Genomic DNA, 57,671 nt, shown 5'->3' with positions numbered 1-57,671 from the left:
TCAATAGAGCTTAAAAGTGAAGAAGGAAAGGGTTCAACTTTTAGAATTAATTTAAGATTAACTAAAGCAGAAAAAATGGAGGTTTATAAATATAGTAATTCGACAATTTATGAAAAAAGTAATTTGTTTTCTTCTAATGTTATGCTAGCGCAAGATGATAAATTAGAAGAAGATGATGTCATTGTTATTAGAGAGATAGGACCTAACAATAATATAAAAATATTATTAGTTGAGGATAATGAGATAAATATAAGATTATTTATAAATATTTTAAAAGTCAGAGGGTTAAAGTGTGATATAGCACTTAATGGAGTTGAGGCGGTGGCCGCATATGAAAATAATAAATACGACATAATTTTTATGGATTGCCAAATGCCGATGATGGATGGATATGAAGCAACAAAAAAGATAAGAAATACAGAAAGCAAGCATATACCTATCATAGCCATGACTGCTCATGCTATGCAGGGAGATAGAGAGAAGTGCCTTGAAGCGGGGATGGATGATTACTTAACTAAACCTTTTGGCTTTAATCAAGTCATAGAGATGCTGCAAAAATATGTTAAACCAATTTATGATGATGTCTTACATAATAAGATTAATGACTCTAGTAATTTAAATGACCGTGAAGTGTATATAAAGGAAGATTCTTATTATGATGAGATATTAAGGCTTGCTATGAAAGAATTAGGCTTTAATGAAGAGTTTTGCAGAGAGTTAATAAGGGATTTTTTAAAGCAGATGAGAGAATACTTAGAAATTATAAAATTAAATATAGATCAAAACAATTCTGGAGAGATTTCTATAATCCTGCATAAGTTAAAAAGTTCAGCAGGAGCTGTAAGAGCTAATGAAATAGCAGCAAATCTAATTGAAGCAGAAACAGCAACAAAAAATAAAGATATGTCCGTACTGATTGAGAAATTAGAGAGAATAAAAGTACTATTAGAAAAGTTAAAAGAAGAAGGAAAGGTGAGATGAATTTATGAGCGGAAATATACTAATAGTTGATGATTCTGATATTGAAAGAAAAATTATTGCGCAGGCAATTAAAAACAGATTAGATGGTGTAAATATTTATGAAGCTCGGGACGGTTTTGATATCTCTAATAAACTTTTAAAAAATAATATACATGTATGTATAATGGATATAATGATGCCAGTAAAAGATGGATTTGAAGTACTACAGGAAATGAAGGATAACTTTAAATTAATGGATATACCTGTAATTGTATGTACTGGTATTTCTGATAAAGAAGGAATAGAGAGAGCACTGAATCTTGGTGCATATGATTATTTTTCAAAACCTCTAAGTGAAGAAGTGATTAAGATAGCTCTACCGCTTAAAATCAAGAATGCAATTGATTTTATGAAAAGAAAACAAGAAATAATTCATTTAAGCTATCACGATCAATTAACTGGATTATATAATCGCAGATTTTTTGAAGATGAGTTAAATCAACTTGACATAAAAGAAAATCTTCCATTAACGGTTGTCATGGGAGATTTAAATGGATTAAAACTCATTAATGATTCTTTTGGACATATAATGGGAGATGAGCTTATTAAAAGAGTAGGAAAGGTTATGGAAGCAGTGTGTAGAACGGAAGGTATTACTGCAAGAATATCAGGAGATGAGTTTGTTATATTACTACCAAAGACCAATGAGCTTGAAGCTGAAGAAATCATTATAAGAATTAACGGTATGCTGGCAGAAGAAAAAGTTGGATCTTCTGATGTCTCAATTTCTCTTGGTTATGGATGTAAAAATAATGAAGATGAGAGAATAGATGAAATAATTAAAATCGCAGAAAATAAAATGTATGAAAAAAAATTATATGAAGGCCAAGATATGAGAGGCAAGACAATTAAAAATATAATGAATACATTTTATAAAAAAATAAAGTTGAAAAAGATCATTCACTGAGAGTTTCAGAATTATGTAGAAGGATAGGGGAAGCACTGAAGTTTCCTCAAAATAAGATTGATGATCTTGTATCGCTTGGAAGGTTTCATGATATAGGCAAAATTGCATTAGATGAAAATATAATAAATAAAGCAGGGAAACTTACTGAGGATGAATGGAAAGAAATTAGGCGTCATTCAGAAATAGGATATAGAATGATTAATACAGTAGATCGAATGTCGTCTATAGCTAACTACATATTATATCACCATGAAAGATGGGATGGGACAGGGTATCCTAAAGGTTTAAAAGAAGAGGAAATACCATTAGAATCAAGAATTATTGCTATAGCTGATGCTTATGATGCAATGGTAAGTGAAAGATGCTATAAGAACGAATTAACAGAAAAAGCTGCTATAGAAGAATTAAGAAATAATTCAGGGAGCCAATTTGATCCGGATTTAGTTAAAATATTTATAAATGAAGTATTAAAGAATGATTTTGATAACTAAAATAAAAAGATGGCTTAAGGAGTAAAGTATAATGGATATACATCCAGATCATAATTCAAAATACAGAAGTTTTAAACTTCAAGTTGTTATGGATATTAAACGAGAAGAAGAGTTTGTATTTAATATTATATTTTATTAATTAAATCAAAATATATCAGTATGAATCTAGAAAATTATGCTATAATTAATTTACAAAAGTAAATTGATACTATATGTAGATTATTTATAGTTATGGAGAGGTACAACTTGGATACAATATTTAATGATTTTAGAATATGGACAAAAAGCAAAGAGAATAAATGGCAGGAGAAAGATGTAATTATAGATGAAATTTCTGAAGTACATGCTCATCAAATTCATGTGAATTTACATTCACAAGTTGGATATGGATATATCGGACTTTTTGAAAATAACAATTCTTATTGGATAGAGTTTGAAGGAGTAGCAAGAAATTTTGAAAACTTTTATAAATGCATTGAATTTGAAAATAAACTTCCAAATTTTGATGATATAGAAATAAAATATATAGAGTTTTTAATAAAAAAGAATGTATCTAACTAGTAATTTTAGCGTAGTATACAAAAGTAAAAATAAATAACATATTTAAATATCGCTTATTCAGAAATGAATTTGTGATATTTTTTTAATTGTGCCCTATATAAACCACAGAATTTGTATATTTTAAACGTGGTGGTTCTACTTTGAATATTAAGGAAAAAGTATAATATAAGATATCATAGGCGCAAAGAAGGAGGGTAATGTAACTATGAAGGATTATATTATTAAGGAAAGTAGTGACGATGAAGCAGAGTTAATTATAGATAATTTAGTAAGCTATAATTTATCTATAATTCCAAAGATTCAAGAAGAATCATTTATATTTATAAACAGAGTTATTAAAAATAGTGAAAATAAAATTATTGCAGGAATAAATAGCAAAATGTATTGTTGGAATTGTCTATATATAGATTCTTTATGGGTTGATGCAGGTTATAGAAAATTTGGTTTTGGAACTAAACTTTTAAATGAAGTTGAAATGATAGCAAGAAAAAGAGGCTGTAGATTAATTCATTTAGATACATTTGATTTTCAAGCAATGGATTTTTATATAAAACAAGGCTATGAAATTTTTGGAGTGTTAGAAAATTGCCCAAAAAATCATAGACGATATTACATGAAAAAAGATATATAATTTAAGGAGAAAGTAATTATGATTATTGAAAAATTAAAATTAAAAGATATTCCAGAATTATTGGAACTATATAAAGAACTTACTCCATATAATAATTCAATAAACAAATCTTTTGAAATATACACAGAGATATTAAAAGACGAAAAGTATCTGCTTCTAGTAGCAAAGGAAGATGGAAAAATAGTCGGATCAGTATTGGCGGTGTGTTGCTTACTGCTGGCTTTAGATGGAGGCCGTTTTCTAGTAGTTGAAGATGTAATTGTTAAAAGTGAGGTAAGAAGAAGCGGAATTGGTAAAAAATTAATGAAAGTAATAGATAAATTTGCCATAACAAATAATTGTATCTACTCTATATTAGTATCATCAGAATATAGAAAATCCGCACATAAATTTTATGAAAATTTAGGCTTTACAGAGGAAGTAAGAGGATTTAGAAAAGGATACGTATAAAATATATAATTTAGTAAGAAAGTTTTTGGGAAATTGAATAATTTTAAAGTATTTGCTACAATATGATTATCAGATAATATGGTAACATGTGTATAATATAGAGAGAAGTGATGATATGAACTTTCTTCCTTCAAAAGAGATCATTGTTAAGAATGCTACTGGTAAGGACTTAAAAGATATATATTTAACTTATGAGGGTTTAGAAAAGCATCCGTTAAAAATTCCTTATATTGCTAAAGAAGGATTTCAAAAAAAGCTTTAATAGTAAATCATTTAACAACACCATCAGAACTTAAATTGTTCTATTATAAAAATAATTATAGAGAAGAAATGCTAGTATATGATAATTTAAATAATCATGATTTAAAAACGCTAGTTCTTATTATAAGTAGAGAAGATGATAAACTTGTTACCCGTATATCTTCCAACGCATAAAATTACTAATATTTAAGGATGTATAGTTTATAAAATGTGTTAAAATTAGTTTGTAAAAGTATTATGTAACATACAGAGGAGAATTTGTTTATGATAGTAAAAAATGTAACATTCTATATAAAATCAGAGCATATAAAAGAGTTTATTGAAGCAACCGTGGAAAATCAGCAAAATTCTATAAAGGAAGAAGGCATTGTATCTTTTGATTTCTTACAATGCAAAGATGATCAAACGAAATTTTTGCTATATGAAAGCTATAAATCTGAAGAGGATATAAATAAGCATTTAGAGACAGAACATTTTAAAAAATGGATAAAGGTAGTTGAACAGTGGTTTTCAAGTCCAAGAGATAGAGTTACGTACATTCCTGTTTCAAAATAGAAAAATAAATTTTTATAAATAATACGCATGAGAAATCGCATTCATTTTCAATATGAATACGATTTTTTTTCGGGAAAATTTTGAATATATAAATGTTCATTTCCCCATTGCTGTATTGATAACATTATTGGTTTTAGACTTTTGCCGTGCTCAGTTAGTGAATATTCTACTTTAGGAGGAACCTCCATGTATACTTTTCTGCTAACAATGTTGTAGCTTTCAAATTTTTTTAACTGCTGAATTAGCATTTTTTCTGTGATTCCAGGTATTTTGTCTCTAATTTCTCCAAAACGTAGAGTTGCATCTTGTAAGGTCCATAAAACCCACATACTCCATTTTCCACTTATTAATTCAATTGTAAAATCTATAGGACAATTATATAATTTTTGATTCGTTTCCGACATAAATACACCTTCTATTCAAATTTTATACACTTACCTTTTGCATAGTATTATACCAAAAAGTAGGTACTTGTACACTGTATATCATTAATATAGAATAATTATATAAATTTGTAAATGCTAGGGGGATGTATAATGGAAAAAATCAGAATGGGAAGTAAAGGATATCTTTATCCAAATCCTATAGTGCTTGTTGGCACAAAGGTTAATGGAAAAGCAAATTATTTAAATGTTTCATATTGCGGTATAGTCAATAGAATTCCGGCTATGATATCAATATCTCTTAATAGGTCTCATTATAGTTGTGATGGAATTAAGCAGAATAAAACTTTCAGCATTAATATCCCATCTTTAAAAATGCTTAGAATTACAGATTATTGTGGTATTGTATCAGGAAAAGATGTTGATAAATCAAAATTTTTTAGTACTTTTTATGGAGAGCTTAAAGATGCTCCAATGATACAAGAATGCCCTATTAATATTGAATGTAAAGTTGTTCAGGAATTAGATTTGGGTGGTACTAACATAATTATAATAGGAGAAGTAATTGAGACGTATTCGGAGGGAAAATATCTTATAAACAATATTCCAAATTTAAAAAAGATTAATCCGATTTTACTTTCTATAGATGAATTTAACTATTATAGTGTTGGAGAAAAGGTAGGCAAAGCCTGGGAGGCTGGCAAAAATATTAATAATTAACTTAAAGTTCAACGTGATGTTAAATTTGTAAATGAAGGTTCCATTATTACATCAGGTGATATATCGGCTGGAATTAATATGTAATTTTATATAATACAAAGACTTTTGGGAGTAGAAGTAGATAAGGCTACTTCTAGAAGAATGGAGTATGATATTGAATTATAAGATCGTTTTATATGCAATCAGGATTTTTATTATTAGATAATTTTTTATATGTATCAAGTTTATACTTTACATTTTGGTCATAATCAAATTTAAAATAACATGTATATATACAATCCAAAACATATAATAAAGATAACCTTGTTGAAAAAGATGAAATTTTATTAAAATGGTTTTCATTTGAACTTAAGTACAAATGATAATTAGCATACTTAGTAAGAGGATTTTCATTGGTAGATGAAATTAAAATAATTGGAGTTTTATTCTTTTTTAATATATCTGCTATTTCTTTTATTATTACTCCTCTTGCTTCAAAGGATACTATTATAGCAATATGCTCTTTATCGCTTGTTGATGCTGTTAATCGTTGATGATACTCTTCTAGAGGGACATTAATAAAAGTTCCTATTTCCTGCATTTGGAATTTAAAGTTCTCTGCAAAATAAAGATTTCCAGCAGATGTATAAAAGTCAATGTGCTGTGCTTTTTTTAAAACGTTAGATATCAATCTTAACTGCTCTAAATCTATTAAATTTAAAGAAGATACTAGAGTTTGCTCATATAATTCTTTTAATTTTAGTACAATTTGATATTGTGTTTCATTTTGCTTAAAAGGATAATTATAATCTATTGGATTATTTTCTTTTAAATATTCATTAATAGACATAGATATTTGTACTTTTAATTCTGATAGTCCTGATAAATCTAATTTTTGACAAAGTCTATAAATAGTTGAAGTTGAGATAAAGCAAGCGTCACTAATTTCAAGAGCACTCATTTTTACAAAAATTTCAGGATTATCCATCATATAGTTAACTAATGTTTTCTCATTTTCAGTTAAGTTGGTTAGTTTATTCAATTTACTAAAAATGTTCATGAAGATCACCTCATGAACATTATACAATAGTTTACTCTGTTATTTCTATTCGATTTCCATCAGGATCTAAAATACAGCTCTCGTAATAGCCATCTCCAGTGTGACGAGGTTCACTTACTACTTTATAACCAGCATTTCTTAACGTATCAGTAAGTTTATTAACTATTTCAATACTACCTACTGAAATAGCAAGATGAATTAAACCTATATATTGATCAATAGTATTATTTAGGCATGAAGGAATAGATGGCATCTGCATAAGCTCAAGTCTGGCACCTGATTCAAAGCTAAGAAAATATGATTCGAAGTTTTTCTTCGGGTTTATATACTTTTCCTCAGCAATACCATCAAAATAATCCATATAAAATTTTTTTGATTTCTCTATATCTGTAGTCCATATAGCTACGTGCTCGATTTTCATATTAACACATCCTTAATTTTAAAATATAGTACTTATGTACTTACTTAATGTATAAGAAATACCATCCTCTTCATTAGATAGAGTTATTTCATTAGCTACAGCTTTTAACTCATCTACGGCATTTTCCATTGCTACACCAATGCCAGCATATTTAACCATTGAGGCATCATTCTGTCCATCTCCGAAAGCAATCATTTCTTCTTTTTTATACCCCATAGGAATTAGTACTGTATCGAGTGCTTTAGCTTTATCAATACCTTTAGCTGTAAATTCGAAATAAAAAGGAGCTGTAAACATGCAGCTTAAGTTGTCTTTAAATGGTTCCATCATTTCCTTATAATGAGCTTGTAAATATTCAGGATCTCCTGCAGTTAAAATTTTATTTAATCGATAGTCAGCAAAGGCTGTTAAATCATCCTTTTCACATAATTTAAATTTGCCTCCACGAGATTCATAGATGCCAAAATTAATATAACACCATTTTCTTGAGCTTCAATCAAAACATCTTTAGTCTTTTTAGTAATTACTTTTTTATTATTAGTTAATGTACCATCCACATCCATAATAATTACTTTTATATTACGCATATATATCCCACCTTTATTTAATTATACGGACATTACTTTTATGAATAAAGAAGGTAAGGAAAAGATGAAGAATATTTATCAAAAATAATAAAATTTAATGAATAATAGATGAAACATTTCTATCATTTATTATTCATTAAATTCTTTATTATGTAACAAAAAGTATGTAATAAAAGTGATATTTCTATGCTAAATAATACAAAATTTGATAGATGTGATATAATTGGAATATAATTCAAAACAATATTGAGGTTATATAAAAAATGTAAAATATTATTAGGAAAATACTTCAAAGTAATAGGAATTAATATTAAAAAAATTAATATTATATTTAATTATAAAATTTTAGGGAGAATTATTATGAGGAATGCTAAAAAAATATATTTAGGCGCAGTTTTAGGAATAATTGTTATAGGAGCAAGCTTATTTTGGAATTTGCCAGCTTATGCAAGTAATATAATAAATGTTAGTGATTCTGGAACTTCTTTATCAAATGCATTAGCTTCAGCAAAGCCTGGAGATATTATTAATATTATTGGAACTATAAAATCAGAAGCTGTGGAGGTACCTGCAGGAGTGACAATAACAGGAAAATCAGGTAATGGGAAAATAGACTTCTCTTCAACAGCTAGCTATTATTCTGGAAGAGGAATTTCGATTAAGACTGATGGCTCTACAATTACGGACTTGGATATTTATGGAGCTGCAGATAATGGGATTTACATTGAAGGTTCAAATAACAAACTTACAAATTTAAGGGTACATGATAATAAAGATTCAGGAGTACAGTTATCAAGAGGGGCAACTAATAATACGTTAACCAATGTCTATTCATATAACAATGTTGATGTAGGAAGAAATAGTGCTGATGGATTTGCAATTATATATTTTTCGGGTCCATTAAATAAGCTGATAGATTGTACAGCAGAAGGAAATGCAGATGATGGCTATGATTTAACAGATGCAGATGGAGGAGTATTATTAACGAGATGTAAAGCTATAAGTAATGGAATGGCCCGAGGGATAAAAGGTGATGGGGATGGCTTTAAGCTTGGAGGTATAGGCAAAAAGGATATAACTGATGAAGGGGAACTACGTTTGGTTTTAGCAAGACATGTGCTTATTAATTGTACAGCAGAAGGAAATACTGAAGTTGGATTTGATGGAAGAAATCAGGCAGGAGTGATTACAATGACTGGATGTATAAGTAAAAAAAATGATAAAGGGAACTATAGATTTTCTGATGATAATGTTGTGATAAATTAATTAGCTATAGTACAATCGGTGCTATAATTCACTTTGAATTGCTATAAATATATGAACTTTTGTATTGAAATGGAGAGGAAATAGTTATGAATAGAAAGCTTAAACGTATAATGTTTTTTACACTTGCACTTGGAATGATTTTCACAATGCAATTGTCAGTAGTAGTGAATACTAGATTGTTTATTACAGAAGTACATGCTTTATCAGATGATGCTGATAAATTAAGCAGTTTAGAATTAGAAACTTCAGATGGAAATAATGTGGATATTTATGAAGATTGCGATTATGAAGATAAATTGTCAAATGATTTATATGTTGGAGATATATATTTTGCAAAGACTGTAGCAGATGATATTGAATTAAAAAGTATAGGAGGTGCAAGTAAAAATAATGTGAGAATTTTCATAGGAGATTCTGATAAGGCTTATAAAGTGGGGGATGAGATTAGACTTTCAAAAGGAGGAGCAACTATATTAAAGGTCAGAGTATATGAAGAAGAATATAATGAAGATAAGTGTTATTCAAGCTCCACCTATAACCCATATATGGTTATTGTAAAAAATACTGCTGAAGTGGGAGAATAAGATAGTTAATTTATGCTAATAAAATTTATTGATAAAATGTAGGAATAGTCTTAGCCATGGAATTATGATTTTAAGGTATATTAATAATACCATCTATTACTAGGTGGTATTTCCATTTACTAATATTAACTCACTTATATATAACGGTAATATTGAATAATTTTAAGTTCCTATTTTCTTTATTCTAATATAATTACTTAGAATGTTTTTGCTTGTTAGTATCTTTATTTTTATAATTATTAATTTTTTTTCTTAAGATTTAATGGATAAAACATTATTACTTTTTTTGGTAAAAAAATTATTAGCTGATATTCTAAGGATTTGGGACATATGATGTAATTCATTCAAGTGTAAGTAAAGTAGTATTTAAGTCTTAAAGATGAGTTTTATAATATAGAAGTAGATTATATTGAGGAAAATAGCCTGCAGCTTTAACTTGTGGCATTATCTGGAATATAATATACTTCTTTTTTATATGTATTTGAATTAAAAATTGCTTTTGATGTTTAAGTAAAAAAACATTATAGACATTAAAATAATTTAATTTTCATTATTATTAAAAACATTTACAATTGACAAATAACTGACAAAATCTAATGATAATATTTGTATTAGAAGGAATAATTCTTGTCAATAATATTACCAAGAATACATTCTTTTAACAATCTAATGATAACGTTTAAAAAATAATAAAAACTTAATTATTTTAGTATAAAAATCACAAGAAATTAATAATATCATATTATATGTAAAAGAGGTGAGAAGGAAATGGGAAATATAATGAAAATTAACATGTATGTAGAATTAAAAGGAAAAAAAGATAGCAGATTGGACTTAAAAACAATAGAGGAATTTATTCAAGAATATAATAATTGGATAAAGAAAAACAATAGAGAGGATAAAATAGAGAATTATGAAAGGTTTTTACGTGCATAATTATTTTTAAAGGTGAGTTAAGTAGAGATATTTAATTCACCTTTAATTTTTTGATTAAAAATAATTGATTATAAAAACATATATATATTGCAATTGATTTTCTACATTTAACATTTAGATATTTACTTAGCAGATAGACATCCTAAATGTAATTTTATTATTGCAACATATATATTTAATAATAATTTTTATTGGTTGTTATATAACTTTTGAGGATTAATTTAGAAAATATTATTTTATGTTACATAAATTGAAATAATATCATAAATATGATATCATAGGAATGCTATTGCTTAAATGGAAATTTATAAAATTAAGGGGAGATTTTATGATTAACAGGGGAGAATTAAAAAGACATGCTAAAGAGATGCTAAGAGGAAAATGGGGATTAGCTGTTGGCAGTATTATAGTTATCTTTTTAATACAAATTCTAAGAGGTCTTTTTAGTTGAATGTTAATTATACGAGAAGTTTTTGCTAGATAATATCATGGTAAATTTGATTCGCTCTTATTTTTTATTAAAAATATATATTGCATGAAAGTGCCATTTTAGAGCTTGAAACAACATAATTTTCAAAAGGTAACATGATATAATAATCATGATAATATGATTTCTGATAAATGATAAATAAAGGCGCCGATTACCGTATTAAAAATTATATTATTAAAAATATTGTTAAATAAGGAGAGATAAAAATGAAAGTAAAGAAAATTTTAGCTACTTTAATGTTAACGATAACAATAATTGGAGGTGGTGCATTTGGAAGCATAACACCAGCATTTGCAGCAACAAATTATTATGTATCTACAAGTGGAAGTGATTCTAATTCGGGTACATCCTCCTCCTCTCCATTTAAAACACTAGCAAAAGCAGTATCAAGTGCATCATCAGGTTCAACAATTTATGTGGCTAGTGGTACCTATAATGTCACATCTACTATTAAGCTATCAAAATCTAATTCTTCTGGTTCACCTATTAAGATTGTAGCACAAAGTGGAGAACCAGTAATAGATTTTAGTGGACAAAGCTACTCAGATTCAAATAGGGGATTTCAGGTTTCAGGAAGTTATTACACAATACAAGATCTTAAGATTGTAGGTGCAGGAGATAATGGTATATATATTACTGGAGACCATAATACCGTAAAGTCGTGTGATATCACAAAATGTAGGGATACCGGACTTCAAATTAGTAATGGAGGATCAAACACTTATGTTTATGATGTAAATTCAACCTATAATTATGATCCTAAAACAAGTGGTGAAAATGCAGATGGATTTGCAGCTAAATTAAGTATCGGTACAGGAAATGTTTTTGAAAAATGTAATGCAGATTATAATTCAGATGATGGATTTGATCTCTACGATGCAGGTAATATAGTAAAATTTTATAACTGTGAAGCATCTCATAATGGTGTAGATGAAGGAAATGGTAATGGATTTAAAGTTGGTGGAAATTACTCGGCAGATAATCATTACCTTGAAAATTGTACGTCTACAGCTAATAAGCTTCGTGGATTTGATCAAAATAATAATACTGGTGCACTTACATTAATAAACTGCACAGGAGATGGAAATTATTCAAATTTCTATTTTAAAACAGCGCCAAAATCAGGAAAACACGTATTCACAGGCTGTATTTCGAAAAACGGAAAAGATAAAGATTATATTACAGGTGCAACTGTAACTAATTGTTCATTTAATCAATAATTGTTAACGTGTGTTAAGAAATTTAAAAGATAAACTTATTCTTATCTTATGTATTAAAAAAATATAATTAAGAATATTCTTAAGATATTCAAAAGAAGGTAATAGTTGAGCATATTTTTAAGTTATATATTAAAGGTTTACAATAAGATTGTTATAAAAGGAGAGATTATTATGAGTAAAAAAATTAAAATGATGGCATTTGCAGTAGGTGCATTATTATCAATTTCCAGCTTATCTTTAACAGGTGTACAAGCTAGCGCAACTTCAATAAGTGATATTTCAAGTATTACAACTTCAACAACTAGTGCACAAGTTCAATTGTCAGATGATAAGGGTAACATTAATGCAGCAAGTTTAAGCTCAACAGGAATGTATACTAACTTAGCTAGTGTAGAAGATAGTTCTTTCACAAATGCAGTTTATGTAGCTTCAAACGGTTCTTCTAGCAATAGTGGTACTTCCAGCAGTCCTTTAGATTTGGCAACAGCCTTACAAAAAATAGCCAATGGACAAGCGAAGGCGATTTTACTACAATCAGGAACCTATAAGTTTAATAGTCAATTTACTATTTCAGCTAGTGGAACTGCAGGTGATTACAATATATTAAAGGCTTGCAAAGGTGCAAGTGTAATATTAGATTTTTCAGGAGAAGCATATAATTCTAGTGACACTTCTAAAAATGATAGAGGTATACAACTTAATGGAAATTGCTGGTATATTGAAGGCATAACAATAAAGGGTGCGGCAGATAATGGAATGATGTTATCAGGTAAGCATAATGTTTTAGAGAGATGTATATTCGATAGCAATAAGGATTCAGGGTTACAAATCAGCAGAAGCAGTTCGTCTATAACTAATTTTAACGATTTTCCAAGTGATAACTATATAATAAATTGTACTTCAAAAGATAACTGCGATCCAGCAACATATGAAAATGCAGATGGTTTTGCAGCTAAATTAACTTGCGGAAATGGAAACGTGTTCGATGGATGCATTTCTTATAATAATAGTGATGATGGCTGGGATTTATATGCAAAAACAGATACAGGTTCTATAGGTGTGGTTACAATCAGAAATTGTATTTCTATGAGAAATGGTAAAACAGAAGATGGAACTACTAAGTCAAGCTGCGACGGTAACGGATTTAAATTAGGAGGTTCTGGAGTTCCAACAGCTCATATAGCTACAAATTGTTTAGCAATACAGAACTTACACCATGGGTTTACAGATAATGATAATCCTGCTGCACTTCAATTAACTAATTGTACTGCTTTTGATAATAACCAAGGCGGCAGTAAGAATAATTTTAGCTTATATCGCTGTGATGGTGCTAATTTATCTAATTCTATTTCGTATACAACAAACAAGACTTCTGATAAGCTTCAAAATTTAACTGCTGATCATATTGTATATACAAATAGCAGTAAATGGTATAAAGTAACTAATAATCAAGCTATAGATACAAGTGATTCTTCTAAAAGAGGAGAAGTTATCTCAACAGGAACATCAGCTTCTGATTTTACAAATGCAACTATACCATCTGTAGGAACAAACTTTGACCAGTTATGGAGAAATAGTGATGGAACTTTAAACACAAAGGGTGTGGCTATAATATCTCCATCAAGCCAGTTTGGGACTTTTTCAGCAGATGGAGGAATAATAGGAGCAAGATTTTCTGATAATAATAAAGCAGCAGAGCTTGAAATAGAGTAAGTTAGTATAATTTAATTTTGATATTTATAGATTTCTATTTAAGCTTGTTCAAGTGATTTGTGGTGAGCATTTTGAACAAGCTTTTTTTAAAATTCTAAATTTGAAAAAAACTAAGAATAAATTATATATTTATATGCAATATAACATTACAGATATAATTAAAATAATTGTATGAATTGTGGGTGTTATAATGAAAATATTAAGAAAAACAATTACATTGATTTTAGTTGTTTTAGCTATCTTTACATTAATAAACTCTACCAAAGTTAAAACATTTACTGATTCAAATTTAAAAGATCCCAATGGGAAGACAGTTAATACTGCTGTTATATTTTTTAGAACTGATGATCCATACACTATGAGGATTGCAGAAAGCTTAGAAAATATTGAAAAAGATAATAAAAATAACATTAAATTTACCTTTTTTAATCCACAAAATAATATAGCTATACAAAATGAAATGATAGATTCTGCTGTCCAAGGTAATTATGATTTACTTATATTATATTTAGCAAAAAAAGAAAAAAACATTGTAGAAGATGTGATTCTCAAAGCCCAAGAAAAAAATATTCCGTTAATATTAATGAATATTCCTTCAGAAGTGGTAGCACAAGTTTCTAAACTTTATAGTAAAGCTATTTTTGTAACACCAGATTCCAAGCAGGCAGGGATTGCCCAAGGGGAAATTATTGTTGATTTATGGAATAATAAGAAGAAGATAATAGATAAAAATGGTGATAATATACTACAATATATCATGCTAGAAGGACCATCTGATGATCATCAAGTAATTGACAGAACTAAATATTTAATTTCAACTATTAATAATGCAGGAATAAAAAGAGAACAGCTTGCACTTGTAAACGGTAATTGGTCAAGAGAGTTAGCTAAAAATTCTATTGATAACCTGTTTCTTAAACTTGATGGAAGTATTGAGGCAATAATTGCCAACAATGATGCAATGGCATTAGGGGCTATAGATGCACTACGAAAATACGGATATAATAGTGGTGATAAATTTAAAAATATAGTAGTTGTTGGCATAGATGGGTTACCTGAAGCGAAAGATTTAATTGATAAAGGTTTTATGACTGGGACTGTTATTCAAGATCAAGATGTTGCCGCTAATCTGCTTTATACTGTTGGCATGAATTTAGCTAATAACTTAAATCCAATAGAAAATACAAGTTATAAGATTATTGGCGATGAAATTATAATTCCATATCCTTATAATACATATACAGGAAAAACAAACAATTCATAAGCTAGTAAGCTGAGTTTCTAGAATTTAGAAAAGCTCAGCTTAGTTATATAACTGAAGATTTAATTATAATTAAGATTTTTCTTTATTTTAGTGATACCTATTCTGCTAACAAATTCATTAAAAGGTTCATTTTCTAACTTATTTTCTTTAAAGAGCAGTATTATGTTTTCAAGAACTAGATGTGCATCAGATGATTTAACTCGTAGATTTAGATTTTCAGCAAAAGTACCATTACCATTTAGTGTTCCACCAAGCCATATGGTAAATGCTTCTTCAGAGCCTTCTTCAGTTTTTATAATTGCACCTTGAAGACTTATATCAGCTATATGCTTTTGTCCACAAGAGTTTGGACATCCGGTAAAATGGATACGGATTGGAGTATCAAGTTTAATTTTAGAGTCAAGGTGTTCAACAACTTTTTTCACTCTTTCTTTTGTCTCAACTATAGCTAAATTGCAAAATTCCTTACCAGTACAAGAAACTGTATATCCAATAAAAGCTTTTGGATTTGGAGATAAATGTTTGAACACATCTTTTTCTAATAAGGAAGGCACATCTTCATTATTTACACCTGTAATAATTAAATTTTGCGATAATGTAGTTCTTATTTTACTATCTCCGTATTTTTCGGATATATGTGCAAGTTCAAAGAGTTCATCACTAGTGATTTCACCTAATAATAGATTAACGCCAATATAACTCTTATCTTTTTGTTTTTGTGGATGTACTCCAAAATAGTAAGCAGCATTCCAGGAAGAAAAATATCCTCGCCACTACTTGGCATAACGCCAATGATCTCTAATAATTTATCCTGAAATTTTTCTACGCCCCAGTCTGCTACTAAGAATTTTAAGCGGGCTCGAGTACGTTTTTCTCTATATCCGTAGTCTCTGAAAATAGTACATGTACCTATAGCAACTCTTAGCACATTTTCGGGTTTTACAAAGATATGAAGCTTTTGCGCTAAATGAGGAGTAGCTGAAAGTCCTCCGCCAACCCATACGTGAAAACCAATTACTTCAGTGCCATCAATATTTTTAATTGCAGGAGTGAAAGCAAGGTCATTAATTTGTGCATGAGCCGCATTATTTATGCTGGCAGATATTGATATTTTAAATTTTCTTGGTAAATTAGAAAAATCTTTATTTAATAAGAAGAAATTATTTACTTCTTCAATTATCTTAGTTGTATCCATAAGTTCATCTTTATCAACTCCAGCAAGTGGATTTCCAACTATTGTTCTAGGACAATCTCCACAGGCTTCAAAAGAACTTAAACCACATTCCTCTAGTTTTTTAAAGATTACAGGTAAATCTTTAACTTGAACCCAGTGAAATTGGACAGCACCTCTTGTGGTTACATTTGCAATTCCACGCCCATAATCCTTGGCAATTTCTGCTAAAACCTTTGACTGCTCAGAACTCATAATTCCAGAATTTATACGTACTCTCATCATAAAATATCCTTCTCTTGGCGTTTGTTCGTAAACTCCAGCCCATTTAAATCTGTTCATATCTTCAGGAGTTATGGAACTATAACCTTCCTTTGAATATTTTTTTACAATGGTTTTAATTACATCCAAACCATCTTTTTCAAGCTTTATATGCTCGACTTCATTTAGTTTTTCATCTTTAGACCAAAATACTTCATAAGACATTTAATGCCCTCCTTATCTTATAGTTCATTTTTCATATATCCGTAGCCTTTGCTTACTCCATCTCCAAAATATAAAAGATTATCAAATTTTGAAAAGTTTAATCTATCATCGACATTTAAATATTCATTTGAAATAAGTCTGCCTTTAATAGTTCCTAAAATATTAGTGATACCTTTATAAGCATCATTTTCAATAATATCAGTTAAAGTACATTCTATAGCAATTGGGCATTCTTCAATTATAGGTGCATTTATAATTAAAGATTTAACTGGTGTTAAGTTAACAGCATCAAACTTTTGAATTTCATGACCAGACTTAGTACCACAAAAACTAACTTCTTTTCTAAGTGAACTGTCAGGAATATTAATCACGAAATCGCGAACTTCTTTAATTTGATTTATAGCATATCCCTTACTGCTAAAGCCAAGAACTACCATATCTTTAAGGGTATAAGATGAAGAAAGGGTAGTTACATTTGGAACACCATTTTTATCGTAAAAACTTATAAGAATTACAGGAAATCCGTAATACATTTTTTCATAGTTAACATTTATTTTTTTCATTTTCAGATTCCTCCTAAAAAGTTTGTATTTTAAGTAAATTAATTTATTTAACTATTTAACTTTATAATATAAAAGATTATAGTGCCGTGATATAAATCACTTAAATATTAAATTAAGAGCTTGCCTTAAATATTCACTTATATCTTTAACATCTTTAAGAGCAATAGCGAATATTATCATTCTTCCATCACTAATTTCTGCAGAAAGTCGTTGTTTCTTTAAATATAACGTGATTTTATTGTTATTTGATTCTAATCACATTTATTAAATGTTTAAAACGGTCATGAATATATATGGCTGTTTTAGTTTACGCATTATTTAAGGAAGTAAAAGAAAAAGTTGATGATACAGCAAAATACATAGTATTTAACTTAAGAGATCACATATTTAAAGAAAATTATATTTTATATCCAACAGCAATAGAAGCTATACAAGACAATGAAATATGGGATGATATGAAGAGAAGATGCTATGAAATAGGATATTGTGGTTTTACACCTGAAATATAATGCATTTAGCAATTATAAAAAATGAAGAAAATATAGAGTTTACAGCCAAAGAATTAAAAGTATTATCGATTATTTAAATTAAACAAAAAGATATTACATAGCAAAATGAAGTAAGATTTTCTGCTATTAAAAATGCTATACTCCTCATATAAAATAAATTTTTGTATGAGGAGTTGTTTATATTATGAAAATAAAATTGGAATTATAAATTGTTATACAGCTATTATTTTCTGGAAGTGCTAATATGAAAAATAATCGTATGATACTTGATGAGGAAAAGTGGAAAGCGACAATAGATTGTGATAAGCAATATGATGGTTTGTTTTACTATGCAGTAGAGACAACTGGTATTGTATGCAAACCATCTTGCAGAGCTAAAGCTCCATTAAGAAAAAATACATTGTTTTTTAATCGTATGGATCTGTTGCCTCATTATATCTGTGGGAACTTTCTCATACCATAGTTAAATAAGAAAAATACATTAAAGACATATTATAAGGTTTTTATCTTTTATTTTTTGTAATAATTTTTTGGCTCAACACTAAAAACTGTGCTTGACATAAAATAATTATAAAATTAAATGAAAAATGCATTCAAATTCCTGTATTCTATAAGTGACTAATCCAATAGAATTGAAGGAGTTTAAATGCAATTACAGGATATCACTAATATATTAAATTTACAAGGAATAAATGTTATCAATTTTATCTATGGTTTTGAAGATAGAATTTGTATTGAAATCCAACCTACAGAATATACTCAACCTTGTCCGTGCTGTAAGAGTTTTAAAATAATAAGACGAGGCTCATCTGGAATTAGAAGAGTAAGGCATCTTCCTATATTTCAAAACGAGGTAATATTAAAGGTTCCTAAAATAAGAATGTCCTGTAAGGATTGTAATGCCTCTTTTTCATGGCAATATTCATTCCTGACTGGAAAGAGTCGTTATACTAATGAATTTCAAGAGTTTATTGCAACTAAAGTACCAGGAGCAACGGTTATTCACTGTGCTAGAACATTGAAAATACCATATTCTACAGTTGAAAGAATATATAAAAATTATATTGACTATGTTGTTCCACAATTGCAAGCAAAAGTTATATTAGAAAGTTCTAACACTAACAAGCTTATACTTGGAATGGATGATTTTGCTATAAGGAAAGGACATAGTTATAATACTGGAATTCATGACCTTCGTAACGGAACATTACTTGAAATAATTCCAGGAAGAAAACTTGAAGAGCTTAGAAGTCATAAGACTGTAAATCCAGAACTTTTTGAGCTCCGACCTTTTGCTATAGTAATGGATTTGGCTCCATATTATCACACATTTGCAAAAGAAGTATACCCAGATGCTATACGTATTGCGGATAGGTTTCATGTTAATAGCTATGCTATGGAAGCTCTTAGAGGCGTAAGAAAACGCATAAGTTGTGATTTAACTCCTGCGGCACGGACAGTATTGAAAAGAAATAAATCAGTACTTGAAAAACGGAATGAATATCTTACATCAAAAGAGGTTGAGATGCTCCAGCAGTTGTTGTCATTATCACCTGACCTAAAAGCAGTATATGAGTGGAAAGAGGAACTTATTGAGTGGTATGACTGTTGTTCAAGTGTTATACAGGCAACAAATGTATTTGATAAATGGTGTAAAAAAGGACATTCACTAAATATACCTGAGGTAGAACGTGCTTTGGTTACTTTTGAAAACTGGAGACAAGAAATAATTAACTATCATCATTGTAGATATACCAATGCCGCTGTTGAAGGTAGAAACGGTAAAATTAAAGCAATTCAACGCAGACACTATTTTACAAGGAATAAAGACTACTACAAAGGAAGAATTTTATTAGAATGTAATAACCATTTCTTGACAGCTTAAGCTGTCAAGAACATATTTTGATGTTGAGCCAATTTTTTAATTAAAGATTAATATATTTACAAAATAATTGGCAAGAATTAATAATAATATATTTATTAGAAAGGGGAATTGGTGGTATGGAAAAAGAAAGTTATAAATTCAAAATAAGAGGAATTTTAACAATAGAAGATAAACAAATATTAGTGAGAGCTTTAGATGGGATGATTGGGTTAAACTTTAATCCAATTGCAGTAATAACTAATGAAATAGAAGATTACTATTTTATATGTAAAGTTAAATCAATAATAAAAAATTTACAAATGAAGATGGCAAGAGTATATATAAGAGTTCAAAAAGATAATGAGCCTAGATTATTAGAAATAGAAAAAATAAGTTGAAATTATAATATTATTTTAAATGTAAAAAGATAAAAGAGGATTAAGTAAAATGATATGAAGAAATATTATATAAAAAATAGTTTTTATGAACAGTGGTAACGAGAAGTTAACTACTGTTCTTTTACTTTAAAGAATTTAATTATTTTCGGAAATTAGGTAAAAAATAGAGGTTTATTCTTACCCTAGGAGTGTATTTGTGGAATTATATTTATGCACATAATAAAAAATATATATAGAAGTTAATATAATATGTGGAAAAGATAGGAATATGATTTATAATATAATTGTTATATTTGTAAAAATAGTTTCATCAATAAAATAGATATATTTGCGAAATTATATGAAAGGGGGAAGAGTTTTGCTTAAAAATAAAATACTGGAATTAATTGAAAATGAGGATAAGAGAAAGCCATTAACTGATAGCGATATTGCTAGATTAGTAAATGCAACTAGAGAATATATAACTCAATTTAGGACTGAAAAAAATATAAGCAATTCTCGCCAAAGAAAAGAAGCAATTTTATATAATGATATAAAAGAAATAATAATTGAAGATAATAAAATTTCGGATAGGCAGTTATGTAAAAGGTTATCTCTTTTGGGATATGATATTTCTAGGTATTCAGTAGCTCAAATTAAAAAAGCTATAATTAAAGAAATGTTTCAAAAGAATTCTGAAGGAGTAAAAAAATTGACGGAAGCTTCGATAAAAAGTTTAAAAGTAGTTGAACCTTTAAAAGATCCAGATGTACAAGAAGTAAATGAGAGGAAATCCACTCATACAATTAATCATGAAAATAAGAGGAGGAATAATTGTTTAAGAGAAATTATAGGATATCATGGGTCGTTAAAAAATGCAATTAGTCAGGCTGAAGCATCAGTATTATATCCACCACACGGACTTCATACGCTTTTGCTTGGTCCATCTGGTGTTGGAAAGAGTTTTTTTGCAGAAGCTATGTATAATTTTGCAACCAATTCTCATCACTTTGGAAAAAATGCACCATTTATTATTTTTAATTGTGCTGATTATGTAGATAATCCTCAATTGCTTTTAGCACAATTATTTGGTTATAGTAAGGGGGCTTTCACTGGTGCTAATTCGGAAAAAGTAGGTCTAGTTGAAAAGGCAGATAAAGGAATACTATTTTTAGATGAAGTTCATAGATTACCAAGTGAGGGACAGGAGATATTGTTTTACTTATTGGACAAGGGGAAGTATAGGCGGCTTGGTGAAACTGAAAATACCAGAACTGCCAATGTCATGATAATTGCGGCGACAACAGAAGATCCTAAATCATCCTTATTATTAACCTTTAGAAGAAGAATACCAATGATAATTGAACTTCCTTCCATTAACAGCAGACCAATTAATGAAAAGTATGTGCTGATTAAAAGCTTTTTTTCGCAGGAATCAGCAAGGATTGGAAAAGAAATTACTGTATACTATGAGGTGATTAGATCTTTGTTATTATATAATTGTCCAGGAAATATAGGACAGTTAAGAAGTGATATACAAGTTGCATGTGCAAGAGGTTTTTGTAATTCATTGAGTAGTAATTTAAGTGAAGGAGTTATTGTTGATATAAAAGATTTGCCTAAGAATGTACCATTAGGTATATCAAGCGTTGAGGATAGAAAAATGGTACCTGAGGATATTTTTGATGAAGATTTGATTGTTAATCCTAATGATGTTATTACTCAGAAACTAAAAGATGATAGATATATGCTGCCTGATGGAATTTATAGTAATATAGAGGAAAAGTATTATAAACTTGAAAAGCAAGGACTCAGTAAAGAAAAAATTAATAAAATTATATGGAGCAAAATGGAATCAAACCTAAGTAAATTTGCTAAAAACATAGAAAGAAATATAATTTTTCCTAAGGAAGAATTAAAAGATATAATAGATGAAAAAATATTACAAGTGGTTGAAAAGGTAACTGATATCGCAAAACAATATATTGAAAATATTCAGGATAATTTTTATTACTGCATAGCAATGCACCTAAATTCAACTTATGATAGATTGAAGCATGGAAGAATAATAAGAAATCCAGAGGCTGATTATATAAAAAAGGAATACTATAATGAATATAGAATTGCAAAAATATTAACCAAGGAGATTAATGTAAGTTTAAACATTGAGCTTCCAGAGGATGAAATAGGATTTATTGCAATGTATTTAAAAACGTTTTCAACAACGGATGAAAAAGTAAGAAGAGTGGCAGTTATAGTATTAAGTCATGGACATGTTGCTTGTGGTATGGCAGATGTAGCAAATAAATTGCTAGGTACGAATCTTGCGGTAGGAATAGAAATGTCTCTTGATGAAAGTCCGCAAAGCGTGCTTAAAAGAACTATAGATACTGTTAAAAATGTACATGAAGGAAAAGGTTGTTTGATATTAGTTGATATGGGATCACTGGTCACTTTTGGAGAAATTATAACTAAGGAAACTGGGGTTCCTACAATGGTTATTGGGAGAGTAGATACTGTAATGGTTCTGGAGGCTGTGAGAAGAGCATTGATTGCCAATAGCAACTTGTACGAAATTCATAAAGCACTTGATGGAGAAAAGGCCTATGTTGGAAAAGTAAAAGGCATAAAGAAATACATTAAAACTATAGTTACACTATGCATAACAGGTGAAGGAACTGCTTTAAAAATAAAAAAATATCTTGAGGATATATTAGGTAAGTTAAATGAAAATCTAAATATTATACCAGTTGGAATTATGAATATAAAAAATGCTAAAGATGAAATAATGAAAATAAGCAAAGATAATAACATAACAGCAATTGTTGGAACCATCGACCCTGAAATAGAAAAGATACCATTTATATCTTTTAAGGATATTTTGAGAGAATCAGGAAAATTAAGATTAAAAAATTTACTTGGAATAGAAAATATTAATCCTTTAATAGATGTAATCGACGAGGAACTGATACAGATTAGAGATGATATGCTTACTAAAAGTGATTTAATAGATGAAATGTGTAAGCTACTTATTTCTAAAGGAAAGGTTACAGAAGAGTATATAATAAGTGTGTATAAGAGAGAATTAATGGGAGGTACTCTTTTTGATGGAACTTTTGGTATACCACATGGTCTGGCTGAGTTTGTAAAGAAATCATCTTTGGCTATTTTTAAGCTCAATAATCCTATCTTATGGGACTATGATTGTGAGGTCAATGTTGTTATTATGCTGGCATTAAAAGAAGGTGACATGAAAATAGTGAGAAGCTTATTTGATACTATATCAATGGCAGATATAGCAGATGGAATAAAAAAGGCAGGTTCGATTAAAGAGATTTCTAATTTATTATTAAAAATTAAATAAGTGTTTTTAACTTTCAAGGTAGAAAATATAAAATTCTACCTTGTTATTTTGCGTGTGGATAATAAAAAATAATAGACATGTATATAGAACTATTTTATTAATTTGATTTAGTTTTCAATATATTACATTCTAAACCTAATATTGGCATGAAAGTTGCTGATAAATATTATGAAGATGTAATGACATATGAAACATATAAAAGAATTTATATATAAGGAGGAGTTTTAAATGTAGGAAATTATTTTAAATCTGCAATGAAAATGTGATTATGGATGAAAACGTATAAAAGACTGTGAAGAAAAGGGGAAGGTTTATGGCTGGAAGTATAAGAGAATTTTTAAGAAGAGATTTAGTTGTAAACGATCTTGAAGCTAGATCTGCTGAGGAGGTTTTTGGAAAAATATCTCCAATATTGCTGGAAGGCGGTTTCGTAGAAAAATCGTTTTTTAATGGATTAGTAGATAGGGAAAGCAAGTTTCCTACAGGTTTATTGCTTGGAAAGTATAATGTCGCAATACCTCACACAGATGCGGTTCATGTTAAAAAGCCAGCTATAGCCATTGCAACACTAAAAAGTCCAGTGAAATTTAATTCTATGGATGGAAATGGAAGTGTAAATGTTAATATAGTATTTACTATGGCTTTAAATGAACCACACAGCCAGATATTAATGTTACAGCAATTAATGTTTTTAATTCAAAATGAAAGTGTTTTGAAGAATATGATTCAGGCAAAAGATAGTGATGAAATATATGATATCGTTTCAAGTTTTAATTATGAAAGTGAATAAATAATATAAGGATATGAAATTCCATTTGAGGAGGTAAAAAAATGGATAAACAAAAAGTGGTATTAGTAGCTTGTGGTACAGGGATAGCAACTTCAACAGTTGTGTGCAAAAAAGTAGAGGAATTAGTTTCAGCCAATGGTATCAATGCGCGGATTATACAATGTAAGATATCAGAAGTTGGTGGTTATGAAGATCAAGCAGATCTTTTGGTAACAACTACAATTTCATCAAGAAATTATAAATTTCCTGTAGTTAATGCTATGAATTATCTAACAAACATTAATCCAGGAAAAGTAGATAAAGCGATTATTGAAGTTCTAGTATAAAAAAATAGGCCACTTTAAGGGTGGACCTATACAAAAAAGGTTAAATGAATCATTTATTATTATAACACATAAAGATATAAATTTAAATTTTATATAATTATTAAGCATTAAGAGTTTTGAGAATAAATAAAAATTGATATTATGGGAGGAAATATAATGTTATTAGATGTAGTAAAATACATTTTGAATTTAGGCCCTACTGTTATGCTGCCATTAACAATTACTATTATTGGTATGATATTTGGACAAGGATTTAAAAAAGCATTTAGATCAGGCATTACAATTGGTATCGGCTTTGTTGGTATAAATCTAGTTGTTGGATTGCTTACAACAAATCTTGGTGGAGCAGCTCAGCAAATGGTTACTAGATATGGATTACATCTAAGCATAATAGATGTAGGATGGCCCGCAGCAGCTGCAATCAGCTGGGCGTCTCCTATAGCAGCAATAATGATTCCAATAGCAATGCTAGTGAATTTGGTAATGCTTGCCATAAAAGTAACAAATGTAGTTGATATTGATATATGGAACTACTGGCACTTTACTGCAGCTGGTGCAACTGTATATGTATTAACTAATGGAAACTGGTTACTTTCTATTTTGGCTGGTATTTTATATGAAATTGCTGTTCTTAAGATTGCAGATAAAACAGCTCCAATGGTTCAGGAATTCTTTGGACTTGAAGGTGTATCGTTACCAACTGGTTCGACAGCTGCTTGTGGTCTTATAGGTATTCCAATTGTTAGTGTTGTAAGGAAAATTCCAGGTATTAAAAATTTAAAGGCAGATCCAGATACAATTCAAAAGAGATTTGGTATTTTTGGAGAGCCTATGATGATGGGTCTTATTCTCGGTATTATTCTTGGAGTTCTTGCTGGTTATGGTGTAGATAAAATTTTACAAATAGGTATTGCTATGGCTGGAGTTATGTTCTTAATGCCTAGAATGGTTAGAATACTTATGGAAGGGTTAATTCCTGTTTCAGAATCAGTTAGAGAATTTTTGCAGAAGAAAGACTTTGGTAAAGATAGAAAGCTTACAATTGGTTTAGATGCAGCAGTAGCAGTTGGACATCCAGCAGTTATTGCAACTGCACTTGTATTAGTTCCAATTACATTATTTTTAGCAGTAATATTACCAGGAAATCAGGTATTACCATTTGGAGATTTAGCAACAATTTGCTTCTATGTTGCGTTTATAGTTGGTTCAGCAAAAGGTAATATAGTTCACTCGGTTATATCAGGAACAATAGTTATGGCGTTGGCACTATTAATGGCAACTAATATTGCAAGTTTCCATACTCAAATGGCGCAAATGGCTCAATTTACAATGCCACAAGGAACATCAACAATTTCAAGCTTAGATATGGGTGGTAATTTCTTGAATTGGATAGTAATTAAGATATTCCAGCTATTTACTGGTACTCTATAAGGTATTAGACAAATTAAAATGTTAAAGAGTGCTTAAGAGTACTCTTTAACACCATTAACTTAAACGCAATTAGAAAAGGATGATGGTTCTAATGAATATAACAAATTTAAAAGTTGAAGAATTGATGGGGATGAGCTTTGAATGCGAATGTGGAAAGAAACATAGTATTGAAATAAATTCTGTAAAGATAGGAAGTAATATAATAGAGCAGCTTCCAGAATTCCTTAAGGAATTTAGAAAGAAGAAAATATTAATTGTAGAGGATATACACACATATACTGTAGCTGGGAGAAGAGTAGAAGAAATACTAAAGAATAACTTTTCAATAAAAAAGTATATATTTCCACAAGAACATTTATTACCTGATGTATATGCGCTCGGAAGAGTTCTTATTGAAATAGAGGAGGACACAGAACTTATACTTGCTGTAGGCTCAGGTGTTATAAATGATATTTGTAGATATGTGGCGTACAGATCACATATACCGTATGCAATAGTTGGTACTGCTCCATCTATGGATGGCTATGCATCAGTGGTATCGCCTTTAATTGTAGATGGATTTAAAGAATCTCATAAAGCCATATATCCATATGGAATATATGCAGATATTGAAATCATGAAGGATGCTCCAATGTATTTACTTTGTTCAGGACTTGGCGATGTGCTGGGAAAATACATCGCTTTGGCTGATTGGTCAATTGCAAAGCTTTTAACAGGCGAATATTATTGTAAAACTATTGCAAACATGGTTCAAGCAGCAGTGGATAGATGTGTTGAAGCTGCACCTAAAATTCCTGACAGAAATGAGGAAGTCATAAGAAATATAATAGAAGCGTTAGTTCTATCCGGAATAACAATAGGCATGGCAGGATCATCAAGACCAGCATCTGGTTCAGAACATCATATAGCCCATGGATGGGAGATAATGTTCCATGCAAAAAATAGTCAAGAGAAATGGGTACATGGAAATTTTGTTGGAGTAGGCACAGTAGTTATGGCAATGCTATTTGAATCATTAAAAAGTATAGACATAGAAAGCGTTATAAATAAAAAGAAATTCAGAGATTATGATATGAATAAATGGAAACAAAACATTGAAGATGTATTTGGTAATGCTTCCGATAATATAATTAATTATAAAAAAGATGCAATTGAATTGAACTCAGATAAAAGACAGAAAGCAGCAGAAAGAATAGCAGACAGCTGGAAGGAAATTCTCTTTATTGCAGAAGCCATAGTTCCAGATTCTGAAAGGATTAAAAAAATATTAAAATCAGGAGGATGTGTTTGGCATCCTGAAGAACTTGGAATTCATAAGAAGTTATTTATTAAAAGCTTTATTTCTGCAAAGGACATAAGAACAAGATATGGTATTGTGCATTTAATTGATGACCTTGGATTGACAGAAGAAATTGCTAATTTAATTGCTGATAAATTATATGGAGCTAATAATATATAAGGAAGCCGTGGACGATGGTTTGGAGGTAAAAATGAATGAAATAAAAGATATTAAATGTTTTCTATTAGACATGGATGGAACGTTTTATCTCGGGAACACGCTAATTGACGGAGCACTAGAATTTTTAGATATTTTAAAAGATCAAGGGAAAAACTTTATATTTTTAACAAACAACTCTTCAAAAAGCAAATCAGCGTATAAAGAAAAGCTTGCAGCACTTGGATGCTATGTTAATGAAGAGAAAATTTATACATCTGGTGAAGCTACTATATGGTATATGAAGAAAAATTGCTTAGGAAACAGAGTATATCTAATGGGTACAGAGCCACTTATGAAGGAATTTGAAGATGCAGGATTTAAATTGGTTAAGAATAAAAAGGATAAACCTGATTACGTAGTCATTGGTTTTGATACTACACTTACCTATGAAAAAATATGGACAGCTTGTGACTATTTAAGGGATGGAATACCATTCATAGCTACACATCCAGATTTTAACTGTCCAATTGAAGATAATAAATATATGCCTGACACTGGAGCTATGATAAGAATGTTTGAAGCGTCTACGGGGATTTCTCCTCTGGTTATAGGTAAGCCATATAAATATATAGTAGAAGCAATTATGGAAAAGTATGATCTCAAAAAAGAAGAAGTGGCAATCGTGGGAGACAGACTTTATACAGATATCAAAACTGGAGTAAATGCAGGTATAACTAGTATTCTCGTGTTAAGTGGTGAAACTTCAGAAGAAATGTATAAAAACTCAGATATATCTGCAGATTATATATTTCCATCGATAAAAGATATTGGTGAAGAACTTAAAAAGCTAAAAAAAGATTTACTTAATGTAGTCTATTGATATAGAAATTGGAGGTAATATTATGAGTATTATTACAATTATTGGAGCTGGGCAAATGGCATCAGCATTAACTTTTCCAGCAACAGAAAATAATAATGAGGTACGACTTGTTGGTACTCCATTAGATAGAGAAATCATAAGCACTGCAAAAGCTACAGGATTTCACAACACATTAAAACGTCAATTACCAAAAACAGGTATTAACTACTATCAAATTGAAGAGGTAAATGAAGCAATTGATGGAGCTGAGGTTATCATTTGTGGAGTCAGCAGTTTTGGTGTAGATTGGTTCGCAGACAATATACTACCTATTATACCTGAACACATTCCTGTTATCTCAATAACAAAAGGAATGATTGTAAAAAATGATGGAAAAATTATTAATTACCCACAGTACTTTTTAAGCAAGCTTCCTTCTAATAAAAAACTCTCTATTAATGCTGTTGGTGGACCATGTACAAGTTATGAGCTCGCGGATAAAGATAATTCTGAAGTTGTATTTTGCGGAGAGGATATAAATATACTTAGAAGACTTAAAGATATATTTGAAACATCTTATTATCACATAAGTTTATCTACAGATGTCATAGGTGTTGAATGTGCAGTAGCCTTAAAGAATGCCTATGCCTTAGGTGTGTCATTGGCTATTGGCTTAGCTATCGGAGCAGATGGCTCAGGAAAAGAGCATTATAATTCACAAGCGGCACTTTTTGGAGAAAGTATAAAGGAAGCAAAGAATTTACTTGAATTAATAGGCGGCAGAGAAGAAAATATCATATATTTTAGTGGTGATCTTTATGTAACTGTTTTTGGAGGGCGTACTCGTAGAATAGGAACTTTGCTCGGACAAGGATTTTCCTTTGAAGAAGCTATGGAAAAATTAAAAGGAGTTACTTTAGAATCAGTAGTAATTGCAACTCGTGCAGCAAAATATGTACATTTTTTGGCTGAAAAAGGAATTGTTTCGCTTAGTGATTTCCCAATGTTAATTCATATTGATGATATTATAAATTCAGGGAAAGTAGTTGATATTCCATGGAAAGCCTTTGAATCAGAAAAAACATTTTGAATGAGTGCGGGAAAAAATGTAATGTGATTTTTTTTAGCAAGAGCTTTAGAGGAACAAGTGTAAGATTAAATAATACAATTGTAGAATAAAAAACATGTGGTGGTCTGTAAGCAAATCCGTTTTGTATAGAGCACCACATGTTTTTTTATGTATAAGCTTTTAGTAATGTTATAATTGTATAATAAGTATTTATGGAGGAAATAGATGTGGAAAAATATTTATCAATAAGCCAAATAGCTGAATTACATAACATTTCAAGGCAAACACTTATTTATTATGATAAGATAGATTTATTTAAACCAACACATATTGATGATAATGGTTATAGATGTTATAGTGTGTATCAAATTCCACTATTGAGGGAAATCTGTTTTCTTAAATCAATGGGAATAAAACTTAAAAAGATAAAAGAGCATATTAAGAATAGAAATATTACTACTGCCATGTCTTTACTTAATTCACATGAAGAAATTATACAAAAAGAAATAAACAAGTTGTTACTTACTCGTGATGTTATTAAACAACGATTGGATGTATATTCAAAAGCTCATGAATTTAAGGAGGACTTATGTAAACCTACAATAGAGATATTGCCAGAAAGAAGAGTTATGTTTATGGCACATGAAAATGAAATATCAAGAAAGGAATTACATTTTACTCAGATGAAAATAAGAAGTATTATTAGTAAATATGGAATTATTCCATCTAAAGCCTTTGGGACAATTATTAAAAAAGATCAGTTGGATAAAAAAGATATATTTAGAGGAGCTGGAGGATATGTAAGTTTATCAAGAGATGAATGTAATATAGAAAATGTTATGATACTACCTTCAGGAAAATATGTGTGTATGTACAAATATGGAATGCCTTATGATACTGAATTTTTATATAAGCTATTAAAATGGATTGATTATAATGACTATAGAATTATAGGAGACATAATTGATAATTGTCTTTTAGACACTACTTTTTATGATGATACAAATAAGGTAGACTTTTGTCAGTTACAAATTCCTATTGAATAAGGCTATAAGTTATAAGAAAAAATAATATGTCTAGAGTGCAAATGCATAAGACTATTATTTTTTTATTGTTTCTAAAATAATTCTTGAGTGTATAGTTATTATATAGTGTAAACTTACAAAGTAATTTAGTTTATATAAATTTTAATGATAAATAGCTATTATATTTAAATGGATAACTAAATGCTTATAATCTAGGTTAGTAATATGACAATAAAATTTATATAAAAGCTTCTAAATTACAAATATACAAAAGTAAAAGCAGATTGGAGGAAAATTATGATGCCTATTGGAGTAATAGTTAATGCTCTTTCAGTATTGGTGGGAGGACTAATTGGAGGATTTTTAGGAGAAAAAATACCAGAGAGATTACGATTAGCGTTGCCATTGACATTTGGAGTAGCATCAATGGGAATGGGAATAACGTATATAGTAAAGATGAAGGTACTGCCTGCAGTTATTTTAGCTTTAATTCTTGGTAGTACAATTGGCGAGTTAATTAAATTAGAAGATATAATAGGTAGATGTGCTGAAAGAGCCAAAAGACCTATTGAAAGATTATTTTCAAGCAAGAAAAGCAGCGCTAAGGAAGAAATGGCGGTTAGTTTAGAGAGTCAGAGTGCTTTCATGGAGAAATTTGTTGGGATACTGATTTTATTCTCAGCTAGTGGAACTGGTATATTTGGAGCTTTAAATGAAGGAATGACAGGAGATCATTCGATTTTAATCGCAAAGTCGGTTCTAGATTTTTTTACATCTATAATTTTTTCGGCAAGCCTTGGATATTTAGTTGGATTTATTTTTATTCCACAAATAATTATATTACTCAGTTTGTTTTTTGGAGCGGCCTTCATATTACCAATGACTACACCTGGCTTGATAGCTGATTTTACTGCATGTGGAGGTATTATAATGCTTGCAACAGGCTTTCGTATAAGTGGAATAAAAGCCTTTAAAGTAGCAAATATGATACCAGCATTGATTCTTGTTATGCCAATATCATATTTGTGGACAACTTTTATAAGTTAGAAAGAAAAGCCAGCAGGCTTTTCAAAAAATATATTTCGGAAATTCTATTTTGATGGAAAGTTAGAGCAAAAAGATGATGCTCAAAATCCAGTATTTGGCTAGTGATATATTAAATTTTTGTGTTTATAAGTTTTATTAAATTTTGTTTCTAAAAATAGATTGATAGAGATGAAGAAAATAACCCATTTGGAATAAATGTTAGTAGAATATGATGTTTAAAAAATGTAAAAAATGGTTGACAGCGAAATTGGCAGAGGTATAATAAAACTTAATATAATTGTACACAAAGGGGTAATTGATTTTTATCAATTATCCCTTTTGTTTTCTAGTACAAATTATTAAAATTTGTCATAATAATCCTGATAGATCATACATTAGGATTATTATTTAGTGAATGAAAGGGGAGATGTAATATGGTGTAGAAGAATTACTGTTAAAGAAAATAAAAAGCTTCATGTTATACCACGAATATAACATGAAGCCGAGGTAATTTGCTAATCCTAGTGGCACCAGGGTTATTAAAATTACCTATTATCTGTAGTTTATCAAAATGTAGAATTTTTTTCAAGTAAATTTTTATATTAATAAATCACAGGTCTATTTTGTAAAATAGAAGCAAACAATGCCGAAAGATAGAAATATATAATTTGAAATGAGGTAATAGATATGAGAATTCACTATTTGCAACATGTTCCATTTGAAAACCCAGGTAATATTGTTAAATGGGCTTATAAAAAAGGACACAAATTAACTGGTACTCATTTGTATAATTATGAAGCAGTTCCTGAAATTGATCAGTTTGATTTCTTAGTTATTATGGGAGGGCCAATGAATATTTATGAAGAGGGGAAATATGAATGGCTAAAATATGAGAAAAAATTTATTAAGGAAGCCATTAATAATAATAAAATTGTACTTGGAATATGTCTCGGAGCACAACTTATTACTGAGGTTCTAGGAGGAAAAGTCACTAAGAATAAGGAAAAAGAAATAGGTTTTTTTCCTGTCAATTTTACTGAAGAAGCATTGAAGTCTTCACCATTTAGAGGATTTTTGAAGGAATTTCCTGTTTTCCAGTGGCATGGAGACACTTTTAGTGAACTTGGCAAAGGAGTTTCACTGATAGCAGCCAGCGAGGCTTGCAGTAATCAAGCATTTGTTTATAAAAATAGAGTTATAGGCTTTCAATTTCATATGGAAAGTCTTGAAAGTAATATAACTTCGTTAATTGAAAATTGCAGGGAGGAAATGACTGAGGGAGAGTATATTCAAACAGAAGAAGTAATTAAATCAAAACTAGACTATTTAAATCTTGATAATAGCCTTATGAACATGCTTCTAGATAGTTTAGAAGAAATGTATTTAGAAAAGGGGAAAGAATAATATATAAAATCTATGTTTCATAGTTAAGGTGTAGCATATTAAAATTATAATGATGAATAGTAGACATTTCACTTTGAAAAAGAATTAATAATTATTAAGAAGCTGAAACAAAAATTAATCGCTATGTAATATATTGATTTTTTTATCAATGCATTAATCAAAATGCATATTATGTATATTTTGCTTCAGCTTCTTATTTTGATATTTTGTTAACTAAAGTATTTCATACTTGTTTTTTTTAGTTCTTTTGTGCTATATAGAATTTTGTAGTTTGTACAACTTATAGCATTTGCTATCTTAACAATAACATTATTACAACTATCTCTATCTTTTTCATGTATCATTGTATAGAGATTATAATTCCATGAATCACAAGCTTTTCGCTCATAGCAGTGGCTGATTTCAGGAATAGATATCAAGTATTCTCCAATTCTATCTAAGTCTTTAGTATTAATTTTCCAAACTACCAATGCATTAGCTTTGAAACCTGCCTTTCTATGATAAATAATGGCGCCAATTCTTTTTAATATTCCATATTTAATATAAGATTGAAGCCTATTTATAAATTCATCTTCATTTAAGTTAAGTTCATCGGCCATGTCTTTATATGGGGTTGATGATAAAGGAATATTTTCTTGTAATTTAAGTATTATTTCTTTATCTAAAGTTTTAAACAATTTTTATCATCTCCTTTAAAATTTAAAGCAACTTTAACCTTAAATAACCTTATAGATGGAAGAATTATTATTTCTTTAAAATTTAAATTGTTTTGTATTTCCTTAAGAATAATATCTAAGTTTTTCTCAGAAGAAGTTATGATTGTAAACCACATATTGTATTCATCTTCTCTTAAGTAATTATGTGTTACTTCATCATAGCTATTTATAAACTTAGCTGCTTCTTCAATTTTATTTTCTGGAATTTTAGCGGCGCAGAGAGTACTTTTATAACCTAACTTTTTTGAATCAAAAATGCCACCTACACGTCGTATGAATCCATCATTTTTCAGCTTGAATAACCTTTCTAAAACTTCATTTTCTGTAAGGGATAATTTTTTACCTAATATTTTAAAAGGTCGTTTATCAATTGGAATTTCGTTTTGCATTAAATTAAGTAGTTTTTTATCTATTTCATCCATAATAATTCCTCCGCAAATGCAATAAATTTTAATCATTAAAAATGCAGGTTACATCAGATGCCATATAATCTCCAGAATTATAATATGCGGCTCTTGCTCTGCAGCCGCCACAATTGTTTTTAGATTTACATTGATTGCAGATACCTTTATACTCCTGAGTTCTTAAATTATTAAACAAAGCACTGCTTTTCCATATTTGATCAAAAGGAATCTCTCTGACGTTTCCAGCTTTTTCTGCTAAATAAGCACAAGCCTGAACATCACCATTTGGAGTAATAATACAGTAATTTATTCCTGCGATACAGCCCTTGCTAAATCGGCTGTTTATATTTAAATCTTTTGCAATTCTAACAAATTGAGGTGCGCAGGTTGGTTTTATTTCTATATTAACTTCATTTTGTTTATTCATAATTGAAGTTAATAATTTTTCATACTCCTTTGAAGTTAATAACTCATTCGCCATATCTTTTCCTCTGCCTTCAGGTATCAGAAAGAAGATATGATGGGCAGCAGCTCCAATATCTGAGGAGAAATCAGTAAGGTTAAGGATTTCTTGCTTGTTCCAATCCATAACTGTAGTATGAATTTGAAATCTAATACCTAAGTCTTTGCAATTTTTTATGGCACATATAGTATTTTTGAAAGCTTCATTATTTCCTCTAAAAAGATTATGTTTTCCAGAATCAAGACTATCGAGGCTTATTCCTATAGCAGAAATACCAGCATCTTTTAATTGCTTCGCCATTTTTTTAGATATAAGGGTTCCGTTAGTTCCAAGTACAGGCCTTAAGCCAGCTTTAACGGCATAGCTTATCAGATCAAATATATCTTCTCTTAGCAGAGGCTCTCCACCTGAAAAAATCATAATTTTAAAATTAGCTTTTGCAATTTGATTTATAAGTATCTTTGCTTCTTCTGTGCTTAACTCTTCTTTGAGTTCCTTACCTGAATCTCTATAACAATGTCTGCATTTTAAATTGCATCTATTTGTAGTATTCCAGGATATTATCATTTATATCACCTAACTTCATAATATAAAATATTTTAATTAATTTGAATATAGGCTATAGTTAAGTTTACTTAAAATAGCACGCTTTAGAATCTTTGTATAATTCAGTTATATAAATTTTATTAGCAATAATTATGAATTATAACTTGATTTCTTCATCTGTAAGATAACAAGCTGGATCTTCAGCCCAAAAGTCGTTATATACAGCTTCAGCTCTAGTTCTAAAATTACCATTACAAACATTAATCCATTTGCAGGTAGAACATTTACCTTTTAGTAAAGTCTTTCTATTTCTAAGACCTTTTAAGATTTGATGATTAGAATTTTTCCATATTGAGCTAAAATTTTCTTTTTTCACATTTCCAAAAGTATACTGCCAAGTAAATTGGTCAGGATGAACATTACCGTAAAAATCCACATTAGCAAAAGCCATTCCTGATCTATTCCCGCCATTAATTTTTAAAAGCTTTAATATATTCTCGGATTTATCTTTAAACTTTTCTAAGGATTTCAGATAGGTATAAACAGCATCAGCATGATTGTCAACAGTTAGAATTTCAACGCTTGGCCCGAATTCAATTGCTTTGTTTATTATTAAATCTAAAGCTTCTCTTGTTTCTTCCTTAGAAATATCTTCAGTGGTCATTTTACTGCCTCTGCCTGAATATGCTAAATGATAGAAACATACTCTAGGAATATGTTCTTCTTTGATTAAATAAAATATATCTTTTAAGTCCTTATAATTATTTTTGGTTATAGTAAATCTAAGACCAACCTTTTGATTTACTTCCATACAATGTCTAATCCCTATTAAGGAACTATCAAATGCACCTTTAACTCCGCGAAATTCATCATGACTTGTACCAATGCCATCAAGACTTACCCCAACATATCCAAGATTAATTTTTTTTAAGAACCTACAAATATCTTTATCCAAAAGTGTTCCATTAGTAGATAAAGTACTTCTTATATTTTTTTTGTTTGCATAATTCAATATATCTAATATGTCTTCTTTCATTAAGGGTTCTCCACCAGAAAACAATAATGCTGGCACATTAAAATTCTTCAAATCATCAATAAATCTTTTGGAATCACTTAATGTAAGCTCATCATTATATTTTTTATTATCTGAACTGGCATAACAGTGCTTGCATCTTAAATTACAGGTTTTTGTACAATTCCAACTGATGACAGGACCTTTTCCAGGACTAACCCCAAATTTTTCTGATGAGGCACCCTCAACATATCTTAAGTCGTCACCATAATTTTTGGAATTGCATAAAAGTTTGGTTATGCTTATCAACTTTAAACCTCCTTTCTGTATATAAATTTCATGCTAAGAATAGTAAAGGATAAATTTAAATTCTTATTAACAGTAATGTAAAGCTAGTTAAAAGATAACAACTAATTATCATCTATGGATAAAAAGTATTTGAAATTCATTTAAGTGGTCAATTGAATTTTATGTAGATATGTGTTTTTTCATAAGTGAAAAGATTTTAATTATGCCTAATATAGAAATAATTCTAGAAACTTAAAAAACATATAGTTATAAAACAGGAGAAATATTTACAGTGATTAATCCGTCTTTTTGAGAGGATATGAGATAGGTAAATCCAATTTCTTTTAATAGTCGGTCAAACCACTTTGGAATATGGTCACAAACTACTTCTAAGTTACGGATATTTTGGTTTTTTAAAAAAGGTACAATTATCTGTTTAGATGTGACTTTTGAATCAGAGTGCAAGAGCTTATACAGATCAAGTTTATAATTTCCTAGTTCATCCATTTTTCTTGGTGCAAATAGATCTATTACCTGGGATTCTAAAAAGATTTTCTGTTCTTTTTTTCTTTCTTCGGAAATATAAACTGAATCTAAAAAATCAACTGGATTTCCATTCAATTCATATATATTTAGTTTATTATAATCTAAAAGGTTTATTAAAAATCCAGATAATTTTTTGGCTACAAATATTTTACAATCGTCTAATTCAGATAATAAGTGGAGATAGTAATCCCTTATAAGATTTAAATCATATTCATCCAAAGGGATAAGATAGGAAATGCTTTTTACTTTAATCCATTTTCCATTAGAGTTTTGAAATAGTGCGACTATGCCATTATGCTGCCAGCTACAGGTTTCTTCAGAATCATTTAATAAAACTGCAATCATGCTCATATATAATCACCTCCATAAAATTTAAAGTTAACAAAAATAGAAATAAATTGTATTTTGAACATTATAGAATAATAATAATATAAAAGCAATATTAATTTTAAAGATTGAAAAAAAGAATAATTTAATAGAGATTTTTTTTGTTTTGTTATGTTGTTAGGGTAAAATCTTTGTAAATCAATAGATATATTACATTTATTTCAAATAAAAATGTTTTCATTTTGAATTATGATCATAAAACTATTGCTAAAATTTAATATTAAAAAATAAATTTTCAAAATAGAATATTTTATAAAATAATATTGACAATGTAATTATTAAAGGTATAATAAAATCTAATAACAATAAATAAAAACTATCAAAAGCGGATGAAACAGAAAATAAAACAGAGTTGATGTAATGTAATGTATAATAATATTAGTTTATATACGAAGGTGTATTATTCATTTAATCAATTTACTATTTTGTTTTCTTATTTTTTTATAAAGAATATTGATGAAGTAAAGAGGAGAAAATATAATAAAAATTCATTATATACAAAGGGGTATTATTGATATTAATCAATTATGCCCCTTTGTACATTTAAAATATTCTTTATGATATTTTAAAGCAAATTTATGCATCTAACTAACTTGGAAATTGAAATTTTTATAAATTCGACTTTAAACTGTTATTGCAGCTAAAGTATTTTATGAATACCACGAATATTGATAAAAACTTATATGCAATCTTGGCTCAATAAGAGTCTTGATATATATAGTGGGTAAATAATTGTCCATTAATACATAGTGAAAGGAGAGATGTTGTATGGTGTAGAAAGAATTACTTTTAAAGAATTAGAGGAAATAGAGGACTTTATTTTATACCACGAATATAAGATGAAGTTTAGAAAAACTAACTATTCTAGTGGCGCCAGGTTTATTAAGGCTACCTATTTTTATGATAGCTTAAGTGAAGTGGTTCCAATAAATCTCTAGTGCAATAATTTGAATCTCTGAAATGAAAAATAGAAGGCCTTATGCTATACCACGAATATAACATAAAGCTTTGAGGAATTTATTAATCCTAGTGGCACCAGGTTTATTAAAGTTGCCTGTTATATTTTATAGAAAAGCACTTTTTTCGAATTAGTTTTTAAATTATTAAGCTAAAGCCGATAAATTCTTTCAAAAGTAAATCTATATTAAAAAGTATATTTAACTATTAAAAGTTTGGAAGGAGAAGATTAAAATGACAAGAAAAATCGCAATTTACGGTAAAGGTGGAATAGGTAAATCAACTACTCAACAAAATACAGCAGCAGCAATGGCATACTACTATGATAAACATATATTTATACATGGATGTGACCCTAAAGCCGATTCAACTAGACTTATCCTTGGAGGAATGAATCAAAAAACTTTAATGGATATGTTAAGAGATGAAGGAGAAGAAAAAATTACTGTTGATGCAGTTGTAAAGAATGGATATAAAGGTATAAGGTGTGTCGAATCTGGAGGCCCAGAGCCAGGTGTTGGATGTGCAGGCCGTGGAGTTATTACTGCAATTGATCTTATGGAAAAAAATGGAGCGTATACACCTGACTTAGATTTTGTATTTTTTGATGTACTTGGTGACGTTGTTTGTGGAGGGTTTGCAATGCCTATCCGTGATGGTAAAGCACAAGAAGTTTATATAGTAGCTTCAGGAGAAATGATGGCTATATATGCAGCGAATAATATTTGTAAAGGCCTTGTTAAATACGCAGAGCAAAGTGGAGTTAGGCTTGGAGGAATTATTTGTAACAGCCGTAAGGTTGATAGAGAAAGAGAATTCTTAGAAGAATTTACAGCAGCAATAGGAACTCAAATGATCCATTTCATGCCTCGTGACAATATTGTTCAAAAAGCTGAATTTAATAAGAAAACTGTTGTTGAATATGATGCTGAGTGTAATCAAGCAAAAGAATATGGAGAATTAGCACGTAAGATAATTGAAAATAAAATGTTTGTTATTCCAAAACCATTACAAATGGACGAGTTAGAAGCAATGGTTGTTAAGTACGGTATTTCTGATTAGTTAATTTATAGTAATTAAATTTAATAAAAAGGAGGAACTAATTATGCCAAAGCATTTATTTAAATGTAGCGAATGTATTCCAGAAAGAGGAGATCATGCAGTTATAAAAGGTGAAGGTGAAGATTTAACTGATGCACTTCCTCTTGGGTACCTTAATACAATACCAGGAAGCATAACAGAACGTGGATGTGCATATTGTGGAGCTAAGCACGTTATAGGTACACCTATGAAGGATGTTATCCATATGAGTCACGGACCAATAGGGTGTACCTATGATACGTGGCAGACAAAACGTTATATAAGTGATAATGATAATTTTCAGATTAAATATACTTTTGCTACAGATGTAAAAGAAAAAAATATAGTATTTGGGGCAGAGAAATTATTAAAGAAAAATATAATTGAAGCTTTTAAAGCTTTTCCAGAAATAAAGAGAATGTCAATATATCAAACTTGTGGAACTGCTTTAATTGGAGATGATATTGAAGCTATAGCTAAACAGGTAATGAAAGAAATGCCTGGCGTAGATATATTTGTCTGTAATTCTCCGGGGTTTGCAGGGCCTAGTCAATCTGGAGGACACCATAAGATAAATATTGCATGGATAAATCAAAAGGTTGGAACTTATGAACCTAAAATCACTAGCGATTATGTTATAAATTATGTTGGAGAATATAACATTCAGGGTGATGAGGAGGTAATGCAGGATTATTTTAAGAGAATGGGAATTCAAGTTCTTTCAACTTTTACAGGTAATGGATCTTATGATGACTTAAGGGGAATGCATAAAGCACAATTAAATGTTCTTGAGTGTGCACGTTCTGCTGAATATATTTGTAATGAACTTAGAGTAAGATATGGGATTCCACGACTTGATATAGATGGATTTGGTTTTGAAGCTTTGTCATTATCTCTAAAGAAAATAGGATTATTTTTTGGAATAGAAGACAGGGCACAAGCAATAATAGATGAAGAAACAGCAAGATGGAAACCGGAATTAGATTGGTATAAAGAGAGACTTAAGGGTAAAAAAATCTGCTTATGGCCAGGGGGATCAAAGCTTTGGCATTGGGCTCATTCAGTTCATGAAGAGTTTGGTATGGAAGTTGTTTCAGTATATACAAAGTTTGGACATCAGGGTGATATGGAAAAGGGTATTTCAAGATGTGAAGTAGGGGCTCTTGCGATTGATGATCCTAACGAACTTGAATCTTTAGAAGCAATAAAAACCTTAAAACCAGATATTATATGCACTGGAAAACGTCCTGGAGAATATGTAAAAAAGGTTGGAGTTCCGTATCTAAATGCTCATGCATATCATAATGGACCATGGAAAGGGTATGAAGGCTGGGTTAGATTTGCCCGTGATTTATATAATGCAATATATTCCCCTATGCATCAGCTTGCTATGTTTGATATTTCTAAGGATGAAATATCAAAAGATAATAGATTCTTAACTCAGAAAATGCTTTCGGATGTAAGTTTGAGTGAAGATATAGTATCTTCACCAATTTTAAGAGAATATACGGGCAAATATGATTGTCTTGCTGAGCTTCATGATAAAACATATCCTTATATGGAAGCTAAAGAAGAAATTACAAGTATAGTATAAAGGAGGGGAAGTTAATGATAGATCCTAAAAAAGAAAAATTAAATCAGCTTATTGATTATATTATGAAACATTGTTTATGGCAGTTTCATTCTAGAGCATGGGATAGAGAAAGACAAAATAAGGAAATACTTAGCAAAACAAAACAGCTGTTATTAGGTGAACCTGTTAAAACTGATACTCCAGAGGATAAATGCTACTGGGCTGATGCAGTATGTTTAGCAGAAGCTTTTAAAAGCAGATACTTATGGCTTTTGGAAATGAAAAAAGATGAAATTGAGGCACTTATGAAAGAGGTAAAAGACCGTATGGATTTATTAACCATAAGTGGATCGCTAAATAAGGAACTAGTTGATCCTCGTTATTAGAAAGGAGAGAGGTAAAATGTCTTGTGAAGTAAAAGAAAAAGAACGTGCGGGTGTAATTAATCCTATATTTACGTGTCAGCCAGCTGGAGCTCAATTTGTTAGTATTGGAGTTAAAGATTGTATAGGACTAGTTCATGGGGGACAAGGTTGTGTTATGTTTGTAAGATTGATATTTTCACAGCATTTTAAAGAGAGTTTTGAGCTTGCATCTACATCATTACATGAAGATGGCGCAGTATTTGGAGCAGTTAAAAGAGTTGAAGAAGGTGTTGATGTACTATTAATGAGATATCCAGATGTTAAGGTTATACCTATAATATCAACTTGTTCCACAGAAGTTATTGGTGATGATATAGATGGTGTAGTAAGAAAACTTAATGCTGGATTATTAAAAGAAAAATATCCAGACAGAGAGGTACATTTAATTCCAATCCATACACCAAGTTTTAAAGGCAGCATGATAAGTGGCTATGATGTAGCTGTTGAAGCTTTTGTAAAACATTTTGCTAAAAAGGGCGAGCCAAATGGAAAGTTAAATCTTATTACTGGATGGGTAAACCCTGGTGATGTTACAGAACTTAAGCATCTTTTAGCAGAAATGAATATAGATGCGACAGTTCTCTTTGAAATAGAAAGCTTTGATTCGCCACTAATGCCAGCAGAACATACAGTTTCACATGGAGAGACTACTATAGAGGATTTAACTGACACTGCTAATGCTATGGCAACTATAGCCCTTAATAAATATGAAGGAGCAAAGGCAGCTGAATACTTAGAGGATAAATTCCAAGTTCCTGCTACAATTGGACCAACACCTATAGGAATACGTAATACGGATTCATTTTTACAAACATTAAAAGAAATAACAGGAAAAGAAATTCCAAAATCTTTAGCTTATGAACGTGGAATTGCACTAGATGCAATACAAGATCTTACGCATATGTTTTTAGCAGATAAGAAGGTGGCTATTTACGGAAGTCCTGATTTAGTTATTTCATTAGCTGAATTCTGTCTTGACCTAGAAATGAAACCAGTACTGCTTTTATTAGGTGATGACAATACTGGTTATGTAAAAGATCCAAGAATCGAGGAGCTTAAAAAGAATGTAAAACACAAAATGGAAATAGTAACCAATGCAGACTTCTGGGAATTAGAGAATAGAATAAAAAATGAAGGGCTAGAATTAGATTTAATTCTAGGACATTCAAAAGGCAGGTTCATCGGCATGCAGTATAATATTCCAATGGTAAGAGTTGGCTTCCCTGTATATGACCGTGCAGGAATGTATAGAGATCCAATAGTGGGATATAAGGGAGCAATGAGATTTGCAGAATTAATGGCAAACACTTTATTTACAGATATGGAATATAAGAAGAATAAAGAATGGGTCCTAAACATGTGGTAGATAAGGCATATGAAAATAAGTAACTGGTTTAAAGCTAAAAATTAATATTTTTTATTTTTTGATTGTGCCTAAATAAGTTAAGAGTTAAAAATTATGAGTTAAGAGTTTTAAAAAGTAAAAACTTTAGTTTGTTTGCTGAAAGCTTTATTTTACTTTTAACTCGTAGCTCTCAACTACACTAATTAAATAAAAGGTTGATTTAGTTAATTTTTTTGTCTTAATTTTATAAATTTAAAAGTATACCTTAGAATAACTAGACTTAAAAAATTCCAACAGAATGGCTATAAAGAGGGGAAAGATTATGATTAAAATTAGGATTGATGAAATTGATTTTGAAACTTTTCAAAAAAATTACAAAGATGCAGATGCATATTATAAAAGAGCGGAGCAATTTCTACAGGAAGGTCAATATCCAAGTGTGGTATTTAATGTTGCATCTATTGCACTTGAGAGATATCTGATAGCTTTTGGGAACAGGTATGGCATAGAGGCTAGAAATCATAACTATGGGTCACTTATGGATTCTGTAGAATTAGTAACTGATTTTCCAGAAGAGCTAAATAAAGAAATACGAAATTTTGATGTGCTTTATAATATTTGTTCAGTTGATAATCCATTTTCCAGAATTCCAGATTTATTCGATGTAGATCAGATTCTCTCTATATGCGACAAAATAAAGTATATGATTGATGAAATAGATAGTCCCACAAAAAATTAATGAGCTTAAAGAGGAGCAGCACAGAAAATATACATTTTTTAAGCTAAATCAAATTATTAAATTAGATATTGTAACTGAAGGCAGTGTGAGTTATTTATGTTAATGATAAGAGCAATTATCAGAGGTGAGAAATTAACAGATATAGTGCAAGAATTAAATTTAGCAGGTTTTCCATCTGTCACCAAGATTGATGTGGTAGGGAGAGGTCAGCAAAAAGGATTTATTTATGGAGATGTTCTTTACGATGAAATCCCCAAAGAAATGCTGCTAATTATTGCTAGTGATGAAGATAAGGAAAAGATAATTAATATTATTATGAAAATAGCTAAAACAGGTGAAAAAGGTGCATTTGGTGATGGAAAAATTTTTGTGAGCCCTGTTAAGGAAGCATACACAATCAGCTCTAACAGTAAAGGTTTATAAGGAAGGTGAAGCTTTGTGAAAGAAGTAATGGCAATTATCCGTGTAAAAGAGATAAGTAAAACTAAAAACGCTCTCTTAAAAGCAGGATTTCCGTCGATGACTTGCAGAGACGTTTTAGGCAGGGGAAAGAAGAAAGTAGATTTTAAGCTTGCAATGACACCTATTGAGGCAGCTAGAGAGATTCCAGAACTTTATGAAGCAAGCTCTGAAAGACATAGGCTAGTACCTAAACGCTTAATTATATTAGTAGTTCAAGATAGTGATGTGAAAAAAGTTATAGATACCATAATGGAAATAAATTCAACTGGAAATCCTGGAGATGGAAAGATATTTGTACTCCCAATTGGCGAAGTCTATAGAATTAGAACAGGTGATATAGGGGAATCTGCACTATAAATAGAGTAAGTATAAGAATTAAAGTTAATTATGCAGAGATTTCCTATGAAAATCCATTAAAAAGGAGTAATTATAATGGAAACAATAAGGTATACTCAAAGAATTTGTGAGGATAAAAATAAAATTAATAACTTTATGAAGGAAAAAAGAGTCGGTATATTGAGTATGTGCGATGAAGAAGGAAGACCATATGCAGTACCTGTAAATTATATATATTTAAATGAAAAGATTTATATACATGGAATGGGAACAGGGAAAAAGAACAGGCTTATGGAAGCAAAACCATCTGTATGCTTTACTGTTTTTGAAGAATTTGGAACGGTTGTAGATTCTATTCCATGTAAATGTGACACTTCATATTTTAGTATTGTTATTATTGGAAAGGTGACTTTAGTTAAGGATTTAGATGAAAAAACTCAGGTGCTATCAAAGTTAGTGGAAAAATTCACACCTAATTTATTTAAACTCCCCATGGCTAAACAATTTGTTGAAAAATATAAATCAGCTTTTGATAATATGACTGTTTCAGTTTATTGCCTAAGTCCAGAAGTTCTTACAGCAAAGGAAAATCCAATTGATTATGAGCACATGTTTCAAGGTATGAAGTGAGACTCTTTCATATACAAATAAGGAAGACTAGCTATGAAAAAAACTTATAATTAGCTGGTCTTTCTATTTTAAGTTAATAGATTTAGCTAACACTTCTAATTGATAACTTATTAACGTTGATGTCCTAATAATCTTCTTTAATACGGATGCAGCCGGTTATTTGGCTGCATTTTTTAAATTGACTATATTTGAACTTAAGGTTAAATATAACTTAATATTGAATGGTACTCATGAATTAATTATTTACTAAGTTCAATAATTAATGTTTAAAAACTAATATTTTATAGCAAAATAGCAGTAGTATGAGTGAAACTATTGCTCTATTTTATATTAGGCAGCAGGATATTATATGAAAATTTAATTATAAAGTTTATAGATTAATAATAAATCTTAGAGGAGAGGTATATGAAAAAAATATTAAAAAAATTATCAATATTGATTATTGCTGTAAATTTTATAGGAATAATGCTTGGAAGTACTGCTATAGCAGATGATAGTGAAGCAGCAGTAATAAATGGATCAATAGAGAAGGATAGATTGCAGAAAATAAAAGAGAAAGGAGTAATAAATGTTGATACACCATTAAATGATATTTCATATTTTTATAGAGATACTCAAACTGGTAAGTTAAGTGGAATTGACGCGGATATAATAGTTGAAATATCAAAGCGGCTCGGGATTGAAAAAATTGAAATGAAGCAGGTATTATTTTCAGATTTATTAGAAATATTAAACACCGATGACAGTGTGGATATTGCAGATGGTGGAATATATATAACTCCAAAGAGAGAAGAGGTGGTATCATTTACGCAGCCATTATATAAAGGATCTGAAGTTATTATAGTACCAACATTTTCAAGAATTAATTTTAAAGATGATTTAAAAAATGCAGTAGTTGGGGTAGAAAAAGGAACAGTGTTTGTAGAGTTAGCTGAAAAATGGAAAAATGATAATCAGATAAGAGATATTGTGATATTTAAAAATACCTCAGAATTATTAAATGCTTTAAATGATAAAGAGATTGATGCAGGTATAGCTGATTCTGTTATTGTAAAATATTCATTATTAAAAGATCCAAATCTTCGTGTACGAATTTTAAAAGATTATTTACCTGAAATATATGGAAATGTAGGAATAGCAGTTAGGAAAAATGATGTAACACTATTAAGTGCATTTAATGAAAAGATTAATGAGATGAGGGCAGATGGTACATTATATGCTATTCTTGTAGAAAATGGTCTAGATAAAAGTAATATGGTTTAACAAATCATATAATCAATGCTGGGAGTAAACAATAATAGCGTTACTACCAGCATTGTGCTTTTATATTTAGACTTAAAATAAGGAGGCAAATTCAATTTTTTTTAATGAGTTGATAGATATGATTTTAACCATGTAAGGGCAGGACGTTCCTGACCGGAAGATGTAATTAAGTGTGTGTTACTTACCCAAGTCTCTCCCTGTTTATATCCCCATAATGTTACGCCCTTAACATTTGGATTTTCCCATAAGACTGGAAATTTTTCTTTATATCTTGCGAGTTGTGTAGCATCATCACCAGTCATATCAAGTTCTGACACATATATTGGAAGTCCGGTCGAAGATAAAGTGTTTAAAACGGAGTTCATGGTTCCTACTGATACATTATCCATATTAAATTGATGGCATTGTATTCCAATTCCATCTATAAGACCTTTGCTTTTTAGGATATTTATGATTTTAACATAATTATTGGCTGCATTTGTATCACTTATTATTCCGTATTCATTAATAAGCAATTTTGAATTTGGAAAAGCTTGTCTTGCCTGCTGGAATGACCATACAATCCAATCCCAGCCTGTAGATCCGGTTCCACCTATTGCATTTTTATAGGAAGGCTGGGTGTGCAAAGGTTCATTTACAACATCAACAAAATCTGCATTTGGATACTTCTTACCAGCGCTTTGGATCCATTCTAGCACTTCAGCTTTTTGATCAGCAGCCGAAAGCCCAGAAATCCAGGAAGGTTCTTGGCTTCCCCATACTAGAGTATGAAATTTGAATGGGTAACCTTTACTTTTAGCATGATTGTAAATGAGGTCTGAATTGCTCCAATTCATGTTATCACGACTAGATTCAACACTGCCCCATTTAGTTGCATTTTCAGGTGTAACTTGATTCCAATAATTATCAAAGTTTGATGGAACATAAGTGCTCATAATATTTCCACAAAATTTGCTATGAGACATTGCGGCATTGGCATTTTGTGAAACAGTAAATGAGAACAAAAGACCTAATGATAAAACTACAGTACACATTTTAATAATTTTGAGCTTTAACATAAATATCACCTCTATAAATAATTTTGATTTTTCTTTATCATATAATGCTGAAAACATGAGGACAAGTGGTTGCGCATGAAAACATGACATATTTGCGTAAACGTTTATAAAAGGGATTTTATTTATTTCGGGAGCTTATTATGTAACATAGGAAAAAATATTGTTTGCTGAATGTTTTTATAGTATTTTCTAATAAAAGGAAATGAAAAATTAAAGGGTAAAAAGTAATGAAACACTATGAATGAAATTTGTAGTGTGAGAATGTAAGTTAGGATTGGAGGTGATTTTATATTAAAATGAAATGTTATTGTAAATGAAGGGAAAATATTATCTTGTGTAAGGAGGGAAATTATAAATATGCTTAAAAAATTAACTACACTTCTATTAACTTCTACAGTATTGTTTGTACCTACGCTGAATACAACTATAGCAAGTGCAAGTACAGATAAAGAATTACCAATATCAAGTACCACAGATCAGGCAGTGTCAATTGCTAGCACAAGTGCCCTTGCAAAAATCCCTGGATATTCTAATCCACTTATTTCGCATAAGTTTGGAGCAGATCCTTTTGCCATGGTTTATAACGGCAGAGTATACGTTTACATGACGAATGATTACCTTCAATATGATAATAGTGGAAATGTTGCTGATATTAGCTATAGTAAAATAAATAAAATAACGGTTATTTCATCTGATGATATGGTAAATTGGACAGATTATGGTGAGATTCCAGTCGCAGGAGCAAGTGGAATAGCAAAATGGGCAACTAACTCTTGGGCACCAACAGTTACACACAAAATTGTAAATGGCAAGGATAAGTTTTTTCTTTATTTTGCTAACAATGGATCGGGTATTGGTGTTCTTACAGCAGATAGTCCTATTGGACCATGGACAGACCCTCTTGGAAAAGCTATGATTACAAGCAGCACTCCTGGAGCTAATGGTGTTGTATGGCTTTTTGATCCAGCAGTATTAGTTGATGATAATGGAGCAGGTTATATATATTTCGGTGGAGGAATACCAGGAGGAGACAATCCAACTCAGAATCAAATTGCAAATCCGCAAACAAGCAGAGTTATAAAACTAAATAGTGATATGATTCATACAGATGGAAGTGCAGCAATGATAGATGCTCCATTTATGTTCGAAGATTCAGGTATACACAAATATAATGGTAAATACTATTATTCATATTGTTCTAATTTTTCAGGTATACATCCAACAGGAACTCCACCTCAAGGGGAAATTGCTTATATGGTAAGTGATAATCCTATGGGACCATTTACTTATAAAGGTACTTTTCTTAAAAATCCAGGAACTTTTTTTGGAGTAGGTGGAAATAACCATCATGCTGTTTTTCAATTTAATAACCAATGGTATGTAACGTATCATGCGCAAACTCTTGGAAAAGCTATGGGAATTACAAAAGGATATCGTTCTCCTCATATCAATAAACTTCAATATGATGGAAATGGACTTATACAGAGTGTGCAAGCAGATATGAAGGGAGTGTCACAAGTTGCAAATCTTAATCCATATAAGAGGACGGAGGCTGAAACTATTGGATGGAATGGCGGTATTTCAACAGAGCAAAGTCAGGCACTAGGCAGCATGGTGAGCAGCATTAATCTTGATGTTACAAGTATAAATAATGGGGATTGGGTTGCAGTATCAAATGCTGACTTTGGTCAAGGTGCTAAAACTTTTAAAGCAAATGTCGCATCAACAGTAGGGGGAAATATAGAAATACATTTGGATAGTTTAGATGGAACTCTTATAGGAACTCTTAATGTAAGTACTACAGGTGGAGCACAGCAGTGGAAAGAAGTGTCTTGTAATGTAAATAGTGTTAGTGGTGTTCATAACATCTTCTTTAAGTTTACTGGAAATAGTACTAGCAACTTATTTAATATGGATTATTGGCAATTTGCTAATTAAAGTGAATTGAAAATGGTTACTGATGTACAATAAATAATTTACAGTAAACTGTGTTTTAAACAAAAAATTAAATAAATTTAAAAAATTATATAGATAAAGGAGAGATTAAAATGAATAAGAAAGTAAAAAAAATATTATTATCTTTATTGACACTTTCCATAACATGCTTACCATTTGCAGGGCTTTCTATGCCAGCTAATGCGGCAGCAGCTGCTAGTGATACAATAAACTTATCATCTAAACAGCAGCTTATTCGAGGATTTGGTGCAGCTAGCGTATGGTGCGGAGCACTTAGCGATTCTTATATGAATACTCTTTATAATACTGCTGGACTCAGTATTTTAAGAGTACGTATTGCTCCAAATGAAAATTGGAAGAATGGAGATTATAGTGCATGGGCAGATGAACTTTCAAATGCAAAAAAAGCAGTTTCAAGAGGCGCTATTGTTTTTGCAACTCCATGGACACCACCAGCTTCAATGAAGACTAATAATTCAACTATTCATGGTTCACTAAAGACTTCTTCTTATGCTGATTACGCAGCTTATCTAAAAGCTTTTGCAACTTATTTCGCTAATAATGGAGCACCTTTGTATGCAATATCCCTTCAAAATGAACCGGATTATGATCCGGATTATGAAGGATGTACTTGGACAGCAGATCAATTCCGAGATTTTCTAAAAAACAATGGTTCTACAATTTCTGGTACTACTAAAATAATTATGCCTGAATCTTGTAACTATAGTACTTCTATGTCAGATTCAACTCTTAATGATTCTAATGCGGCTTCTAAGGTATCCATTATTGGAGAGCATTTATATGGAGCTACTATTAAGGATTATTCTTTGGCACGTAGTAAAGGAAAAGAATTATGGATGACAGAACATCTTCTAAATGATCAAAGTATAAGTGGATGTATGAGTACTGCTAAAGAAATTAATGATTGTATGACAATTGGAAATATGAACGCCTATGTATGGTGGTGGGTAATTAGTGATAGTAATGGCTTATATAATAAAGCTGGTCAGGTACAAAAAAGGACATATGTTCTTGGACAGTTCTCAAAATTTATTCGCCCAGGCTACTATAGGGTTGATGCTGCAAGTAATCCACAATCAAACATCTATATATCAGCATATACAGGAGATAATAAAGTAGTCATTGTTGCAATTAATCAAGGAACATCTAGTGTAAGCCAAAGTTTCAATATACAAGGTGGAAAAACTTCTAGTGTATCGCCATATGTAACTTCATCATCGTCAAACATGGCTAAAGGTACTGATATAAGTGTATCTAACGGAAGCTTTACAACAACACTTCCAGCACAAAGTGTAACAACATTTGTAGGAACATTAAGTTAGAATCTTATAATTTATACTATACTAAAAGTAAGTGGACTTAATAAGTAGGATTAATTTAGATAAAATGTAAGCACGATTCATACAATGAAAACTGTGCTTACTTTTTTTAGTTAAAATAGGTTAATAATAAGTTTAAAAAAGATTATAAATGAAATAAATTTTTTGTTCTAACTTTGATTAGCAATTAGGCATAAAGCAATAGATAGTTATGTGTAAAAACAAAACTACCTATTATTTTTTTAGGGCACAATAATGTTTTCATTATTGGAGTATTGACGGATTTAGAAAAGATATTCATAAAGAATAAATAAATCTAAAATGAAAACCTTTTAAATTAACTTTAAATTAAGACTTTATTAGTATAATATTTATGTTATAAAAGTAAATATAGATTATAACTTTAGCAGGGTTATTTAGTGATAATTTTGACTTGAGATAATATTTTTAAATAATATACATAGAATGAGGAGTTGAAAAAATTGATACTGTATAAGGATGTAGTTATAAGACATGATAAAGGATTACATGCTAGAGTTTTAGCTATGGTGGTTCATAAGGTAAGTGAACTTGAAAAAGAAAATGACATAACTTTTTATATTATTTATAAAGATAAAAAGAAGATTTTAGCAACAAGTCTTATGCCTTTGGTTTTATTAAAAGTAAAGAAAAATGAAAAGATTACGGTAGAAGCTCATGGAGAAGATCCGAAAGAGGCCTTAGATGAATTATGTGATTTTCTGCAAAGTGATTTTGATTTAGAAGATAAAAGTACTATAAATCAAGTTGATAACATAATAAATAATAATACAATAACCTTAGAACATGTATTTAGTAATATACCAAATGGAATTATTGCAACAGATGAGCAGGATATAATTTCTATATTCAATGAGGAAGCGGAAAGAATATTGGGGATATCTGCAGGTGATGCCATAGGCAAAAAAGTATATGAAGTTATATCGTTTATAAATCTTCATGAAATAAATAGAACTGGTAAGTCAGAGTTAATGGTAAAAGAAATAATAAATAATAGAATATTGCTCATAAATAGAACGCCGATAATAATAGATAAAAAACCTAAAGGTGCTTTAGCAGTATTTAATGATATTTCAAATTTAGAAAAGGTTAAAGACGAATTAAGAACTGTAAAGGAATTGAAAGAGAGACTACAGCTTATATTAGAAACTGTACAGGATGGCATATGTGTAATAAATGCAGAAGGATATATAACCTATGTGAATAAGGCGTATCTTAGAATTTTAAATAAAAAAGAAGAAGAGATATTAAATAAAAATATTAAAGAAATATCAAAAGATGGGGCAAGAATGAAAGTACTTACTACTGGAGAAAGTGTTGTAGGAGCTATAAGTTACAAAGAAAATGGCGTCATAATAGTTTCTAATGTAAATCCAATAATAATTGATGAGGAGATAACAGGAGTAGTATCTGTAGTTAAAAATGTAACAGAAGTTCAAAAGTTATCTGAGAAATTAAATCAGGTTTCTGCAAAAGCTGAATATTTAGAGGAAGAGCTTATGAGAACCAAAAAACCTGATTCAGCATTTTCAAAATATATAGGGCATAGCGGTAAGATACTCGATGCATTAGCTACGACTTTAAAAGCAGCAAAAACAGATATTACAGTATTAATACGAGGAGAAAGCGGAACAGGAAAAGAGTTAATTGCAGAGGGAATACATTTTTCTAGTAATAATTCGAATGGACCTTTTATTAGAGTAAATTGTGCTGCGATACCTCAGACTTTATTAGAAAGTGAATTGTTTGGATATGAAAAAGGGGCTTTTACAGGAGCTGTAAAAAGGAAGTTAGGTAAATTCGAATTAGCTCAAAATGGGACTATACTTTTAGATGAAATAGGAGAAATGGATAAAAGTATGCAGGCTAAAGTTTTAAGAGTAATTCAAGAAAAAGAGTTTCAGAGAATTGGTGGAGAAGAAACCATAAAAATAAATGTTAGAATAATTGCAGCTACTCACAGAAACTTAGAAGAGATGGTAAAGTTAAATGAATTTAGAGAGGATTTATATTATCGATTGAATGTAATTCCAATATTTTTACCACCACTCAGAGAGAGAAAGCAGGATATAGCACCTTTATTGGAACATTTTATAGATAAAATCGGTAAAAGGATAAAGAAAAGGATAACTATGGTGACAAATGATGCAATGGAAGCTTTATTAGAATATAAGTGGCCGGGAAACATAAGGGAATTAGAGAATTTAGTAGAGAGATTAATGACTTTAAATGAGACAGGAGTAATAGAATTAAATGATCTTCCAGCTTATATGAGAGAAGATGCTGTTGTAGCTAGTACTAAAATTAAAAGTAAAAGATGCAATGAAATAGATATGATTATTGATTCAGATGAGATATTACCATTAAAGGAGTATGAAAAAGTTATAATAGAAAAAGCACTTAAGAAGTATGGAAGCTATAATGCTGCGGCAAAGGTACTTGGACTTACTCATAAAACCGTAGGTGCAAAAGCCAGGCAATATGGGATAGAAAAGAAGATAACCTGGGAATAAATACAGCAGGTTGGTAAAAAGTATCATGATAAAAAGGAACAGCTTGATACTTTTTACCAAGAAATATAACTTCATAGTATAATTTTTTGTAAATGTTTACTTGAGTTAAGGCTGTAAATGCTCTGAAATTCACGTTTTAACATTCTATAATAATAAACTTGGGTTCTGGCATGAATATTGCTTTGTATAAAAGTATAAAGATAAATAAATAATTAAGTAAGTATACATAATTTTATTATAACAAATATATAAAATGGAGGAATGACTTTATGAAAAAGATAATTAATGATCCAAATTTTGTAGTTGAAGATATGCTAAAGGGAATGGTGGCAGCACATCCGGAATATATAAAAAAATTAGAAAATGCAGATGTTTTGGTTAGAGTAGACTCGCCAGTTGAAGGAAAAGTAGCTTTAGTAAGTGGTGGAGGAAGTGGGCATGAGCCAGCTCATGGAGGATATGTTGGAAAAGGAATGCTTGATGCAGCAGTAGCTGGGGCAGTATTTACATCTCCTACACCTGATCAAGTATACGAAGCAATAAAAGCTGTAGATTCAGGAAAAGGAGTATTACTTGTAATTAAAAATTACACAGGAGATGTTATGAATTTTGAAATGGCAAAAGAAATGGCAGAAATGGAAGGAATTAATGTAGCTACAGTAGTAGTAAATGATGATGTGGCTGTAGAAAACAGTACTTATACAGCAGGAAGAAGAGGAATTGCAGGAACAGTGTTTATTCACAAAATAGCAGGTGCAAAAGCTAAAACAGGTGCTAGTTTAGAAGAAGTTACAGGGGTTGCCGAAAAGGTAATAGCTAATGTAAGAAGTATGGGAATGTCTATTTCTTCATGTATTGTGCCAGCAGCAGGTAAACCAAATTTCACTTTAGGAGAAACAGAAATGGAAATTGGTATGGGTATTCATGGAGAGCCAGGGACTCATAGAGAAGAAATAAAAACAGCAGATGAAATTACAGAACATTTAATGGGAAAAATTTTAGAAGATATTGAGTTAAACAGTGGAGAAGAAGTAGCTGTTATGGTAAATGGGTTATCATCAACACCACTTATGGAGCTATATATAGTAAATAAAAAGGTAAATGAAATATTACAAGCAAAAGGTGTTAAAATTCATAAAACTTTTGTAGGTGAATTTATGACATCCCTTGAAATGGCAGGTTTCTCAATTACAGTACTAAAACTTGATAGTGAATTAAAAGAATTATTAGATGCGCCAGCAAATACACCAGGATTTAAAGTAATATAAAATGAAATTTTTAAAGGTGGAGTCTTATATCACTCCATCGAAAGTCATTGTAGGTAGAGAGGAATGAAATTAAATGAGCATACAAGGAAAAAAAGTCATAGAAATATTAGGGCAGATAAATGAAAAAATAGACGAAAATAAATCATATTTATCAGAACTAGATGCAGCAATTGGTGATGGAGATCATGGTCTTAACATGAATAAAGGTTTTAAAGCAGTAATGGAAAAGCTAAAAGATGATGATGGAAGTGATATTGGAGGAATATTAAAGAAGGCAGGAATGGCATTAGTATCTAATGTTGGTGGTGCTTCTGGACCATTATATGGAACAGCTTTTATGAAGTCTGCTGTGATTGCTAATGGTAAAGCAGAAATTGACATTAATGATTTTGCAAAGATGTTAAATGAAGCTCTTGAAGGTATAAAAATGAGAGGTAAAGGACAGGCAGAAGATAAAACCATGATAGATGCTATAGAACCAGCATTAAATGCAATCAATGAAGGCATAGAAAAAGGCTTTGAAGTAAAAGAGATTCTAAGAACAGCAAAAGAAGCTGCATATAAAGGTGTGGAGCATACAAAAGAGATTATAGCAAAAAAAGGAAGAGCAAGTTATGTTGGAGAAAGAAGTATAGGACATCAAGATGCTGGAGCTACATCTTCTGCAATAATGCTAGAAACCATTTATGAGGCTCTTTAAATTAATATTTTTATGGTGAACTACATTAAAATAGCATTGAAAGGAGAATATATATGGTAGGAATTGTAATAATATCCCATAGCAAAAACATAGCAGACGGTGTAAAGGAGTTAGCAGGGCAAATGGCACCTAATGTGCCTATAGCTGTAGCAGGAGGAACCTCTGACGGAAGAATTGGTACTGACATGGAAAAAATATTAAATGCAATAGAAGAGGTTTATTCTAAAGATGGAGCAGTTGTTATTTTTGATTTAGGAAGCGCATTTATGAATGCAGAAATGGCAATAGAATGTATAGATGAAAGCATGAAAGAAAAAATAAAAATAGTAGATTGCCCTATAGTTGAAGGAGCAGTAACAGCAGCTGTTGAAAGCAGCATAGGAAAAAGTATCGAAGAAATAGAAACGGCACTTCAGCCAATGAATTTAGGAAAAATGCCTTGATCTTATAAAATTTATCTTGGTCAGATAGAAAAAGTATTGCGCCACAAATAATTTAGAATTAAAAAAGCGAAAATGTAATGTGAGATGCCGTATTATTCAGTAATTGAATTTGCGGCATTTTTTTGTTTAAAATTAGGCATATAAAAGTTCATAATAATAAGATAAATTGAACATTTAGCTCTAGTTTAAAATATTACTCCTATATACTAAATATATTAAAGTAGAAAGGAGTTTTTTTGTTGATAAATTGGTTATAATATCTTTATAAAATTGAAAAAATTAAATATTTTTGAATAAATATTTAATGATTTGGGAAAAAACAGGCAATTAAAGGTAGAAAAAGATAGTATTATATAAAAAACATGTTATAATATTGGTTGTGAAAATAAAAGGAGGTACATCTTATGAATAATAAATTATCCAAAGATGCATATGGTGGTGTAGTTGGTAAAGACTATGTTCCCTACGTTTCTGGTGGCTCAAAATCGGGTGGAAACGTTGTAGTATTAATAATTGGTATTATTTTAGCTGTTTTATTTGCAGCATCAACGGCCTATTCAGGTATGAAGTCAGGTCTTACAGTTGCTGCTGGTATACCAGGTTCTATAATAGGCTCTGGGTTTATAGCTGCATTTGCTAAGAAAAAAGGTATACTTGGAAAAAACTTAGTTCAAGGTATGTCAAGTGGTGGAGAATCTGTTGCAAGTGGTGTAATATTCGTATTGCCAGCAATTCTTCTAATAGGCTCAAAAGTTAGTTTTATAGAAGGTTTTTCTGTTGGAGCAGCTGGAGTTTTATTTGGAATTGGAATAGCTTCTCTTGTGTACAATTACTTAATTGTTGAAGAACATGGAAAATTAATGTATCCAGAGTCAATGGCTATATCTGAAACTCTTGTTGCTTCAGAAGGTGCTGGAGAATCAATGAAGTTTATGGGAATTGGATTTTTCATAGGCGGTATTATAACTGTCATAACTAGTTCATTTTTGAATTCAGTTAACAATGTTATAAGCTATGTAAATGAAAGTTTCTATAAGTGGAAATTTGAAGTCGAAGTTAATCCTTTATTATTAGGTATAGGATTTATAGTTGGTATGGATGTTTCTGTAACTATGTTTGCAGGAGCTATATTATCTAACTTTGCTATTATGCCTTTAATAGGTTACTTTGCAGCTTTTGCAAAAGAAGGTCCAGTTGTATGGAATAATCCAAGTGTTGCTATAAGCAGCATGCAAGTTAACAGCATAGCTGGAAGTTATGTAAAATATATCGGAGCTGGAATGATGCTTTCTGGTGGTATAATAGGTGCTATAAAACTTATTCCTACTATAATATCTTCTATAAAGGAAACTCTTAATGCTAAGGCTTCAGCAAGTGGGAAGAGTTCATCTGTTGAAAACATATTATTATTTGGTGGTATAATATTAGGTTTTGTAGGTGGCTTCATCGCATCTAATGGCAATATAGTTATGGCAGTTCTTGCTTCTATTTTATCGTTGTTCTTATCATTACTATTTGTTATAGTTTCTGGTCGTTTAACAGGTACTATAGGAACTTCAAATCTTCCTGTATCAGGTATGACTATAGCTTCTATAGTAGTTGTAACATTACTATTTGTTGTAATGGGATGGAAAAATCCTGAACATAATAAATCATTGCTTTTATTTGGTACATTTATTGTTACTGCTATATCTGTAGCTGGTGGTTATTCTCAATCACAAAAGGTTACTTTTGTAATCGGCGGTGACAAAAATGAAATGGAAAAATACTTCGCTATTGCTGGAGTAATAGGTGTTGCAGTAGTTGTTGGTACTATATTATTACTTTCAAATCAACTTGCAATGACTGGTGATAATGTTCCGTTTGCATTGCCTCAAGCTAACTTGATGTCAACATTAACGGCTGGTATAATGTCAGGCCAATTACCTTGGGTAATGGTAATTGCAGGTGTTGTTATGGGACTTGTTTTATTTATGTTAAA

General features: G+C 30.1%; 58 protein-coding genes and 3 pseudogenes (2 of these 61 only partly in view). 47 read left to right on the top strand and 14 right to left on the bottom strand.

All coding sequences use genetic code 11. The features are described 5' to 3' along the window. The 8 genes from CDLVIII_RS20905 to CDLVIII_RS20880 form a co-directional block, all read left to right on the top strand. Nucleotides 1-981, top strand: the end of a protein-coding gene (locus tag CDLVIII_RS20905) for an ATP-binding protein (RefSeq protein ID WP_242835782.1). It extends 1,965 nt beyond the left edge of the window; only the last 981 of its 2,946 coding nucleotides appear in the window; its start codon lies off the left edge, out of view; the stop codon is at nt 979-981. A 4-nt stretch (nt 982-985) separates the two neighbouring features. Beyond that, nucleotides 986-1,927 (top strand): diguanylate cyclase, encoded by a 942-nt coding sequence (locus CDLVIII_RS20900; protein ID WP_242835781.1) that lies wholly within the window; start codon nt 986-988, stop codon nt 1,925-1,927. Continuing rightward, entirely contained in the window at nt 1,924-2,418 is a 495-nt protein-coding gene (locus tag CDLVIII_RS32265; protein WP_347462529.1) for an HD-GYP domain-containing protein, read from the top strand. The genes CDLVIII_RS20900 and CDLVIII_RS32265 overlap by 4 nt, the downstream gene beginning before the upstream one ends. Nucleotides 2,419-2,664: 246 nt before the next feature. Continuing rightward, on the top strand, nt 2,665-2,979 hold the full coding sequence (locus tag CDLVIII_RS20895) for a hypothetical protein (RefSeq protein ID WP_009171463.1): 315 nt from the start codon (nt 2,665-2,667) through the stop codon (nt 2,977-2,979). 205 nt (nt 2,980-3,184) lie between these two features. After that, nucleotides 3,185-3,610, top strand: a complete 426-nt coding sequence (locus CDLVIII_RS20890; RefSeq protein WP_009171462.1) for a GNAT family N-acetyltransferase — start codon at nt 3,185-3,187, stop codon at nt 3,608-3,610. 18 nt (nt 3,611-3,628) lie between these two features. Further along, nucleotides 3,629-4,060, top strand: a complete 432-nt coding sequence (locus CDLVIII_RS20885) for a GNAT family N-acetyltransferase (RefSeq protein WP_009171461.1) — start codon at nt 3,629-3,631, stop codon at nt 4,058-4,060. Between the two features lie 88 nt (nt 4,061-4,148). Next, nucleotides 4,149-4,322 (top strand): hypothetical protein, encoded by a 174-nt coding sequence (locus tag CDLVIII_RS32260; RefSeq protein ID WP_242835780.1) that lies wholly within the window; start codon nt 4,149-4,151, stop codon nt 4,320-4,322. 263 nt (nt 4,323-4,585) lie between these two features. Beyond that, complete coding sequence (locus CDLVIII_RS20880; RefSeq protein ID WP_009171459.1) at nt 4,586-4,876, top strand: putative quinol monooxygenase; 291 nt, start codon at nt 4,586-4,588, stop codon at nt 4,874-4,876. 47 nt (nt 4,877-4,923) lie between these two features. On the opposite strand, the gene CDLVIII_RS20875 is transcribed toward CDLVIII_RS20880, so the two are convergent. Beyond that, a complete protein-coding gene (locus CDLVIII_RS20875) occupies nt 4,924-5,280 on the bottom strand; it encodes a helix-turn-helix domain-containing protein (protein ID WP_009171458.1) in 357 nt (118 codons plus the stop codon). Nucleotides 5,281-5,412: 132 nt separating this feature from the next. Between CDLVIII_RS20875 and CDLVIII_RS20870 the strand changes: the two genes are divergently transcribed. Then, nucleotides 5,413-5,979: a flavin reductase family protein gene (locus CDLVIII_RS20870; RefSeq protein ID WP_009171457.1), complete on the top strand. Its 567-nt coding sequence runs from the start codon at nt 5,413-5,415 to the stop codon at nt 5,977-5,979. A 172-nt stretch (nt 5,980-6,151) separates the two neighbouring features. On the opposite strand, the gene CDLVIII_RS20865 is transcribed toward CDLVIII_RS20870, so the two are convergent. The 3 genes and pseudogenes from CDLVIII_RS20865 to CDLVIII_RS20855 form a co-directional block, all read right to left on the bottom strand. Continuing rightward, complete coding sequence (locus tag CDLVIII_RS20865; protein WP_009171456.1) at nt 6,152-7,018, bottom strand: MurR/RpiR family transcriptional regulator; 867 nt, start codon at nt 7,016-7,018, stop codon at nt 6,152-6,154. 31 nt (nt 7,019-7,049) lie between these two features. After that, on the bottom strand, nt 7,050-7,439 hold the full coding sequence (locus tag CDLVIII_RS20860; protein ID WP_009171455.1) for a VOC family protein: 390 nt from the start codon (nt 7,437-7,439) through the stop codon (nt 7,050-7,052). Nucleotides 7,440-7,457: 18 nt separating this feature from the next. Then, a pseudogene (locus CDLVIII_RS20855) lies at nt 7,458-8,026 on the bottom strand (HAD-IIB family hydrolase). Between the two features lie 360 nt (nt 8,027-8,386). Here CDLVIII_RS20855 and CDLVIII_RS20850 point away from each other — a divergent pair. The 7 genes from CDLVIII_RS20850 to CDLVIII_RS20830 all read left to right on the top strand — a co-directional run bounded on the left by CDLVIII_RS20850 (nt 8,387) and on the right by CDLVIII_RS20830 (nt 15,499). Next, on the top strand, nt 8,387-9,292 hold the full coding sequence (locus CDLVIII_RS20850; protein ID WP_009171454.1) for a right-handed parallel beta-helix repeat-containing protein: 906 nt from the start codon (nt 8,387-8,389) through the stop codon (nt 9,290-9,292). An 86-nt stretch (nt 9,293-9,378) separates the two neighbouring features. Continuing rightward, complete coding sequence (locus tag CDLVIII_RS20845; RefSeq protein ID WP_009171453.1) at nt 9,379-9,876, top strand: hypothetical protein; 498 nt, start codon at nt 9,379-9,381, stop codon at nt 9,874-9,876. Nucleotides 9,877-10,644: 768 nt separating this feature from the next. Next, nucleotides 10,645-10,812 carry a hypothetical protein gene (locus CDLVIII_RS31550; RefSeq protein ID WP_009171452.1) on the top strand — a complete coding sequence of 56 codons (168 nt, stop codon included), beginning with the start codon at nt 10,645-10,647 and terminating at the stop codon, nt 10,810-10,812. Nucleotides 10,813-11,140: 328 nt separating this feature from the next. After that, nucleotides 11,141-11,263: a protein of unknown function DUF975 gene (locus CDLVIII_RS32645; RefSeq protein WP_009171451.1), complete on the top strand. Its 123-nt coding sequence runs from the start codon at nt 11,141-11,143 to the stop codon at nt 11,261-11,263. 245 nt (nt 11,264-11,508) lie between these two features. Continuing rightward, the gene (locus tag CDLVIII_RS20840; protein ID WP_009171450.1) at nt 11,509-12,522 is read left to right on the top strand and encodes a right-handed parallel beta-helix repeat-containing protein; all 1,014 of its coding nucleotides are present in this window, start codon (nt 11,509-11,511) and stop codon (nt 12,520-12,522) included. A gap of 171 nt (nt 12,523-12,693) precedes the next feature. Beyond that, complete coding sequence (locus CDLVIII_RS20835; RefSeq protein WP_050816282.1) at nt 12,694-14,235, top strand: right-handed parallel beta-helix repeat-containing protein; 1,542 nt, start codon at nt 12,694-12,696, stop codon at nt 14,233-14,235. A gap of 190 nt (nt 14,236-14,425) precedes the next feature. Next, on the top strand, nt 14,426-15,499 hold the full coding sequence (locus CDLVIII_RS20830; RefSeq protein ID WP_009171448.1) for a galactose ABC transporter substrate-binding protein: 1,074 nt from the start codon (nt 14,426-14,428) through the stop codon (nt 15,497-15,499). Nucleotides 15,500-15,558: 59 nt separating this feature from the next. On the opposite strand, the gene CDLVIII_RS32785 is transcribed toward CDLVIII_RS20830, so the two are convergent. The 4 genes and pseudogenes from CDLVIII_RS32785 to CDLVIII_RS20815 all read right to left on the bottom strand — a co-directional run bounded on the left by CDLVIII_RS32785 (nt 15,559) and on the right by CDLVIII_RS20815 (nt 17,719). Beyond that, on the bottom strand, nt 15,559-16,029 hold the full coding sequence (locus CDLVIII_RS32785) for a nitrite reductase (protein ID WP_035302485.1): 471 nt from the start codon (nt 16,027-16,029) through the stop codon (nt 15,559-15,561). A 66-nt stretch (nt 16,030-16,095) separates the two neighbouring features. Next, nucleotides 16,096-16,167 (bottom strand): annotated as a pseudogene (locus CDLVIII_RS32780) (hypothetical protein); the annotation flags it as partial. 5 nt (nt 16,168-16,172) lie between these two features. Beyond that, nucleotides 16,173-17,156, bottom strand: coding sequence for a hypothetical protein (locus CDLVIII_RS32775; protein ID WP_035301873.1), 984 nt, complete (start codon nt 17,154-17,156; stop codon nt 16,173-16,175). Nucleotides 17,157-17,173: 17 nt separating this feature from the next. Next, on the bottom strand, nt 17,174-17,719 hold the full coding sequence (locus tag CDLVIII_RS20815; protein WP_009171446.1) for a flavin reductase family protein: 546 nt from the start codon (nt 17,717-17,719) through the stop codon (nt 17,174-17,176). 335 nt (nt 17,720-18,054) lie between these two features. On the opposite strand from CDLVIII_RS20815, the pseudogene CDLVIII_RS20810 reads away from it, so the two are divergent. From CDLVIII_RS20810 to CDLVIII_RS20745, 14 genes and pseudogenes are all read left to right on the top strand, one after another. Next, nucleotides 18,055-18,228: pseudogene (locus CDLVIII_RS20810) on the top strand (DUF438 domain-containing protein); the annotation flags it as partial. A gap of 244 nt (nt 18,229-18,472) precedes the next feature. Beyond that, entirely contained in the window at nt 18,473-18,691 is a 219-nt protein-coding gene (locus CDLVIII_RS20805) for an Ada metal-binding domain-containing protein (protein ID WP_009171445.1), read from the top strand. Between the two features lie 183 nt (nt 18,692-18,874). After that, a complete protein-coding gene (locus CDLVIII_RS20800) occupies nt 18,875-20,113 on the top strand; it encodes an ISL3 family transposase (protein WP_009167586.1) in 1,239 nt (412 codons plus the stop codon). A gap of 116 nt (nt 20,114-20,229) precedes the next feature. Beyond that, nucleotides 20,230-20,490 (top strand): hypothetical protein, encoded by a 261-nt coding sequence (locus CDLVIII_RS20795; RefSeq protein WP_009171444.1) that lies wholly within the window; start codon nt 20,230-20,232, stop codon nt 20,488-20,490. 358 nt (nt 20,491-20,848) lie between these two features. Further along, complete coding sequence (locus tag CDLVIII_RS20790) at nt 20,849-23,833, top strand: sigma 54-interacting transcriptional regulator (RefSeq protein ID WP_009171443.1); 2,985 nt, start codon at nt 20,849-20,851, stop codon at nt 23,831-23,833. Between the two features lie 313 nt (nt 23,834-24,146). Beyond that, on the top strand, nt 24,147-24,623 hold the full coding sequence (locus tag CDLVIII_RS20785; RefSeq protein ID WP_009171442.1) for a PTS sugar transporter subunit IIA: 477 nt from the start codon (nt 24,147-24,149) through the stop codon (nt 24,621-24,623). A 41-nt stretch (nt 24,624-24,664) separates the two neighbouring features. Continuing rightward, complete coding sequence (locus CDLVIII_RS20780) at nt 24,665-24,949, top strand: PTS sugar transporter subunit IIB (RefSeq protein WP_009171441.1); 285 nt, start codon at nt 24,665-24,667, stop codon at nt 24,947-24,949. A 156-nt stretch (nt 24,950-25,105) separates the two neighbouring features. Continuing rightward, nucleotides 25,106-26,380 (top strand): PTS galactitol transporter subunit IIC, encoded by a 1,275-nt coding sequence (locus CDLVIII_RS20775; protein WP_009171440.1) that lies wholly within the window; start codon nt 25,106-25,108, stop codon nt 26,378-26,380. A gap of 91 nt (nt 26,381-26,471) precedes the next feature. Next, entirely contained in the window at nt 26,472-27,839 is a 1,368-nt protein-coding gene (locus CDLVIII_RS20770) for a sn-glycerol-1-phosphate dehydrogenase (RefSeq protein ID WP_009171439.1), read from the top strand. 31 nt (nt 27,840-27,870) lie between these two features. Next, nucleotides 27,871-28,698: an HAD-IIA family hydrolase gene (locus tag CDLVIII_RS20765; RefSeq protein ID WP_009171438.1), complete on the top strand. Its 828-nt coding sequence runs from the start codon at nt 27,871-27,873 to the stop codon at nt 28,696-28,698. Between the two features lie 22 nt (nt 28,699-28,720). Continuing rightward, a complete protein-coding gene (locus CDLVIII_RS20760; protein ID WP_009171437.1) occupies nt 28,721-29,767 on the top strand; it encodes an NAD(P)-binding domain-containing protein in 1,047 nt (348 codons plus the stop codon). 206 nt (nt 29,768-29,973) lie between these two features. Further along, nucleotides 29,974-30,792 (top strand): MerR family transcriptional regulator, encoded by an 819-nt coding sequence (locus CDLVIII_RS20755; protein WP_009171436.1) that lies wholly within the window; start codon nt 29,974-29,976, stop codon nt 30,790-30,792. Nucleotides 30,793-31,068: 276 nt separating this feature from the next. Further along, complete coding sequence (locus CDLVIII_RS20750) at nt 31,069-31,818, top strand: DUF554 domain-containing protein (protein ID WP_009171435.1); 750 nt, start codon at nt 31,069-31,071, stop codon at nt 31,816-31,818. A gap of 666 nt (nt 31,819-32,484) precedes the next feature. Then, nucleotides 32,485-33,201 carry a type 1 glutamine amidotransferase gene (locus CDLVIII_RS20745; RefSeq protein ID WP_009171434.1) on the top strand — a complete coding sequence of 239 codons (717 nt, stop codon included), beginning with the start codon at nt 32,485-32,487 and terminating at the stop codon, nt 33,199-33,201. A 209-nt stretch (nt 33,202-33,410) separates the two neighbouring features. Here the strand turns inward: CDLVIII_RS20745 and CDLVIII_RS20740 are convergent, their stop codons facing one another. The 5 genes from CDLVIII_RS20740 to CDLVIII_RS20720 form a co-directional block, all read right to left on the bottom strand. After that, a complete protein-coding gene (locus tag CDLVIII_RS20740) occupies nt 33,411-33,878 on the bottom strand; it encodes an Lrp/AsnC family transcriptional regulator (protein ID WP_009171433.1) in 468 nt (155 codons plus the stop codon). Beyond that, the gene (locus CDLVIII_RS20735; protein WP_009171432.1) at nt 33,863-34,339 is read right to left on the bottom strand and encodes an AsnC family transcriptional regulator; all 477 of its coding nucleotides are present in this window, start codon (nt 34,337-34,339) and stop codon (nt 33,863-33,865) included. Before CDLVIII_RS20735 ends, CDLVIII_RS20740 begins: the two co-directional genes overlap by 16 nt. A 28-nt stretch (nt 34,340-34,367) precedes the next feature. Continuing rightward, entirely contained in the window at nt 34,368-35,351 is a 984-nt protein-coding gene (gene nirJ2 / locus CDLVIII_RS20730) for a putative heme d1 biosynthesis radical SAM protein NirJ2 (protein ID WP_009171431.1), read from the bottom strand. A 136-nt stretch (nt 35,352-35,487) separates the two neighbouring features. Next, nucleotides 35,488-36,651, bottom strand: coding sequence for a putative heme d1 biosynthesis radical SAM protein NirJ1 (gene nirJ1 / locus CDLVIII_RS20725; RefSeq protein ID WP_009171430.1), 1,164 nt, complete (start codon nt 36,649-36,651; stop codon nt 35,488-35,490). Between the two features lie 246 nt (nt 36,652-36,897). After that, complete coding sequence (locus tag CDLVIII_RS20720; protein WP_009171429.1) at nt 36,898-37,527, bottom strand: Fe-only nitrogenase accessory AnfO family protein; 630 nt, start codon at nt 37,525-37,527, stop codon at nt 36,898-36,900. A 785-nt stretch (nt 37,528-38,312) separates the two neighbouring features. On the opposite strand from CDLVIII_RS20720, the gene CDLVIII_RS31540 reads away from it, so the two are divergent. The 10 genes from CDLVIII_RS31540 to CDLVIII_RS20675 all read left to right on the top strand — a co-directional run bounded on the left by CDLVIII_RS31540 (nt 38,313) and on the right by CDLVIII_RS20675 (nt 46,373). Then, nucleotides 38,313-38,501, top strand: a complete 189-nt coding sequence (locus CDLVIII_RS31540) for a hypothetical protein (RefSeq protein ID WP_186005516.1) — start codon at nt 38,313-38,315, stop codon at nt 38,499-38,501. 253 nt (nt 38,502-38,754) lie between these two features. Then, nucleotides 38,755-39,582, top strand: coding sequence for a nitrogenase iron protein (nifH, locus tag CDLVIII_RS20715; RefSeq protein WP_009171427.1), 828 nt, complete (start codon nt 38,755-38,757; stop codon nt 39,580-39,582). 43 nt (nt 39,583-39,625) lie between these two features. Then, nucleotides 39,626-41,194, top strand: a complete 1,569-nt coding sequence (gene anfD / locus CDLVIII_RS20710) for a nitrogenase iron-iron protein, alpha chain (protein WP_009171426.1) — start codon at nt 39,626-39,628, stop codon at nt 41,192-41,194. Between the two features lie 14 nt (nt 41,195-41,208). Beyond that, nucleotides 41,209-41,559 carry a Fe-only nitrogenase subunit delta gene (gene anfG, locus CDLVIII_RS20705; RefSeq protein WP_009171425.1) on the top strand — a complete coding sequence of 117 codons (351 nt, stop codon included), beginning with the start codon at nt 41,209-41,211 and terminating at the stop codon, nt 41,557-41,559. 16 nt (nt 41,560-41,575) lie between these two features. Beyond that, nucleotides 41,576-42,964, top strand: coding sequence for a Fe-only nitrogenase subunit beta (anfK, locus tag CDLVIII_RS20700; RefSeq protein WP_009171424.1), 1,389 nt, complete (start codon nt 41,576-41,578; stop codon nt 42,962-42,964). Nucleotides 42,965-43,265: 301 nt separating this feature from the next. Then, a complete protein-coding gene (locus CDLVIII_RS20695) occupies nt 43,266-43,682 on the top strand; it encodes a HEPN domain-containing protein (protein WP_009171423.1) in 417 nt (138 codons plus the stop codon). Nucleotides 43,683-43,778: 96 nt separating this feature from the next. Beyond that, the gene (locus CDLVIII_RS20690) at nt 43,779-44,105 is read left to right on the top strand and encodes a P-II family nitrogen regulator (RefSeq protein WP_009171422.1); all 327 of its coding nucleotides are present in this window, start codon (nt 43,779-43,781) and stop codon (nt 44,103-44,105) included. Nucleotides 44,106-44,120: 15 nt separating this feature from the next. Next, the gene (locus tag CDLVIII_RS20685; RefSeq protein WP_009171421.1) at nt 44,121-44,501 is read left to right on the top strand and encodes a P-II family nitrogen regulator; all 381 of its coding nucleotides are present in this window, start codon (nt 44,121-44,123) and stop codon (nt 44,499-44,501) included. A 75-nt stretch (nt 44,502-44,576) separates the two neighbouring features. Next, entirely contained in the window at nt 44,577-45,110 is a 534-nt protein-coding gene (locus CDLVIII_RS20680) for a pyridoxamine 5'-phosphate oxidase family protein (RefSeq protein WP_009171420.1), read from the top strand. 405 nt (nt 45,111-45,515) lie between these two features. Further along, on the top strand, nt 45,516-46,373 hold the full coding sequence (locus CDLVIII_RS20675; RefSeq protein WP_009171419.1) for an ABC transporter substrate-binding protein: 858 nt from the start codon (nt 45,516-45,518) through the stop codon (nt 46,371-46,373). A gap of 101 nt (nt 46,374-46,474) precedes the next feature. Here the strand turns inward: CDLVIII_RS20675 and CDLVIII_RS20670 are convergent, their stop codons facing one another. Next, complete coding sequence (locus CDLVIII_RS20670; RefSeq protein ID WP_009171418.1) at nt 46,475-47,431, bottom strand: endo-1,4-beta-xylanase; 957 nt, start codon at nt 47,429-47,431, stop codon at nt 46,475-46,477. 357 nt (nt 47,432-47,788) lie between these two features. Between CDLVIII_RS20670 and CDLVIII_RS20665 the strand changes: the two genes are divergently transcribed. The 7 genes from CDLVIII_RS20665 to CDLVIII_RS20635 all read left to right on the top strand — a co-directional run. Further along, the gene (locus CDLVIII_RS20665; RefSeq protein ID WP_009171417.1) at nt 47,789-49,369 is read left to right on the top strand and encodes a glycoside hydrolase family 43 protein; all 1,581 of its coding nucleotides are present in this window, start codon (nt 47,789-47,791) and stop codon (nt 49,367-49,369) included. A 110-nt stretch (nt 49,370-49,479) separates the two neighbouring features. Then, on the top strand, nt 49,480-50,730 hold the full coding sequence (locus CDLVIII_RS20660) for a glucuronoarabinoxylan endo-1,4-beta-xylanase (protein WP_009171416.1): 1,251 nt from the start codon (nt 49,480-49,482) through the stop codon (nt 50,728-50,730). Between the two features lie 479 nt (nt 50,731-51,209). Then, nucleotides 51,210-53,279, top strand: a complete 2,070-nt coding sequence (locus tag CDLVIII_RS20655) for a sigma 54-interacting transcriptional regulator (RefSeq protein ID WP_009171415.1) — start codon at nt 51,210-51,212, stop codon at nt 53,277-53,279. Nucleotides 53,280-53,548: 269 nt separating this feature from the next. Continuing rightward, nucleotides 53,549-54,547 carry a dihydroxyacetone kinase subunit DhaK gene (gene dhaK / locus CDLVIII_RS20650; RefSeq protein WP_009171414.1) on the top strand — a complete coding sequence of 333 codons (999 nt, stop codon included), beginning with the start codon at nt 53,549-53,551 and terminating at the stop codon, nt 54,545-54,547. 73 nt (nt 54,548-54,620) lie between these two features. Next, the gene (gene dhaL / locus CDLVIII_RS20645) at nt 54,621-55,247 is read left to right on the top strand and encodes a dihydroxyacetone kinase subunit DhaL (RefSeq protein WP_009171413.1); all 627 of its coding nucleotides are present in this window, start codon (nt 54,621-54,623) and stop codon (nt 55,245-55,247) included. Nucleotides 55,248-55,300: 53 nt separating this feature from the next. Next, the gene (gene dhaM, locus CDLVIII_RS20640; RefSeq protein WP_009171412.1) at nt 55,301-55,690 is read left to right on the top strand and encodes a dihydroxyacetone kinase phosphoryl donor subunit DhaM; all 390 of its coding nucleotides are present in this window, start codon (nt 55,301-55,303) and stop codon (nt 55,688-55,690) included. A 404-nt stretch (nt 55,691-56,094) separates the two neighbouring features. Further along, on the top strand, nt 56,095-57,671 hold the 5' portion of the coding sequence (locus CDLVIII_RS20635; protein WP_009171411.1) for an oligopeptide transporter, OPT family. It continues 346 nt past the right edge of the window; the window shows 1,577 of its 1,923 coding nt (coding positions 1-1,577); it begins with the start codon at nt 56,095-56,097; its stop codon lies beyond the right edge, outside the window.

Origin of the sequence: Clostridium sp. DL-VIII, from assembly GCF_000230835.1 — a bacterium.
Taxonomy (GTDB): Bacteria; Bacillota; Clostridia; order Clostridiales; family Clostridiaceae; genus Clostridium.
Note: the sequence above shows the minus strand (reverse complement) of the source record. Positions and strands in the feature narration are given on the sequence as shown.

Coding starts and splice junctions, on each gene's coding strand:
- CDLVIII_RS20720 (WP_009171429.1), bottom strand. CDS start 37,527: ATGAGCATGATTGCAGTTTTATTAAATGATTCTGAAGAAACCTGTAGC.
- CDLVIII_RS20765 (WP_009171438.1), top strand. CDS start 27,871: ATGAATGAAATAAAAGATATTAAATGTTTTCTATTAGACATGGATGGA.
- CDLVIII_RS20695 (WP_009171423.1), top strand. CDS start 43,266: ATGATTAAAATTAGGATTGATGAAATTGATTTTGAAACTTTTCAAAAA.
- CDLVIII_RS20760 (WP_009171437.1), top strand. CDS start 28,721: ATGAGTATTATTACAATTATTGGAGCTGGGCAAATGGCATCAGCATTA.
- CDLVIII_RS20800 (WP_009167586.1), top strand. CDS start 18,875: ATGCAATTACAGGATATCACTAATATATTAAATTTACAAGGAATAAAT.
- CDLVIII_RS20830 (WP_009171448.1), top strand. CDS start 14,426: ATGAAAATATTAAGAAAAACAATTACATTGATTTTAGTTGTTTTAGCT.
- nifH (WP_009171427.1), top strand. CDS start 38,755: ATGACAAGAAAAATCGCAATTTACGGTAAAGGTGGAATAGGTAAATCA.
- anfG (WP_009171425.1), top strand. CDS start 41,209: ATGATAGATCCTAAAAAAGAAAAATTAAATCAGCTTATTGATTATATT.
- CDLVIII_RS31550 (WP_009171452.1), top strand. CDS start 10,645: ATGGGAAATATAATGAAAATTAACATGTATGTAGAATTAAAAGGAAAA.
- CDLVIII_RS20775 (WP_009171440.1), top strand. CDS start 25,106: ATGTTATTAGATGTAGTAAAATACATTTTGAATTTAGGCCCTACTGTT.
- CDLVIII_RS20815 (WP_009171446.1), bottom strand. CDS start 17,719: ATGAAAAAAATAAATGTTAACTATGAAAAAATGTATTACGGATTTCCT.
- dhaL (WP_009171413.1), top strand. CDS start 54,621: ATGAGCATACAAGGAAAAAAAGTCATAGAAATATTAGGGCAGATAAAT.
- dhaK (WP_009171414.1), top strand. CDS start 53,549: ATGAAAAAGATAATTAATGATCCAAATTTTGTAGTTGAAGATATGCTA.
- CDLVIII_RS32775 (WP_035301873.1), bottom strand. CDS start 17,156: ATGTCTTATGAAGTATTTTGGTCTAAAGATGAAAAACTAAATGAAGTC.
- CDLVIII_RS20900 (WP_242835781.1), top strand. CDS start 986: ATGAGCGGAAATATACTAATAGTTGATGATTCTGATATTGAAAGAAAA.
- CDLVIII_RS20770 (WP_009171439.1), top strand. CDS start 26,472: ATGAATATAACAAATTTAAAAGTTGAAGAATTGATGGGGATGAGCTTT.
- CDLVIII_RS20875 (WP_009171458.1), bottom strand. CDS start 5,280: ATGTCGGAAACGAATCAAAAATTATATAATTGTCCTATAGATTTTACA.
- CDLVIII_RS20885 (WP_009171461.1), top strand. CDS start 3,629: ATGATTATTGAAAAATTAAAATTAAAAGATATTCCAGAATTATTGGAA.
- CDLVIII_RS20675 (WP_009171419.1), top strand. CDS start 45,516: ATGAAAAAAATATTAAAAAAATTATCAATATTGATTATTGCTGTAAAT.
- CDLVIII_RS20795 (WP_009171444.1), top strand. CDS start 20,230: ATGGAAAAAGAAAGTTATAAATTCAAAATAAGAGGAATTTTAACAATA.
- CDLVIII_RS20845 (WP_009171453.1), top strand. CDS start 9,379: ATGAATAGAAAGCTTAAACGTATAATGTTTTTTACACTTGCACTTGGA.
- CDLVIII_RS20850 (WP_009171454.1), top strand. CDS start 8,387: ATGAGGAATGCTAAAAAAATATATTTAGGCGCAGTTTTAGGAATAATT.
- CDLVIII_RS20660 (WP_009171416.1), top strand. CDS start 49,480: ATGAATAAGAAAGTAAAAAAAATATTATTATCTTTATTGACACTTTCC.
- CDLVIII_RS20665 (WP_009171417.1), top strand. CDS start 47,789: ATGCTTAAAAAATTAACTACACTTCTATTAACTTCTACAGTATTGTTT.
- CDLVIII_RS20805 (WP_009171445.1), top strand. CDS start 18,473: ATGAAAAATAATCGTATGATACTTGATGAGGAAAAGTGGAAAGCGACA.
- CDLVIII_RS20870 (WP_009171457.1), top strand. CDS start 5,413: ATGGAAAAAATCAGAATGGGAAGTAAAGGATATCTTTATCCAAATCCT.
- anfD (WP_009171426.1), top strand. CDS start 39,626: ATGCCAAAGCATTTATTTAAATGTAGCGAATGTATTCCAGAAAGAGGA.
- CDLVIII_RS20865 (WP_009171456.1), bottom strand. CDS start 7,018: ATGAACATTTTTAGTAAATTGAATAAACTAACCAACTTAACTGAAAAT.
- CDLVIII_RS20860 (WP_009171455.1), bottom strand. CDS start 7,439: ATGAAAATCGAGCACGTAGCTATATGGACTACAGATATAGAGAAATCA.
- nirJ2 (WP_009171431.1), bottom strand. CDS start 35,351: ATGATAATATCCTGGAATACTACAAATAGATGCAATTTAAAATGCAGA.
- CDLVIII_RS20690 (WP_009171422.1), top strand. CDS start 43,779: ATGTTAATGATAAGAGCAATTATCAGAGGTGAGAAATTAACAGATATA.
- CDLVIII_RS20785 (WP_009171442.1), top strand. CDS start 24,147: ATGGCTGGAAGTATAAGAGAATTTTTAAGAAGAGATTTAGTTGTAAAC.
- dhaM (WP_009171412.1), top strand. CDS start 55,301: ATGGTAGGAATTGTAATAATATCCCATAGCAAAAACATAGCAGACGGT.
- CDLVIII_RS20880 (WP_009171459.1), top strand. CDS start 4,586: ATGATAGTAAAAAATGTAACATTCTATATAAAATCAGAGCATATAAAA.
- CDLVIII_RS20780 (WP_009171441.1), top strand. CDS start 24,665: ATGGATAAACAAAAAGTGGTATTAGTAGCTTGTGGTACAGGGATAGCA.
- CDLVIII_RS20745 (WP_009171434.1), top strand. CDS start 32,485: ATGAGAATTCACTATTTGCAACATGTTCCATTTGAAAACCCAGGTAAT.
- CDLVIII_RS20670 (WP_009171418.1), bottom strand. CDS start 47,431: ATGTTAAAGCTCAAAATTATTAAAATGTGTACTGTAGTTTTATCATTA.
- CDLVIII_RS20750 (WP_009171435.1), top strand. CDS start 31,069: ATGATGCCTATTGGAGTAATAGTTAATGCTCTTTCAGTATTGGTGGGA.
- CDLVIII_RS32645 (WP_009171451.1), top strand. CDS start 11,141: ATGATTAACAGGGGAGAATTAAAAAGACATGCTAAAGAGATGCTAAGA.
- CDLVIII_RS20735 (WP_009171432.1), bottom strand. CDS start 34,339: ATGGATGAAATAGATAAAAAACTACTTAATTTAATGCAAAACGAAATT.
- CDLVIII_RS20890 (WP_009171462.1), top strand. CDS start 3,185: ATGAAGGATTATATTATTAAGGAAAGTAGTGACGATGAAGCAGAGTTA.
- CDLVIII_RS20840 (WP_009171450.1), top strand. CDS start 11,509: ATGAAAGTAAAGAAAATTTTAGCTACTTTAATGTTAACGATAACAATA.
- CDLVIII_RS20835 (WP_050816282.1), top strand. CDS start 12,694: ATGAGTAAAAAAATTAAAATGATGGCATTTGCAGTAGGTGCATTATTA.
- CDLVIII_RS20680 (WP_009171420.1), top strand. CDS start 44,577: ATGGAAACAATAAGGTATACTCAAAGAATTTGTGAGGATAAAAATAAA.
- anfK (WP_009171424.1), top strand. CDS start 41,576: ATGTCTTGTGAAGTAAAAGAAAAAGAACGTGCGGGTGTAATTAATCCT.